General features: G+C 69.9%; 41 protein-coding genes and 2 pseudogenes. 23 read left to right on the forward strand and 20 right to left on the reverse strand.

Features of this window, described 5'->3' with window-relative positions; all coding sequences use genetic code 11:
- Nucleotides 1–276 (reverse strand): annotated as a pseudogene (locus KGQ19_RS21335) (SAM-dependent methyltransferase); the annotation flags it as partial.
- Between the two features lie 330 nt (nt 277–606).
- Between KGQ19_RS21335 and rpsA the strand changes: the two are divergent.
- From rpsA to KGQ19_RS52870, 5 genes and pseudogenes are all read left to right on the forward strand, one after another.
- Nucleotides 607–2088 carry a 30S ribosomal protein S1 gene (rpsA, locus tag KGQ19_RS21340; RefSeq protein WP_212010970.1) on the forward strand — a complete coding sequence of 494 codons (1482 nt, stop codon included), beginning with the start codon at nt 607–609 and terminating at the stop codon, nt 2086–2088.
- A gap of 104 nt (nt 2089–2192) precedes the next feature.
- Nucleotides 2193–3455: an MFS transporter gene (locus KGQ19_RS21345; protein ID WP_212010971.1), complete on the forward strand. Its 1263-nt coding sequence runs from the start codon at nt 2193–2195 to the stop codon at nt 3453–3455.
- Nucleotides 3448–4470 (forward strand): TolB family protein, encoded by a 1023-nt coding sequence (locus KGQ19_RS21350; RefSeq protein ID WP_212010972.1) that lies wholly within the window; start codon nt 3448–3450, stop codon nt 4468–4470. Before KGQ19_RS21345 ends, KGQ19_RS21350 begins: the two co-directional genes overlap by 8 nt.
- Nucleotides 4471–4581: 111 nt before the next feature.
- A complete protein-coding gene (locus tag KGQ19_RS21355) occupies nt 4582–5517 on the forward strand; it encodes a hypothetical protein (protein ID WP_212010973.1) in 936 nt (311 codons plus the stop codon).
- 261 nt (nt 5518–5778) lie between these two features.
- Nucleotides 5779–6751, forward strand: a pseudogene (locus KGQ19_RS52870) (IS630 family transposase).
- Nucleotides 6752–6766: 15 nt separating this feature from the next.
- Here KGQ19_RS52870 and KGQ19_RS21370 read toward each other — a convergent pair.
- Together KGQ19_RS21370 and KGQ19_RS21375 are read right to left on the reverse strand one after the other, a co-directional pair.
- The gene (locus KGQ19_RS21370; RefSeq protein ID WP_212010975.1) at nt 6767–7006 is read right to left on the reverse strand and encodes a hypothetical protein; all 240 of its coding nucleotides are present in this window, start codon (nt 7004–7006) and stop codon (nt 6767–6769) included.
- Between the two features lie 931 nt (nt 7007–7937).
- Nucleotides 7938–8912: an oxidoreductase gene (locus KGQ19_RS21375; RefSeq protein WP_212010976.1), complete on the reverse strand. Its 975-nt coding sequence runs from the start codon at nt 8910–8912 to the stop codon at nt 7938–7940.
- A 167-nt stretch (nt 8913–9079) separates the two neighbouring features.
- On the opposite strand from KGQ19_RS21375, the gene KGQ19_RS21380 reads away from it, so the two are divergent.
- Nucleotides 9080–9634, forward strand: coding sequence for a TetR/AcrR family transcriptional regulator (locus KGQ19_RS21380; protein ID WP_212010977.1), 555 nt, complete (start codon nt 9080–9082; stop codon nt 9632–9634).
- Between the two features lie 59 nt (nt 9635–9693).
- Here KGQ19_RS21380 and KGQ19_RS21385 read toward each other — a convergent pair whose 3' ends face one another.
- Nucleotides 9694–10290, reverse strand: a complete 597-nt coding sequence (locus KGQ19_RS21385; RefSeq protein WP_212010978.1) for a CGNR zinc finger domain-containing protein — start codon at nt 10288–10290, stop codon at nt 9694–9696.
- A 102-nt stretch (nt 10291–10392) separates the two neighbouring features.
- On the opposite strand from KGQ19_RS21385, the gene KGQ19_RS21390 reads away from it, so the two are divergent.
- Nucleotides 10393–10854, forward strand: a complete 462-nt coding sequence (locus KGQ19_RS21390; protein ID WP_212010979.1) for a nuclear transport factor 2 family protein — start codon at nt 10393–10395, stop codon at nt 10852–10854.
- Between the two features lie 11 nt (nt 10855–10865).
- Here the strand turns inward: KGQ19_RS21390 and KGQ19_RS21395 are convergent, their stop codons facing one another.
- Nucleotides 10866–13169, reverse strand: coding sequence for an FUSC family protein (locus tag KGQ19_RS21395; RefSeq protein ID WP_212010980.1), 2304 nt, complete (start codon nt 13167–13169; stop codon nt 10866–10868).
- 141 nt (nt 13170–13310) lie between these two features.
- The gene (locus KGQ19_RS21400; RefSeq protein WP_212011009.1) at nt 13311–14180 is read right to left on the reverse strand and encodes an MmyB family transcriptional regulator; all 870 of its coding nucleotides are present in this window, start codon (nt 14178–14180) and stop codon (nt 13311–13313) included.
- A gap of 123 nt (nt 14181–14303) precedes the next feature.
- On the opposite strand from KGQ19_RS21400, the gene KGQ19_RS21405 reads away from it, so the two are divergent.
- Genes KGQ19_RS21405 through KGQ19_RS21415 form a run of 3 tightly spaced genes read left to right on the forward strand, consistent with a single transcriptional unit; the run spans nt 14304 to nt 16327 of the window.
- On the forward strand, nt 14304–15116 hold the full coding sequence (locus KGQ19_RS21405) for an SDR family oxidoreductase (RefSeq protein WP_212010981.1): 813 nt from the start codon (nt 14304–14306) through the stop codon (nt 15114–15116).
- Between the two features lie 3 nt (nt 15117–15119).
- Nucleotides 15120–16046 carry an SDR family NAD(P)-dependent oxidoreductase gene (locus KGQ19_RS21410; protein ID WP_212010982.1) on the forward strand — a complete coding sequence of 309 codons (927 nt, stop codon included), beginning with the start codon at nt 15120–15122 and terminating at the stop codon, nt 16044–16046.
- Between the two features lie 47 nt (nt 16047–16093).
- A complete protein-coding gene (locus KGQ19_RS21415; RefSeq protein ID WP_212010983.1) occupies nt 16094–16327 on the forward strand; it encodes a tautomerase family protein in 234 nt (77 codons plus the stop codon).
- Between the two features lie 20 nt (nt 16328–16347).
- Here the strand turns inward: KGQ19_RS21415 and KGQ19_RS21420 are convergent, their stop codons facing one another.
- Entirely contained in the window at nt 16348–17082 is a 735-nt protein-coding gene (locus KGQ19_RS21420) for a cyclase family protein (protein ID WP_212010984.1), read from the reverse strand.
- 158 nt (nt 17083–17240) lie between these two features.
- Between KGQ19_RS21420 and KGQ19_RS21425 the strand changes: the two genes are divergently transcribed.
- Together KGQ19_RS21425 and KGQ19_RS21430 are read left to right on the forward strand one after the other, a co-directional pair.
- Nucleotides 17241–18596 (forward strand): hypothetical protein, encoded by a 1356-nt coding sequence (locus KGQ19_RS21425; protein WP_212010985.1) that lies wholly within the window; start codon nt 17241–17243, stop codon nt 18594–18596.
- A 12-nt stretch (nt 18597–18608) separates the two neighbouring features.
- On the forward strand, nt 18609–19238 hold the full coding sequence (locus tag KGQ19_RS21430) for a hypothetical protein (protein WP_212010986.1): 630 nt from the start codon (nt 18609–18611) through the stop codon (nt 19236–19238).
- Between the two features lie 42 nt (nt 19239–19280).
- Here KGQ19_RS21430 and KGQ19_RS21435 read toward each other — a convergent pair whose 3' ends face one another.
- The 3 genes from KGQ19_RS21435 to KGQ19_RS21445 form a co-directional block, all read right to left on the reverse strand.
- Complete coding sequence (locus KGQ19_RS21435; protein WP_368862131.1) at nt 19281–20108, reverse strand: ABC transporter ATP-binding protein; 828 nt, start codon at nt 20106–20108, stop codon at nt 19281–19283.
- A 104-nt stretch (nt 20109–20212) separates the two neighbouring features.
- Nucleotides 20213–21238: a FecCD family ABC transporter permease gene (locus KGQ19_RS21440; RefSeq protein WP_212010987.1), complete on the reverse strand. Its 1026-nt coding sequence runs from the start codon at nt 21236–21238 to the stop codon at nt 20213–20215.
- A complete protein-coding gene (locus KGQ19_RS21445) occupies nt 21235–22290 on the reverse strand; it encodes a FecCD family ABC transporter permease (protein ID WP_212010988.1) in 1056 nt (351 codons plus the stop codon). The genes KGQ19_RS21440 and KGQ19_RS21445 overlap by 4 nt, the downstream gene beginning before the upstream one ends.
- A gap of 114 nt (nt 22291–22404) precedes the next feature.
- Between KGQ19_RS21445 and KGQ19_RS21450 the strand changes: the two genes are divergently transcribed.
- The 7 genes from KGQ19_RS21450 to KGQ19_RS21480 are packed head-to-tail and all read left to right on the forward strand — an operon-like array spanning nt 22405 to nt 30795.
- Complete coding sequence (locus tag KGQ19_RS21450; RefSeq protein WP_212010989.1) at nt 22405–23457, forward strand: ABC transporter substrate-binding protein; 1053 nt, start codon at nt 22405–22407, stop codon at nt 23455–23457.
- 2 nt (nt 23458–23459) lie between these two features.
- Nucleotides 23460–24551 (forward strand): siderophore-interacting protein, encoded by a 1092-nt coding sequence (locus KGQ19_RS21455; protein WP_268907909.1) that lies wholly within the window; start codon nt 23460–23462, stop codon nt 24549–24551.
- Complete coding sequence (locus KGQ19_RS21460; protein WP_212010990.1) at nt 24548–26119, forward strand: pyridoxal phosphate-dependent decarboxylase family protein; 1572 nt, start codon at nt 24548–24550, stop codon at nt 26117–26119. The genes KGQ19_RS21455 and KGQ19_RS21460 overlap by 4 nt, the downstream gene beginning before the upstream one ends.
- Nucleotides 26120–26143: 24 nt before the next feature.
- Complete coding sequence (locus KGQ19_RS21465; RefSeq protein ID WP_212010991.1) at nt 26144–27448, forward strand: lysine N(6)-hydroxylase/L-ornithine N(5)-oxygenase family protein; 1305 nt, start codon at nt 26144–26146, stop codon at nt 27446–27448.
- A gap of 47 nt (nt 27449–27495) precedes the next feature.
- Nucleotides 27496–28083: a GNAT family N-acetyltransferase gene (locus KGQ19_RS21470; RefSeq protein WP_212011012.1), complete on the forward strand. Its 588-nt coding sequence runs from the start codon at nt 27496–27498 to the stop codon at nt 28081–28083.
- Entirely contained in the window at nt 28080–29876 is a 1797-nt protein-coding gene (locus tag KGQ19_RS21475; RefSeq protein ID WP_212010992.1) for an IucA/IucC family protein, read from the forward strand. The genes KGQ19_RS21470 and KGQ19_RS21475 overlap by 4 nt, the downstream gene beginning before the upstream one ends.
- A gap of 22 nt (nt 29877–29898) precedes the next feature.
- Complete coding sequence (locus KGQ19_RS21480; RefSeq protein ID WP_212010993.1) at nt 29899–30795, forward strand: phytanoyl-CoA dioxygenase family protein; 897 nt, start codon at nt 29899–29901, stop codon at nt 30793–30795.
- A gap of 109 nt (nt 30796–30904) precedes the next feature.
- Here the strand turns inward: KGQ19_RS21480 and KGQ19_RS21485 are convergent, their stop codons facing one another.
- Entirely contained in the window at nt 30905–31240 is a 336-nt protein-coding gene (locus KGQ19_RS21485) for a hypothetical protein (RefSeq protein WP_212010994.1), read from the reverse strand.
- A 193-nt stretch (nt 31241–31433) separates the two neighbouring features.
- Here KGQ19_RS21485 and KGQ19_RS21490 point away from each other — a divergent pair, with 193 nt between their 5' ends.
- Together KGQ19_RS21490 and KGQ19_RS21495 are read left to right on the forward strand one after the other, a co-directional pair.
- On the forward strand, nt 31434–32171 hold the full coding sequence (locus KGQ19_RS21490; RefSeq protein WP_212010995.1) for a hypothetical protein: 738 nt from the start codon (nt 31434–31436) through the stop codon (nt 32169–32171).
- A 178-nt stretch (nt 32172–32349) separates the two neighbouring features.
- A complete protein-coding gene (locus KGQ19_RS21495; protein WP_212010996.1) occupies nt 32350–34005 on the forward strand; it encodes a carboxylesterase/lipase family protein in 1656 nt (551 codons plus the stop codon).
- Nucleotides 34006–34099: 94 nt separating this feature from the next.
- Here KGQ19_RS21495 and KGQ19_RS21500 read toward each other — a convergent pair whose 3' ends face one another.
- Both KGQ19_RS21500 and KGQ19_RS21505 read right to left on the reverse strand, forming a co-directional pair.
- Nucleotides 34100–34540 (reverse strand): hypothetical protein, encoded by a 441-nt coding sequence (locus KGQ19_RS21500; RefSeq protein WP_212010997.1) that lies wholly within the window; start codon nt 34538–34540, stop codon nt 34100–34102.
- Between the two features lie 202 nt (nt 34541–34742).
- Nucleotides 34743–35321, reverse strand: coding sequence for a TetR/AcrR family transcriptional regulator (locus KGQ19_RS21505; protein ID WP_212010998.1), 579 nt, complete (start codon nt 35319–35321; stop codon nt 34743–34745).
- Between the two features lie 84 nt (nt 35322–35405).
- On the opposite strand from KGQ19_RS21505, the gene KGQ19_RS21510 reads away from it, so the two are divergent.
- Nucleotides 35406–36287, forward strand: coding sequence for an SDR family oxidoreductase (locus KGQ19_RS21510; RefSeq protein ID WP_212010999.1), 882 nt, complete (start codon nt 35406–35408; stop codon nt 36285–36287).
- 76 nt (nt 36288–36363) lie between these two features.
- On the opposite strand, the gene KGQ19_RS21515 is transcribed toward KGQ19_RS21510, so the two are convergent.
- From KGQ19_RS21515 to KGQ19_RS21535, 5 genes are all read right to left on the reverse strand, one after another.
- The gene (locus KGQ19_RS21515) at nt 36364–36885 is read right to left on the reverse strand and encodes a GNAT family N-acetyltransferase (protein WP_212011000.1); all 522 of its coding nucleotides are present in this window, start codon (nt 36883–36885) and stop codon (nt 36364–36366) included.
- Between the two features lie 74 nt (nt 36886–36959).
- Nucleotides 36960–37742 carry an ABC transporter permease gene (locus KGQ19_RS21520; protein ID WP_212011001.1) on the reverse strand — a complete coding sequence of 261 codons (783 nt, stop codon included), beginning with the start codon at nt 37740–37742 and terminating at the stop codon, nt 36960–36962.
- Entirely contained in the window at nt 37739–38728 is a 990-nt protein-coding gene (locus KGQ19_RS21525) for an ATP-binding cassette domain-containing protein (protein WP_212011002.1), read from the reverse strand. The genes KGQ19_RS21520 and KGQ19_RS21525 overlap by 4 nt, the downstream gene beginning before the upstream one ends.
- 65 nt (nt 38729–38793) lie before the next feature.
- A complete protein-coding gene (locus KGQ19_RS21530; RefSeq protein WP_212011003.1) occupies nt 38794–39663 on the reverse strand; it encodes a DUF4097 family beta strand repeat-containing protein in 870 nt (289 codons plus the stop codon).
- A 63-nt stretch (nt 39664–39726) separates the two neighbouring features.
- The gene (locus KGQ19_RS21535; RefSeq protein ID WP_212011004.1) at nt 39727–40263 is read right to left on the reverse strand and encodes a ribbon-helix-helix protein, CopG family; all 537 of its coding nucleotides are present in this window, start codon (nt 40261–40263) and stop codon (nt 39727–39729) included.
- A gap of 134 nt (nt 40264–40397) precedes the next feature.
- Between KGQ19_RS21535 and KGQ19_RS21540 the strand changes: the two genes are divergently transcribed.
- On the forward strand, nt 40398–40913 hold the full coding sequence (locus tag KGQ19_RS21540; RefSeq protein ID WP_212011005.1) for a pyridoxamine 5'-phosphate oxidase family protein: 516 nt from the start codon (nt 40398–40400) through the stop codon (nt 40911–40913).
- Nucleotides 40914–40993: 80 nt separating this feature from the next.
- Here KGQ19_RS21540 and KGQ19_RS21545 read toward each other — a convergent pair whose 3' ends face one another.
- Nucleotides 40994–41230, reverse strand: coding sequence for a hypothetical protein (locus KGQ19_RS21545; RefSeq protein WP_212011006.1), 237 nt, complete (start codon nt 41228–41230; stop codon nt 40994–40996).
- 17 nt (nt 41231–41247) lie between these two features.
- Nucleotides 41248–42565 (reverse strand): M1 family metallopeptidase (locus KGQ19_RS21550; RefSeq protein WP_212011007.1); only part of this gene is annotated, 1318 nt, incomplete at its 5' end.

The raw sequence follows: 42565 nt of genomic DNA on the forward strand, positions 1-42565 counted from the left end.
GGCCCCCACCTCCAGCACCCGCTTGCCCGCCAACTCCGTCCCCAGCAGCCGCGCCTCGGCCTCGTCCAGCCCCTCCGGGCACCAGACAAACCGGGCATCGCCCAGGAACGCACCGTGTTCGGCCTGGTATTCGTCGGCGTTGGCGTCCCACCAGCCCCGGTTCGCCCGGATCGTGGCGGAATCTGACAGGTGACGCCGGGCCACTCGGACCGTATCGTTATCTTCGATTCCGGGGTCGCCGGTGTATTCCGGCGACTCTTCCGTCACATCGGTCACAGTGCGGGCATCCTTTCCGCGGCGGGTCGACTGCGGGTCGTGAGACGATCACGCAGGTTGAGACTGTAGCGGTGGGCCCGGCTCGGTGCCGTCGGCGCCGTGGGCCGACCCGGCGTCCCCGGTGGGGCCGGGTATCGGATTGACCACGCGTGCGTACGACCCGTATTCTGGGCGATGCGCTGCGGGCAGGTTCTGAATCTTCTTCGCTGGACACCCGATCCTCGTCGACCGTTCGGCTCTTGACTGGTGACGGACTTCTCCCAGCGCCGGCATCCCCAGCCGGTGGAGGCCGTCGCCCACAATGTGTCCGTATCCGGAGCCCCCTTCCCCATGACGAGCAGCACCGAGACCGCCCGAACGCCTCAGGTCGCCATCAACGACATCGGTTCGGCGGAGGAATTCCTCGCCGCGATCGACCAGACCATCAAGTACTTCAACGACGGCGACATCGTCGAGGGTGTCATCGTCAAGGTCGACCGGGATGAAGTCCTGCTCGACATCGGTTACAAGACCGAGGGCGTGATCCCGTCGCGGGAGCTCTCGATCAAGCACGACGTCGACCCGAACGACGTCGTCGCCGTGGGCGACCACATCGAGGCCCTCGTCCTCCAGAAGGAGGACAAGGAAGGCCGCCTGATCCTGTCCAAGAAGCGCGCGCAGTACGAGCGCGCCTGGGGCACGATCGAGGAGATCAAGGAGAAGGACGGCATCGTCACCGGTACCGTCATCGAGGTCGTCAAGGGTGGTCTCATCCTGGACATCGGTCTCCGTGGCTTCCTGCCGGCCTCCCTGGTCGAGATGCGCCGCGTGCGGGACCTGCAGCCCTACGTGGGCAAGGAGCTCGAGGCCAAGATCATCGAGCTGGACAAGAACCGCAACAACGTGGTCCTGTCCCGCCGTGCCTGGCTGGAGCAGACGCAGTCCGAGGTCCGCCAGAACTTCCTCACCACCCTGCAGAAGGGCCAGGTCCGCTCCGGCGTCGTGTCGTCGATCGTGAACTTCGGCGCCTTCGTGGACCTGGGCGGCGTGGACGGCCTGGTGCACGTCTCGGAGCTGTCCTGGAAGCACATCGACCACCCCTCCGAGGTCGTCGAGGTCGGCCAGGAGGTCACGGTCGAGGTCCTGGACGTCGACATGGACCGCGAGCGCGTCTCGCTGTCCCTGAAGGCGACCATGGAGGACCCGTGGCAGACCTTCGCCCGCACCCACGCCATCGGCCAGGTCGTGCCCGGCAAGGTCACCAAGCTGGTGCCGTTCGGCGCGTTCGTCCGGGTGGACGAGGGCATCGAGGGCCTGGTCCACATCTCCGAGCTGGCCGAGCGCCACGTGGAGGTCCCGGAGCAGGTCGTCAACGTGGGCGACGAGATCTTCGTCAAGGTCATCGACATCGACCTGGACCGCCGTCGCATCTCGCTGTCCCTGAAGCAGGCCAACGAGGGCCTGACCGGCGACATCGAGACCGACCAGTTCGACCCGGCGCTGTACGGCATGGCCGCCACCTACGACGACCAGGGCAACTACATCTACCCCGAGGGCTTCGACCCGGAGACCGGCGAGTGGCTCGAGGGTTACGACGCCCAGCGTGAGGTGTGGGAGCAGCAGTACGCCGACGCGCACACCCGGTACGAGTCGCACCAGAAGCAGATCGCCGAGGCCCGCAAGGCCGACGCCGAGGCCGGTGTCCAGGAGAACGCCGAGGGTGCGCCCTCGTCCTACTCCTCGGGCGTGGTCGAGGAGAGCACCGGCGGTGCCCTGGCCTCCGACGAGGCCCTGGCCGCGCTGCGCGAGAAGCTGTCCGGCGGCCAGAGCTGAGCTGTCCGGGAAATCCGGAGGCTGAGCTTCACCGCTTTGTAACAGCATCGAGCTGAAATACCCCGTCTGCCTTGTGCGGGCGGGGTATTCGCTATTGTTTCGACGTGTATTTGACGGGATCCAGAACCGCCAAGCGCATCCAGGAAACCAGGAGCACGCGGGAGCGGGTCCCGTTCAACGTCAAGATGCTGGGCACCGTGAGCCTGCTGACGGACGTCTCCTCGGAGATGCTGGTCGCGGTGGTCGGCTACTACTTGCTCAACGTCCTCCACGAGACCCCGACGGCGATCGGGTTCCTGGACGGCCTCTACAACGGCATCCCCGCGCTGCTCGCCATCCCGGCGGCGTACCTGTCCGACCGCTGGCAGCGTAAGAAGCTCCTCGCGGGGATCGGCTACGGCGCCTCCGCGGTGACCAAACTAGGGTTCCCCGTGGTCGGGCCCTCCTTCGGCGGACTGAGCGGGCTCCTCAGCGCGGACCGCTTCGGCAAGGGTCTGCGTTCCGCCCCGCGCGACGCACTCATCTCCCTGTCGTCCCCGCCGCAGATCCTGGGCCGCTCGTTCGGCGTGCACCGCATGCTCGACAACATCGGCGCCGCCACCGGCCCGCTCATCGCCTCCTTCGTCCTGCTGTGGACGACGAAGTTCGGCACGGAGCGTAAAGCGTTCGACGCCCTGTTCATCATCTCCTTCTGTGTCGCGGCCATCGGCCTGGTGGTGTTCTGCCTCTACGTGGCCGACCACAAGGACGAGTTGCGGGAACGTTCCGAGACGTCGCTGCGCGCGGCCTTCGGACTGCTCCGACAGGTGTGGTTCATCCGTACGGGGATCGCTGTAGCGCTGTTGGGACTCGCATGGGTGAGCGACACCTTCGTGTACCTGACGCTCCAGCACCGGATGGCCCTCAGCGCTTCCGAGTACGCGTTGCTCGCTACCGGCACCATGGGCATGTTCGTCCTCATGGCCATCCCCGTGGGCCGCCTCGCGGACCGCGTGGGGCGCTGGAAGGTGTTCGTCGTCGGGCACCTCCTGTTGGTCGTCGCTTATGCGTTGCTGGCTACGAACGTCCCTAACGGATTCCTTTTGGTCTCCGCACTCCTGCTTCCCGGCATCGCCTACGCGGCCACTGACGGCGTACTGATGGCCTATTGCGGCCCGCGCATCCCGGCCGCGCTGCGTACCTCCGGGCTCGCGGTGATGCAGTCGATCGGTGCGGTCGCCGGGTTCGTGTCGTCCGTCGCGTTCGGCACGGCTTGGTCGCACACCGATCCCAAGACCGTCATGCTCTGGTTCTCCGGTGCCATGGCCGTCGCCATCACCGTCTCCACGCTCCTGGTGTCGCCGTGGAAGGACAGCTCCGATGGCTGAGGCCGGGGCGGAGCTGCCCCGCGACAACCGGGCCAAGATCCTGATCTCCTCGATCGCGGTGCTGCTGGTGGTCGCCGTGGCGGCCGGGGTGACCGCGTTCCTGGGGCGCTCGACGAAGCGGGCCGGCATCAGCGGCGGCTTCACGGTCGCCGCCGGGCAGCTGACGTACCGGTCGATGGTGCAGGGTCCGGACTTCGGCAAAGTCGTGGAGCTCCCCACCGGGGCGGCGTCGAACGCGGTGCCGATGGTTTCCAGCGTGCAGTGCGAGCGGTCCTATACGGCTTCCGGCGTACTGCTCTGCCTCCAGTCCGAGGGCAACCTCATCAGCCAGCCCTATGCGGAGGTCTACAACAGTTCTTTCAAACAGATCAAGAAGCTCGCGATCACCGGTACGCCGAACCGTGCGCGGCTGTCTGCAGACGGTCGTATGGCCGCCTGGACGACCTTCGTAACCGGGGACTCTTATACGCAGCCCGGCGCATCTACCCGCGCATCGATCCTGGACCTTAAGACGGGGGCGTACGTCGACTCTCTAGAGAACTTCAACTCCTACGTGGACGGGAAGCTCTATAAGGCGGTCGACATCAACATCTGGGGCGTCACCTTCACCGCCGACGACAACACCTTCTACGCCACGATGGGCAGCAACGGTAATACGTGGCTCATGAAGGGCGACTTCAAGGCGCAGACGCTGACCTCCCTGCGAGAGAACGTGGAGTGCCCCTCGTTGTCCCCGGACGGGACCCGCCTGGTCTTCAAGAAGCGCGTCTCCGACGACATCCGCCACCCCTGGCGCTTCACCGTGCTGAACCTGGCCACCATGCAGGAGACCCCGCTGGCCGAGACCCGCAGCGTCGACGACCAGGCGGCGTGGCTGGACGACAACACCGTCATGTACGCGGTCCCGCACGACGACGACCCCGGGAGTGACCTGTACGCTGTGCCCGCCGACGGCACCGGCGTGCCGCGGCTGCTCGCCCCCAACGGGATGTCCCCGTCCGTCACCTCCGGGTGAGGCGGGGGAGCGGGGCCCGGGGCCGCGGAGGGCATGCCGCGGAAGCCCAGGGGGTGCGGAGCCGGTCCGAAGGCTTCTCGTCGCGCTCACCGATTCGATAGGTTGCCAAGCATGCGGACCCTTACGACCCCGGCCCCGGTTCCGGGCCCGGCCTCGGCACGCCGGACCCTGACACGCATATCCGCGCTCGGCCTCGCCTGCGCGGCGGCCCTGGCGCTGGCCGCGTGCTCCGGCGGCGGCTCGTCGAAGAAGGGCTCGTCGAGCACCAGCACCGCCGCCGGCTCGTTCCCCGGCGCCCAGTCGTCCAGCTCGGCGAGCCCCCAGCCCAGCTTCGACCCGGCGGCCGGCCCCACGATGACCCCGGCCCAGCTGCCGAAGAACTGCGACGGCCTGGTCACCGACGCGGACATGCAGCTGGCCCTGGGCAACCCGGTGAACGGCGGCGACTACTTCCAGCCCTTCCAGCCGACGGCCGCCAAGCAACTGGGCCGGGTGGTGTGCCAGTACGGCATCGTCCAGGACAGCACCGGCAAGATCACCAGCAACCAGATCGAGATCCAGCTGGCCATCTACGCCGACGCCGCCACCGCCCAGAGCCACGGCGCCGCCACCGTCGGCACCCTGGCCGGCCAGGGCGACCAGTACGCGCCGATCTCGGTAGCCGGGCACCCCGCCACCTACGTCACCGAGGCAGGCAAGGACGCCATCCTGGTGATGTACGACGGCAACCGCACCTTCCTGATCACCACCCAGGAGGCGCTGATCAAGGGCGACGACGCGAAGAACTTCACCCTCAAGATCGCCGAGGCGCTGTACAAGCACACCACGCCGACCCCGCCGCCCACCACACCCAGCACCGGCGCCCCCGGCGCGAACACTGCCCCCGGCACCCCGGCCTCAGGAGCCCCCAGCGCACCCGCCGGACAGCCCTCCGCGCCAGCGGGGCAGCCTTCAGCTCCGGCAGGTCAGCCCTCCGCCCCAGCCGGACAGCCCTCGGCTCCGGCAGGTCAGCCCTCCGCCCCGCCGAGCTCCGCACCCGCTGACTAACGGCTCGGTGCCAGTAGTAGGCAACCTGCTGCCCTTGCCGGTCAGCTGCCGCTTCGGCCGGACAACCTTCGATGTCGCCCAGCTCGGCGCTTGCCGGGCAAGCTCCTCGCCTGCCCGGGCAGCCTCCTGCTCTGGCCCGATCGGCTTTCCGTGCCGGCCGGCTTGGGGCTCGCCGGGCACGGGCTAGTGCCGCGTCAGGCAACGTTCGCCCTGTCGGTGTGGTGAGTCCCGCCGCCAGGGTAGATGTATCAGACTTGGTTGATGGCGGAACGGGTTCAGGTTCGCGAGATCGATGACGACGAGGGTGGTCGGCTGTTGCGGATAGTGCGGCGGGGCACCGGGTCGGTGGTGACCTGGCGTCGGGCGCAGATGGTGTTGTTGTCGGCGCAGAGGATGTCCGTAGCGAAGATCGCGAAGTCCAAGCCGGTCGAGCACGCACTACCGTTCTCGACCTGGAGCCTGTCCAGACTCGCGGACTTCCTGGTCACCGAGGGGTGGTCGACGACATCTCCCACGAGGGCCTTCGGGTCCTGCTCCGTGACGAAGGCGTCTCCTTTCAACGCATAAAGACCTGGAAGACCTCCAAAGACCCTGATTACGCGACGAAGAAGGCCAGAGTCGAGCACCTGTACGCGATCGCCGACGGCGAGGTGATACCAGAGCTCGGCGAACCGGCGATCGTGTTCTGCCTGGACGAGTTCGGGCCGCTCAACCTCATGGCACTGGGCCGAGCGCGGCGGCAGGCACAAAGACCCTGACCGGAAGCCGCGCCCGCGACGCCGGGCCACCTACAACCCGCAACGACGGGGTCCGGCACCTGTTCGCGGCCTACGACCTGGCGCGAGACCACCTGTTCGGGCACGTCAAGCCTCGCAAGAAGCGCACGCAGTTCCTGGAGTTCTGCCGTTCCTTGCGCACCCTCTACCCCGCCGACGTGCGGATCGCGATCGTGTGCGACAACTTCTCCCTGCACCTGACCACCAAGCGGTGCCGCCGAGTCGCGGACTGGGCTGAGGCTAACAACGTCGAGATCGCCTACACCCCGACCAACTCGTCATGGCTCAACCGCATCGAAGCCCAGTTCACAGCCTTGCGCTACTTCGCACTGGACGGCACCGACCACCGTAGCCACAAGGAGCAGGGCAGCATCATCCGGCGCCACATCATCTGGCGGAACCGTCATGCCGACGATGCCTGCCTGCGGAAGATCGTCAGCCGGGCCAACGTTGCCTGACCGGCGAGACAGGACTCACGTGCCAGGTAGATACGCCTCACCGGACTGTGGATCCCATATGGCCAGCTGGTACTTCTTGGCGAGATCCTCGATGGTCGCGATCGCCTGAGTGTAGCGGGAGAAGCTCAAGCACATGAACACGTGGTCGATACCGACCGCCAGCGGCGTTGACATCCACGGCGAGTCGGGGCCGTAAGGCGCACCGATCGGGGAAGACCGCTCGAAGTCCCTCGTAGAACCCGACGATTCGATCATCAAATTCTCCCTCGACATGGCTTCCCGACTGACAACGCTCAAACATGGTCCGGACAGCCAAAGCGTCGGCTGACTCGTCCATTGCAAAGACCGCGAGATCGAAACTCACAGACGCCATCATCCACGGTCAACACACAGCCGGCCCACAGGGCAGACGTTGCTTGCTACGGCACTAGCCACCGACCCGCCGCCACACCCTTACCGGCAGCCGTACCAACCAACCGGTGTCCTCGGACCCTTCGATTGCCATTCTTCCGGTCGGTTTTCGGTTCGTTCCCCTCGGTCGCGTCGGCAGGGCTTCGCCTACAGTGCCGGTGGCCGGGGGTCAAGTTCGCGCTATCAAAAACCGCCGCCTACCTGCATGTCCGCCGCGCGCGGACTTTACCCCCGGACACCGGTGCTGTACCCCCCGGGCTGACGACGCGACCGAGGGGAACGGACCGCACCACCCCACAAACCACAGCCGCTGAGACTCACCCAGCCACCCGAGGGAACCGCGCTAGTTTCCCTGAGGTTGCCGAGGCCCGCCGGAGGCCCGGCCCTTCATCATGGGTTTGACCTTGATCTTGCTGTTGATCTTGCTTGTGCCCTTGCTCCGACTTGCCGGAGTTGAAGAGGCCTGAGGTGCGCCGGGGTTGTGAACGCGAAAACCGGCAGCCGACAAACACACCCACCACCCCGAACCCCGAACCGGCACAACTATGACCGAAGGCCGTAAAAAGCTTTGAAATCCACAGACTAACCGCAACCTGGCCCGCAAACTCCACCCCCCAGCAAACTCCACCGCCAACGGATCCCGCCCGCCGACCGGCACATCGCGAACCACATCGCGGACTCCCGCCCGAGCAAAGCGCGAACTCCCAGGCAAACGTTGCCTGACACGGCACTAACGACTAACGACTAACGACTAACGACTAACGACTAAGAGGTCTTAGGCGCCGGCTATCCGATCTCCGACAGCAAACGAGTACTCGACCCCGGTCAGCCGCTCCGATTCCGCCCAAAGGCGCCGCTGCGCCTGCGCGTCGTGCGATGAGTCGCTGGATGCCAGTAGCGTCGGCCGGCCCCTGAACTCGTGCCAGCCGTCGGGGCCGTAGTACTGGCCGGGTTCGGCGGTGGGGGCGGTCGCGGCGCGCAGGATTGGCAGGGCGCCCTTTTCGGTGCTGTGGGTGATCGGCAGGGCCAGGCCCCAGTGGCGGCCTCGGAACAGGGGCGGCATGGTGCGGTTGAGTTCGCTGCGGGCGCCGCCGGGGTGGGCTGCCAGTGAGGTGGTCGCGGCGGCGTGGGTGGTGAGGCGGCGTTGGAGTTCGTAGGCGAACATCAGGTTCGCGAGCTTGGATTGGGCGTAGGCGGCGATGTGCCGGTAGTGGTGGTCGGACTGCAGGTCGGCGAAGTCGATGCGGCCTTGCTTGTGCGCGGGGCTGCTCACGGTGACGATCCGTGATCCGGTGGTGCCGAGCATGCGGTCCAGGAGCAGGCCGGTGAGGGCGAAGTGGCCCAGGTGGTTGACGCCCAGGTGGGTCTCGAAGCCGTCCATGGTGCGGCCGGCGGGCTGCCACATCACACCGGCGTTGTTGATCAACAGGTCGATGCGCGGGTAGCGGTCGCGGATCGCTTTCGCGGCGGTGTGGATCGAGGACAGTGAGGCCAGGTTCGTCTCCTCGACGTCGACTTCGACTTCCTCGACAAGCCCGGACCCGGCTGCGGATGGGTGCGGGGGCGTGGCCCGGATTTGGGCCGCGGCGTCGGCGGCCTTGCGCGGGTCGCGGCAGGCCAGGACGGTGACGGCGCCGCGCCAGGCCAGCGCCCGGGCGATCTGGAAGCCGACTCCGGTGTTGGCGCCGGTGACGACGGCGATGCGGCCGCTTTGGCCGGGGATGTCTTGTTCGGTCCAGCGACTGGTCATGGTGGGCATTCCCTCGGGGAGGACGGCCGGGTCGGGCGGACGCGCAGGATCCGGGTAGTATCGGGACGGGCGTCCCGCTTACTCCTTCGACTATCCGGGATGGCTGTCCCGGTTGTCAACGGGGACGAGATGGCCACGGTCAGGGAACCGGCGACAAGGAGAGCTGCATGCGCGCCGACGCCGAGCGCAACCGGGCGCGGATCCTGGATACCGCGATCGCCGCCTTCGCGGCCGAGGGCCTGGGTGTGTCGGTCCACGAGATCGCCAGGCGCGCCGGGGTCGGGACGGGCACCGTCAGCCGCCACTTCCCCACCAAGGACGCGCTGTTCGAGGCGATCGTTGCCGACCGCGTCGGCCGCATCGTGGACCGGGTCCAGGCCCTGGCCGAGTCGCCGGACCAGCGAGAAGCCTTTGTCGAGTTCCTGACCATCCTGACCGAGGAGGGCGCCGCGAACGTCGGCATCGCCCAAGCCTTCGCCGGGGCCGGTTACGACATGGACGCGGCCGCGACCGCGGGGGGCTACGACTTCGACGCGGCGATGGCCGCCGCCCTGTGCCGAGCCCAGGAGGCGCACGTGGTGCGGGCCGACGCGGACGTCGCCGACATCAAGGCACTGATGGTGAGCTGCATGAGCCGGGGGTCGGCCGACCAGGCCACGCGCGCGCGGATGATCGACATCGTCGCCCGGGGGCTGCGGCCGCCGGAGTCCGCCACCCAGTGAAGGGCGAGAGGCGGTCAAGACGTCCCGCGCGGCAAAGCGGCAGGACGTCCACAGGACCGTCAGCGCGCTGAGCGCACCTTGTCGTAGTGCCGCGCGGCGCGAACCCGGTTCCCGCAGGTCACCGAGCACCACTCCCGCCGCGGGTGCGTCTTCACGAAGTAGAGCACGCAGCCCGGCGCGTAGCAGGCCCGCAGCTTGTCCGCCTCGGGGCCGCCCAGCAACGCGATCGATTCGTCCGCCACGCGCGCCAGGGCCGCGGTGATCGCGGAGCTGTCGCTGGAAGAGGTCGCCCGCAGCACTGCGCCGGTCATCGCGATGCGGGGCGCCGGCAGGTGGGCGACGGCATCGTTGACGTCCCGCACCGCGGCCTCGACGTCCCCGGCCGCCGACCGCGCGGCGTCGCGCTCGTCGCCGGTCACGTGCGCCGCGAGCCGCCGCACGGCATCGCGCAGCCGCCGGGCCAGGGCGAGCTCGGCGCCGGTGGCGCCGCGTCCGGCGCGGTCGAGGTCGACGGCGTCGAGCCAGGCGGTCAGGTCTTCAGCGGTGGCCAGGTCATCATGAACACCGGCCACGTCGGCCCAGATCGTCGCCATCAGCCGAACCGGCAGGGCCTCCTCCGGCAGCATCCATTCGCGCTCGCTCACCGCCTCGTCCATGGGGCGAGTTTATCACGGATAAGCCGCCTTGCATCCGTGAGAAGGCGATGCTAAACCTGGTCCTGGAAGGGCTAGCGAAGCTTTGTTTGAAAGGACCCTGCCATGTCCGAGTCTCGACCCCCGTTCCCGCCCTTCGACCTGGAATCCGCTCTCCAGAAAGTCCAGGCCGCCGAAGACGCGTGGAACACCCGCGACCCGCACAAAGTCGCCCTCGCCTACACACCGGACTCGATCTGGCGCAACCGTGACGTCCACGTGGTGGGCCGGGCGCAGATCGTCGAGTTCCTGACCGCCAAATGGGAGCGCGAGCAGGACTACGCGCTGCGCAAAGGCCTGTGGGGCTTGCGGGGCAACCGCATCGCCGTCCGATTCCAATACGAGTGGCACGACGCCGAGGGCCAGTGGTGGCGCAGCTACGGCAACGAGCTGTGGGAGTTCGACCGGGCCGGGCTGATGAGCCGCCGCGAGGCGTCCATCAACGACCGGCCGATCGCCGGATCCGACCGGCGGGTGTTCGGCCCGCGCCCGGAATCAGAGCGCGGGCTCGACTTCCCGCTTTGGTGAGCCGGCCCGGCTCAGCGCAGGACGGCTTCCTTCGCCGCGGCGGCGATGCCGGGCTGGAGGCGGCGCGCGACGTCGACGTGGTCGCCGGTCCAGATGACCCGGACCGCCGCGGCCGTGGCCTGTCCGTCCCGGTCGACCAGGTCGGTGCGGACCGAGTCCACGAGCCGGGCGGCCGACTCCGGCAGCAGCGGCACCGGCGCCGGGATCGGGGTGCTGCCGCCGAGGCTGTCGGCCAGGCCCTGGTACCAGCCGGTGACGCTGTCCGCCGCTTCCAGGATCGCGCTGTGCGCGGCGCTCTGGTCGGCTTTGGGCCGGGTCCGGCCGCTGTTCTGCCACAACGCGACCACCGAGTCGGCCGCCAGCCGGAGCCCGACGACACCGGTGACCAGCGTCGTGGTGTCGGCCAGCGACAGCGGCTTGGCGCCGCGCTCGGCGAGGTAGGTGCGGTAGGCGTCGTCCAGCCGGCGTGCCGAGGCCGCTGCCTCCCGGCTCTGCGCCGCCACGGGTTCGGCGGCCGGCAGCCCGGCCTTGCCGGCGTCGCAGTGCCCGAGGGCGTAGGCGACGGCGCCGGACAGGTAGCGGGCGCTGTCGGTGTAGGCCTTGGCCAGCGCCTTGTCCACGGCCGCGGCGGCACCGCGCGGCCAGAAGAACAACGCCACCACGACACTGACCCCGCAGCCCAAAGCGATGTCCTGGATCCGCAGCAGCACGATGTGCCAGTCCGGGTTCTGCCCGATGTTGAACAAGATGACCAGGGTGACGGTAAACGCGGCCTGCCCGGCGGTGAAGGAGATCGCGGCCGGGGCGATGCCGGCGATGAGGATCGCGATCGGCAGCAGCACCCACAGCACGGTGCCGTGGTGCCCGATCAGTTGCAGCATCCCGGCGCCGATGATCGAGCCCAGGACCGTGCCCAGGACCGCCCGCATCGCGTTCTGCCCGGTGTTCAGAGCGTTGGAACGCAGCACCGACAGGGTGCCGAGCAGCACCCAGAACGAGTGCTGGACGCTGGTCAAGTCGGCCAGCAGGATCGCGATGGCCAGGCCCACAGCGCCACGCAGGCTGTTGTGCAGCCACACCGAGTTCCAGCCCAGGTGCGCGCCGGCCCGTTCGCGGGCCGAGGTGAGCGGCTTGGTCAGGGCGCCGGGTTCGCGGCCCAGCAGCCGGTCCGGCCAGCTGCGCTGGAAGGCCTGCGCGGCCAGCGAGACGTTCTCGGCGATCTGCACGACCGCGAAGCCCAGTTCCAGGGCCCGGAAGGAGAAGTCGAGCGTGGAGATGAACGTGTACACCTCGTCCGGGCTTTCCCCGACCGGCTGGTCCACCGGCAGCCGGGCGGTGGAGGAGGCCTCCATCGCGGCCAGCGCCGACTGCAGTTCCCGCACGCCCGATCGCAGCGGGCTGACATCGCCCCGGAAATCGGTGAGCAGGTCGGCGGCGCGGTCCAGGACCTCGGCGGCGGCCAGCCGGGCGGTGCGGGCGGCCGGGTCGCAGGCCGGCGGCTGCTCGGTGTAGTCGGGCCGGTCGGTGAGGATCGCGGACAGCCAGGTGAGCTCGTCCACCAGGCGGACCAGGGTCCGCGAGGACGTGGACAGGCCGGTGGGCCGGTAGGGGGTGGCGTCGAACATCCGGCGCAGGTCGGCGTTGGCCGCGGCGGTCTCATCGGCGGCGATCTGGCAGGCCCCGAGGTTGAAAGTCCGGTGGCCGCCGGTGGCCGAGGCGTCGGCGCGCAGCAGTGCGGCGGCGGCCCGGCACACCCGCGCGGCCGGGCCGCTGAGCGGGTCGGCCGCCGGCCTGGGCCACAGCAGCGTCACCGCCGGCAGCGCCGCCGCGGCGGCCAGCCCGGCGCCGATGAGCCGGTCCGGGAGCTGGTCCAGCGGCACCGGGGTGGCCACCGGCAGCACGAACGCCAGCAGCAGCGCCGTGGAACTGCCGGCCAGCACCGAGCTGACCACGCCGGAGAACAGCACACAGAACGCCACCACCAGCGTGGCCAGCACCGACAGCCAGGTCACCCGGGCCACGACGGTGCCGAGGCAGATCAGCACCGCCCAGGCCACGGCCAGCGCGAACTGCGCACGCAGCCGCTGGATCAGCGTGCCGCTGAAGTCGACCAGCAGCAGCATCGAGAACGAGCCGAACGCGGCGAAACTCGCCATCGTCGGCGAGTGGAACACCTGCGTGCACAGCGCGAACAGCGCCGGCATCACCACCGCGGTTCGCCCCGCGCGCCGGGTGGCCGCCAGCGCCGGATCGTGCGCACGCAGCCACCCGACCAGCGCCGACACGCGCTGTCCAGACCAGGCCCCCAACGACATCTACACCTCCGGTGAGCACGTCGGCGGGCTCAGTCGGCTACAAGATCGCGCCCCACCGCGCTCCATTGTGTATCACGGCCGGAAGCTCTGGCCCAGGCCGGAGGCCAGATCAGTGCCCATTTTCAAGATCAGTGCCCAATTTCAAGATCCTGGCCCGATTTCGAGAGCCTGGTCCGATTCAAGATCCTGAATCCCGAGAACCGACAACAATTCCAGTTTCTCCACCGCGTCGGTCCCGGCCACCGGGCTGAACCACAGCAGGCGCTGGCTGCCGTCCTCGCTGAGCAGGTTCAGGCAGTTGACGTCGATCACCCCGAGCGCGGGGTGCACGATGCGCTTGGCGTCCAGGCGGCGCACGGCCACATCGTGCCGGCGCCACAGCTCGGCGAACTCCGGGCTGCGCTCCAGCAGCTCGGCGACCAGGCCCTGGGACTCCTCGTCGTTCCTGCCGCGCCGGGCCACGGCCGCCCGCAGGTCCGCCACGAAGCTCTCGGCGTGCCGGTCGTGGTCCTGCGGCGGATACAGGCCGCGCGCGGCCGGGTCGGTGAACCAGCGGTAGACGAAGCCGGCGCGCGGCGAGGTCCCGGGCGGCGGCGGTCCGAGCAGCGCGGCGGCCAGGCGGTTCTGCACCAGCACCACGTGCAGGTCGGTGATCACCCGGGCCGGGGTGTCGACGAGCCGGTCGAGCAGGTCCAGCATGCCCGGGCTGACGTGCGCCGCGGCGCTGCCGACCGGCGGGACGGGGCGGCCGGCCAGGTGGTAGAGGTGGTCGCGCTCGTCGCGGGAGAGCCGCAGGGCCCGGGCCAGGGCGGCGAGCATCTGCTCCGAGGGCTGGGCGCCGCCGCGCTCGAGCTCGATGTAGTAGTCGACTGAGGCGCCGGCAAGCTGGGCCACCTCGTCGCGGCGCAGCCCGGGGACCCGGCGCCGCGGCCCGGATGGCAGCCCGACCTCACGCGGGCGGATCCGGTCGCGCCGGGATTTCAGGAAGCCTCCGAGTTCAGCGAGATCCACATCCCCAGTGTCCTTCATGCCCGGATCCGGAGCCAGGGGGTGGCGACCCCTGGGTAGACGGCAACTGGTTAGCGGCTGCGGGCGGGCGCAAGGTGGTGACGTCACCGAGAAACGGAGCACATCATGACCACAGAGAACAACGCGCAGGGCGCCTCGCAGGTCGCCGCGGCCACGAGCCCGGCCACGAGCCCGGCCGCGGACGACACGCGGGGCCGCGTCGCGATCGTCACCGGCGGTTCGCGCGGCATCGGCCGGGCCGTCGCCGACCAGCTGGCCGCCGAGGGCTACGCCGTGGTGCTCGCCTATGCCGGCCGTACCGACCTGGCCGAGCAGGCGGTCGCCGAGATCCAGGCCGCGGGCGGCCGGGCGTTGGCCGTGCAGGCGGACGTCGCCGACGAGGTGGCGGTGGCGGCCCTGTTCGACCGGGCCGAGGCGGAGTTCGGCGGGGTGGACGCGGTGGTGAACGCGGCCGGCCGGATGAAGCTGGCCACCATTGTCGATCTGGACCTGGCGGATCTGGACGACATGCACCGCACCAACATCCGCGGCACCTTCGTGGTGGCGCAGCAGGCGGCGCGGCGGCTGCGGGCCGGCGGCGCGCTGATCACGTTCTCGACGTCGGTGATGGGCACCAAGTTCCCCACCTACGGCGGCTATGTGGCCAGCAAGGGCGCGGTCGAGGCGCTGACCTTGGTCCTGGCCCGTGAGCTGCGGGGCCGGGACGTGACGGTCAACGCCGTGGCGCCCGGGCCGACCGCCACGGACATGTTCCTGGACGGCAAGGACGACGAGCTGATCGCGCGGCTGGCCGCGCAGTCGCCGCTGGAGCGGCTGGGGACGCCGCAGGACATCGCCTCGGTGGTGGCCTTCCTGGCCGGGCCGCGGGGGCACTGGGTCAACGGTCAGGTGCTGCGGGCCAACGGCGGGATGGTGTGAGCGATGAGTGAGGGCAAGGTCGAGAGCGCTGTAAAAAGCAAAGTCATCGTGGTCACCGGTGCCTCCTCGGGCTTCGGGAACCTGGCCGCGCGGGCGCTGGCCCGGGCCGGGGACGTCGTCTACGCCGGGATGCGGGCCACCGGGGGCCGGAACGCGCCGCGCGTGGCGGAGCTGGCCGAGTTCTCCGCCGCGCAGGGGGTGGATGTGCGCGGCATCGAGATGGACGTGCAGGATCAGGCCTGTGTCGACGCGGCGGTCGCCCGGATCGCCGAGGAGCAGGGCCGGCTGGATGTCGTGGTGCACAACGCCGGGCACATGGTGCTCGGGCCGGCCGAGGCGTTCACCCCCGAACAGCTGGCCGAGCTGTATGACATCAACGTGCTGAGCACGCAGCGGGTCAACCGCGCGGTGCTGCCGCTGATGCGGCGTGCCGGGTCGGGGCTGCTGGTGTGGGTGGCCAGTTCCAGCACCCGGGGCGGGCATCCGCCGTTCCTGGCGCCGTACTTCGCGGCCAAGGCCGCTATGGACGCCCTGGCCGAGAGCTACGCGGCCGAGGTCATCCGGTACGGCATCGACACCGTGATCGTGGTGCCCGGCGCCTACCCGTCCGGCACCAACCACTTCGCGCACGCGGGCCTGCCGGCCGATGCCGAACGGGCCGCGGAGTACGACGGCGCGTACGGGGAGCTGCGCGATCAGCTGGCCGAGCGGCTGGCCGGGCTGTTCCCGGCCGGGCGGGAGGTCGAGGAGGTGGCCGAGGCCATCGTGGACGTGGTGGGCCGGCCGGCCGGGAAGCGTCCGTTCCGGGTCCACATCGATCCCAGCCGGGACGGCAGCGACGTCGTGTCGACCGTCAGCGACCGCATCAGGGCCGAGTTCTACCACCGCATCGGAATCGCCGACCTGCTCCCCGAGCAGGCCAGCCGCTAACAGACCAGCCGTTAACAGACCAACCGTTAACAGAGACGAGATCAGACATGCCATTCGCGAATTTCAAAGTCCCGGCCGGCACCCTGGACGCCGAGCAGAAGGCGAAGATCGTGCACCGCACCACCGAGCTGTACGTCGAGATCTACGGCGAGCGCGCCCGCGGCGGGACGATGGTGCTGGTCGAGGAGGTCGCCGACGGCGGCTGGGGCATCGGTGACCAGGTGCTGACGCTGGCGATGCTGCAGGGCGGCGCCGGGCAGGGCTCCGGGGACGAGGGCTAGCCGGTGCGCCCTGATCGGGCCTACCGCTGGTCGCCGACGAGCGCGTAGGCCCGCACCGGGAAGGACCCCATGCCCTGGACGGCCGGCGGCACGGCGGAGAAGCGGAAGCCGTACGGCGGCAGCTGTTCCAGTCCGCGCAGGTGTTCCACGATGGGGATCCCGGCCTCCAGCAGCGCGGTGTGCGCGGGGCGGGTGCCGTCGGCGGCGTCGTCGATGTTCAGCGAGTCGATGCCGACCAGCGCGGGCCGCTGCTCGACCAGCCAGGCGGCGGCCTCGGCGGTGAGGTACGGGTGGCCGTGGCCGTAGCGGTCGGTGCCGAAGTGCCGGTCCCAGCCGGTGTGGATCAGGACGGCCCGGCCGGTGAGGTCATAGGGCAGGAACACGCCGCGCTCGATGGCGCGTTCGGCCGCGCCGACGACCCGGACCACCAGCGCGTCCAAGTCGGCGAGGCGCGACAGCTGCACCGCGGCGATGTCGTCGCCGCCGGCGAAGCGGTGGAACGGGCTGTCGACGTAGGTGCCGGTGTTGGCGAGCATCGAGATGCGGCTGAAGGAGAACTCGGTGCCGGGCGCGTAGCGCTCACGGGACTGCTCCCGCGAGAGGTACTCGCCGATCTCCGGGCCGGGCAGCCCCGGGAAGGTGACCATCCCGTCCCGGATCACATGGCTCAGGTCGACGATCCGTTGCCCGGGCCCGGCCTGGGGCTGGGCCTCGGCGTCGAACTCGACGCGCCACTGCTCGCTGCTCTCGCTCATCCCTCGATGATCTGTAATGCAGCAGTTCAGCACAAGCCGGAGCTATGGCCGGGGCCCGCGCAGCCGCCGGCGGGCCGTCACGGCGACGCTGAGCAGTTGAACGGGGTCCGACGGTCGAATCGTTCCGCCCTCGGGCATCTCCGTGGTCGCATGGAGCCATGAGCATGTACCGGAGGAGATTCCTGACGGCCGGAGGTGCCGCCGTCGCCGCCGTGACTGTCGGCGCCCGGACGGCCGGCGCCAGCGCCAGCGCCGACTCCACCACCAATGCCGGGGCGAGTCCGAGCCCGAACATCACCGTCGACTTCACCAAGGTCCTGACGAAGGTCGATCCGCTGGGCATCGGCTGGACCTGCTCGACGTACAAGGGCGGCACCGGCGCCGCCAATATCAACGCGAGCGCCACGTGGAAGGCGACGCTGGCCGCGCTCGGGGCCGGGCATGTGCGGATCCCGTTGCGGTGGAACCACGGCGATCCCGGGTCCAGTGCCGGCGGGGCGCAGACCTCGGGGGATGCCGACACCTACATCAAGAACATCCGCGGTATGGGTGCGCTGCCGTTCGTCATCTACGGCGGCGACTCCAGCGACAACGGCGGGCTCAACGGCTCTGATGCCGCTGCTTTCGTCGCGCACTACAACGGCGCCGGCGGCAGTGCGAACGGCGGGCCGGTGAAGTACTGGGTCATCGGGAACGAGCCTGATGTCAGCGGCGGCACCAGCGCGTACTTGAGCGCGCTGCCCGGGATCGTCTCGGCGATGCACGGCGCGGATCCCTCGGTGGTGATCTCGGCGCCGGCCGCGGCCTGGTTCGACACCGGCCTCCTCCAGGCGGCGGCCACGATCGACGGGGTGGGGATCTTGTCCTACCACGCCTACAACGGTGGCGACGCCGCGCCGGGCGGGTTCCCGAACGAGAGCGCGTACCACGCCAACATCGCGACGCTGAAGACGTACAAGCCCGGCGTGCTGTACGGCGTGGAGGAGGCGAACTGGCACTACGTGGGCGGTGCCGCGGAGTTCTTCGACTGGCACAACACCTGCTTCATCGCCGATGCCGCGGGGCAGGTCCTCAGCGCCGGCGGGCACTTCACGCAGTACTCGGACAGCAACGGGCCGCTGGGGTTGCTGAACGACGGCGGCGGCCAGGGCCAGCCGGGGTCGCTCGGCACACCGTTGCCGGCGTACTGGGGCCTGGGCATCTGGACCGGGATGGCCGGCCAGTTCAAGAAGTACAGCGCCGCGATGGTGCCGGTGACCAGCACGCTGGCCGGCACCGCGGTGTCGGCGTTCGCGTGCGACAACGGCAAGGTGGTGCTGGTCAACAAGCAGGCCGCGGCGCAGCCGGCGGTGATCGGGCTTGTGGGCAGGACGTCGGGGACCTACGAGGTCTGGGCCACCCAGCCGGGCAGCCCGACCGCGCCGATCCACAAGGTCGCCTTCGGTCAGTACTCTGGGAGTCAGATCTCTTACACGGTCCCGGCCGGGACGGCGGTATCGGTCGACATCTCTTAGGGGGCAACGGCGGTGAAGATCTCGGGGTCGGACTCGTGGGAGATCCGTGTCACGGATTTCGACTGGCTGCTCGTTCCCGCGCTGTGGATCAGGGCGGCGGAGCGGATCGATGTGCCGGTCGCGGGGGTGGTCACGGCGCCGCTGGACATCGAGGAGATGCCGGAGCCGTCGGCCGATACCGGAGCCGCCTCAGGCGCGGCGCTGACGCAAGGCTGGCTGTACTTGTGGAACGTGGCCGTGTTGTGGCCGCAGTTGAAGGACCAGAAGGTACTGGCCGAGGTGGCGCGGTTCGCACCGCCGGATTTCGAGGCGCTCGCCGATTTCCCCGAGTTCCGCCGGGTCTTCGCAGCCCGCTGGCCGCAGGCCCATGCCTGGCATTCGGCCCGCAAGCGGGCCGGTATCGAGGCCCTGCTCGATCGGGCGGACGGCGCGGGCCGGGACGTCGAGGGCCAGGTGGTGCGGGCGGTGGAGGCGGAGATCGGGCGTAAGTCGGCTCCGTTCAGCCTGCACCTCATCGTGCTGCCGGTGGCTGAGGACCTCATCCGTCCGGCGGGCGAGGGGACGTACCTGGTCCCTGAACGCTTCCGCCGGACCGACGGGTATCAGCGGTGGCTGACCACCGTGGTGCGGGAGCTGGCCTAGAGCCAGCTGGCCTAGAGTCGGCTGGCGTAGAGTCGGCTGGGCCTAAGCCCCGGAACGCCGCCGCGCGCCGGGCACCACCAGCGGCGTCCCGCTCTCCGGGTCCTCGATGACCCGGCAGGTCAGCCCGAACACCTGGTGCACCAGCTCGGCGGTGACGATCTCCTCCGGCCGCCCGCAGGCCGCGACCCGGCCGTCGCAGAGCACGATCAGGTGGGTGGCGTAGCGGGCGGCCTGGTTGAGGTCGTGCAGCACCGCGACCAGGGTGCGGCCTTCGTCCTCGTGCAGGCGGGCGCACAGGTCCAGGATGTCCACCTGGTGGGCGATGTCCAGGTAGGTGGTGGGCTCGTCGAGCAGCAGCAGCGGGGTCTGCTGGGCCAGGACCATCGCGGTCCACACCCGCTGCCGCTGGCCGCCGGACAGTTCGTCGACGGCCCGGTCGGCCAGGTCGGTGACGCCGGTGGCGGCCATCGACTCGGCGACGATCTGCTCGTCCTGGCGCGACCACTGCCGCAGCAGTCCCTGGTGCGGGTGCCGGCCACGGGAGACGAGGTCGGCGACGGTGATGCCGTCCGGTGCGATCGAGGTCTGCGGCAGCAGGCCGACGATGCGGGCGACCTGCTTGGTGGGCAGGGTCGCGATGTCGGTGCCGTCCAGCACCACGGTCCCGGCCTTCGGCTTCAGCAGCCGGGACAGGGCCCGCAGCAGCGTGGACTTGCCGCAGGCGTTGGGGCCGACGATGACGGTGAAGGACCGGTCCGGGATCGCGACGCTGAGGTCCTCGGCGACGGTCCGGCCGTCGTAGGCCAGGGTCAGTGCGGTGCCGCCGAGGCGGGACGGGGCCGTCGTCTCGGGCATCGCGGTGTCGGTCATCGTGGTGCTCATGTCCCTGCCCATTTCTTCGAGGTCGCTGTGCTGGTCCTTGCGATCTGTACTCATAGATCCGTGCTCATCGATCTGTACTCATAGATCCGTGCTCATATCCGTCCGGCCTTGCGTCCCGTCGCCAGCAGCCACATCAGGTACCCGCCGCCCAACACCCCGGTGACGACGCCGACCGGCAGCTGACGCCCGGGGATCGCGTGCTGCGCCGCCAGATCGGCGCAGGTCATCAGCACCGCGCCGAGCAGCATCGAGGGGATCAGGTTCGGCCCCGGCGCCCGGGTCAGCCGCTTGGCCAGCTGCGGCGAGGTGAGGGCCACGAACGAAACCGGGCCGGCGGCAGCCGCGGCGAACGAGGTGAGCAGCACCGCGGCGACCAGCGCCGTGAGCCGGACCCGTTCCACCGACACACCCAGGGCCGCCGCGGTGTCGTCACCCATCTCCATGACATGCAGGGCCCTGCTACAGGTGATCAGCACCACCGGCACCAGCACGGCCATCGCGATCGCCAGCGGTACCGCGTCGGCCCAGGCCCGGCCGTCCAGGCTCCCGGTGATCCACAGCAGCGCCCGGGTGGCGTCCATCAGCTGCGCCTTGGTCAGCAGGTAGCCGTTGACGCCGCTGAGGATCGCCGAGACCCCGATCCCGGCCAGGATCAGCCGGTAGCCGTGCACGCCGCGGCGCCAGGCCAGGACGTAGACGCCGATCCCGGTCGCCACTCCCCCGGCCACCGCCCCGCAGGCCAGCGCCGCACTGCTGCCGCCGGCCACGACCACGACCAGCGCGCCGGTGGCCGCGCCCTCGGTGAAGCCGAGCATGTCAGGGCTGCCCAGCGGATTGCGGACCAGCGACTGGAACACCGCGCCGGCCAACGCCAGCGCCGCCCCGACCAGCAGCGCGGTCACCACCCGGGGCAGCCGCAGCTGCACGACGATGAAATGGTCGGCGACCGTGCCGCCGCCGAACAACGTCCGCAGCACCTCCGCCGGCGCGATCCGGTAGTCGCCGCTGCCGAGGGTGAGGACCACGGCAGCGAACGCCACCACGGCGAACACGGCGGTGGCCGTGACCGCCCGGGGCCGGTAACGCACCGACAAGGCGGCGCCTCGCAGAACCCTCATGCCCGCACCGCCTTACCCCGGCGCAGGAAATACAGGAACACCGGACCGCCCAGCACACTGGTGACCACGCCCACCTGAATCTCAGCGGGCCGCACCAGCACCCGGCCGAGCACATCGGCACCCAGCAGCACCACCGGCGCCAGCACCGCGCAGTACGGCAGCAGCCAGCGCAGATCCGGGCCGGTGACGACCCGCACCACGTGCGGCACCATCAGCCCGACGAACACGATCGGCCCGCACGCGGCAGTGGCCGCCCCGCACAACAGCGTCACCGCCACGATCGCCGCGGCCCGGATCGCGGTCGGCCGCGAACCCAACGCCACCGCCGAATCCTCCCCCAGCGCCAGCGCGTTCAACGGCCGGGCCAACCCCAACGCCACCACGACCCCGGCGGCGATGAACGGCAACACCCTGACCACGGTCGAAGGCGTCGCAGCGGCCAGCGACCCGACCGTCCAGAACCGCATCGCCTGCAACGAAGCCGAATCCAACAGCATCGCGGCACTGACATAAGAGAACAGCGCCGCGTTCAACGCCGCCCCGGCCAACGCCAACCGCACCGGCGTCGCCGACCGGCCCCCGCCGATCAGATAGCCGAACGTGGTAGCGGCCGCAGCCCCGGCCAACGCGAACCAGATGTAGCCGTCGAACGTGCCGATCCCGAACAGCCAAGTCGCACTCACCACCGCCGCCGAAGCCCCGGCGTTCACCCCCAACAGCCCGGGATCGGCCAACGGATTGCGGGTCAGCGCCTGCATCACCGCACCGGCCAGCCCCAGACCCACCCCGACCAGCAGACCGAGCAGCGTGCGAGGCAGCCGCATCTGGTGCACCACCGTGTAGGACGGCGAGGCCGGATCGGTCAGGCCATCCCACACCTGGCCCACCGACAGCGATCGCGCGCCGAAGCTGATGCTCAGCACCAGCACCACGGCCAGCAAAGCGGACGCGACGGCCAGGCCCGCGCCTCGGCTCAGCCGGCGCGCGCCGGCTGACCTGCGGGGTATCGGGACGGCGGCCTCAGGGGCCTGCGGTGGTGCGGTGGCTGACAAGTCCTGGCTCCGGTTCCGCGGATCGGGCGACCCCTCTTGGGCCGTTGCTCAGGTTAGGCTAACCTAACCTCGCTGGCGCCGGGTAGGCACCTCAACCCCGAGAAAGCGACATTCATGCCCCTCTCCTCACATATCTCCGCACCGTCCCGACGTGGCGTGCTGGCCGCGGCCGGCGGCGGCGCCCTGGCCGCCGTCCTCGCCGCCTGCGGCGGCAACGGCGGTTCGAGCTCTGCGTCCGACAGCGGCGCGGCGGCGAAAACCGGCCCGGCCGGGCCCTGGTCCTTCACCGACGACCGCAAACAGACGGTGAAGGCCTCGGCCGCCCCGACCCGCGTCGTGGCGTTCACCGGCACCGCCGCGGCGCTCATCGACTTCGGCGTCGACAAGCAGATCGTCGGCGTGTTCGGCGAGACCACGCTGCCCGACGGCAAACCCACCGCACAGGCCGGCGACCTGAACGTCGGCAAAGTGAGCGTGCTGGGCAACGTCTGGGGCGAGTTCAACGTCGAGAAGTACGCCGCGCTCAACCCGCAGCTGCTGGTCACGCACATGTACGAGCCCGGAGCCCTGTGGTACGTGCCGGACGAGAGCAAAGACCAGATCGCCAAGCTCGCGCCCAGCGTCGCGATCAACGTCGCGCGGGTATCGCTGCCCACCCCGATCCAGCGCTACGCCGACCTGGCCGCCTCCCTCGGCGCCGACCTGAACGCGCCGAAGGTGACCAGCGCCAAGACCCGGTTCCAGACCGCCGCCGAGACGCTGCGCACCGCGGCCAAGGCAGCCGGCGGACTGAAGGTGCTCGCCGCCTCCGGCAGCGCCAACACGTTCTACGCCTCCAACCCGAAGATCGCCGCCGACCTGATGTACTTCGCCGAACTCGGCGTGGAGCTCATCGTCCCGGACAAGCTCGACAGCGGCGACTACTTCGAGAGCCTGAGCTGGGAGAACGCCGACAAGTACCCGGCCGACCTGATCCTGCTGGACAGCCGCTCCACCGCGTTGCAGCCGCAGCAGCTCGCCGCCAAGCCCACCTGGAACGCACTGCCCGCAGTGAAGGCCGGACAAGTCACCGCTTGGGACGCCGTGCCGCGTTTCTCCTACGCCGGTGCCGCTCCGCTGCTGGAAAACCTCGCCAAAGCGATTCAGAACTCCAAGAAGGTGAGCTGACAATGACCTCTTCTTCAGTGACGGCGGCTTCTTCGGTGACGGCGGTCCTGGCCGCCAGTGCGGCAGCAGCGGCGATCTGCTCCCCGGACGGCGCACTGCCGCCGACGGCCACGGCCGAATCAGCGTCCAGGCTCGTACACGGCAAGTTCCGGTTCTTCCAGGCCCGGGTGGTCGCCACCCGGCGGCTGGGACCCTCGATCGTGCGCGTCACCTTCGGCGGCGAGCAGCTGCGGGACTTCGCCGGCGGCGGCCGGGACCAGAGCTTCTCGCTGTTCCTGCCGCAGGCCGGGCAGCAAGTGCCGATCGTGCCCACCGACGCCGGAGACGACTGGTTCGGACAGTGGCGGGCCATGCCGCAGGACCAGCGGGCCGTCATGCGCTCCTACACCATCCGGTCCCACGACCGCGAACACCACGAGGTCGACGTCGACTTCGTCCTGCACGGCACCGGCAGCGCCGGCTCGGCCGGGCCCGCATCCCGCTGGGCCGCCGAGGCCACACCGGGCGACCGCGTAGTCCTGCTCGGCCCGGCCGACCAGGACAACCGCAGCATCGGCTTCCAGCCGCCCGCCGACACCGACTGGGTCCTCATCGCCGCCGACGAGACCGCGCTGCCGGCCGCCGCCGCAATCCTGGAATGGCTGCCCGAGGGCATCCGGGCCCGGGCCTGGATCGAGGTGCCGGACCTGAAAGACACCCAGGAACTACTCAGCGCCGCAGAAGCCGACATCACCTGGCTGGTCCGCGATCCGGCGCAGCGACCCGGCGCGCTGCTGGCCGAGGAGATCCGCGATGCGAGTCTCCCCGACGGGGCGCCCTACGCCTGGCTGGCCGGGGAGTCCGCGATGGTCAAGACCCTGCGGCGCCACCTGGTCGGCGAACGCGGCCTCGACCGCCGCCGCGTGGAGTTCTCCGGATACTGGCGCCTCGGCGCGACCGAGGAGGATCTGCGCACTGAGAAGATCGCCGCCGCAGCCGCGACCGCGGGACCAGTAGATGCCGGACTGCCCGACGCCGAACCGGCTGCCGCAGCCGCCGAACCGGCACGCACCGAGCCCGCCACCGCCGGCCGGCAGCCGGGAGACGCCTCGTGAGCCCTCAGGCCACCGCCGTCGCCACCGCCCGCGCCATCTTCTCCCCCGCCGTCGAAGACGCCGCCCGGCACCTGTTCAACGACCGCACCCTCGACCGCTACCGGACCAGCCTGTCCGACGGCATCGACCGGATCAGCGACCAGATCGCGGCCGCGACCAGCCCGTTCACCGGCATCGCCCCCGCCGACCTGGCCCCCGGCATCACCGGCATCGACCTGGACCGGCCGCTGGAAGACACCACCGCCGCACTGGACGAACTCCAAGACCTCTACCTGCGCGACGCCGTCTACTTCCACCACCCCCGCTACCTGGCACACCTCAACTGCCCGGTCGTGATCCCGGCACTGCTCGGCGAAGCCGTCCTGTCCGCCATCAACTCCTCCCTGGACACCTGGGACCAAAGCGCCGGCGGCACCCTGATCGAGCGCCGCCTGATCGACTGGACCGCCGAACGGATCGGCCTGGGCCCGGCCGCCGACGGCGTATTCACCAGCGGCGGCAGCCAATCCAACTTCCAAGCCCTGCTGCTGGCCCGCGAAGAGGCACTGGCCAAGGCCGCAGCCGCCGAATCAGTCCCGGAACACGCCAGCGGCCACGGCGGGACGCGACACATCATGGACCGGCTGCGCATCTTCGTCTCCGAAGCCGGACACTTCAGCGTCCGCAAATCCGCGAAGATGCTCGGCCTGAGCCCGGAGGCCGTGGTAACCGTCGAGACCGACACCCGCAAGCGGATGCGGCCACAAGCCCTGGCCTGGGAACTGGAGCAGTGCCGCTGGGCCGGGTTCATCCCGATGGCCGTGGTCGCCACCGCCGGCACCACCGACTTCGGCTCCATCGACCCGCTGCCCGCGATCGCCACCCTGTGCGCCGAATCCGGCGCCTGGTTCCACGTCGACGCCGCCTACGGCTGCGGCCTGCTGGTCTCCCGATCCCGGCGCGCGCTGCTGACCGGCATCGAACACGCCGACTCGGTCACCGTCGACTTCCACAAGGCGTTCTTCCAGCCGGTCAGCTCCAGCGCCCTGATCGTCCGCGACCGCGCGACCCTGACCCACGCCACCTACCACGCCGACTACCTGAACCCGGCGCGCGCCGTCGAGCAGCGCATCCCCAACCAGGTCGACAAGAGCATCCAGACCACGCGCCGGTTCGACGCGCTCAAGCTGTGGCTGACGCTGCGGATCATGGGCCCGGACGCCGTGGGCGAGCTGTTCGACGAGGTGATCGACCGGGCCGGGCAGGCCTGGGTGCTGCTCACCGTCGATCCGCGGTTCGAGGTGGTGACCCGCTCGCAGCTCAGCACCCTGGTCTTCCGCTACCTGCCGCCGGAGGGCCCGGCCCGCGACCTGGCCGACGGCGCGAACCTGTATGCCCGCCAAGCGCTGGCCGCCTCCGGCGCGGCGCTGGTGGCCGCGACGAAGGTGGGCGGCCGGCACTACCTGAAGTTCACCCTGCTGAACCCCGAGACCACGGTCGACGACATCGCGCACGTCCTGGACCTGATCGCGGGCCACGCCGCCGAGTACGTCCAGGCGTTGAGCGCCGCCGACGCCCGGCGTGCCTGACCGAGCCACGGAAGAAGCCCTCCTTTGACCACGCACGACTTCATCGCCATCGGCCTGGGCCCCTACAACCTGGGCCTGGCCTGCCTGACCGATCCGATAGACGGCCTGGACGGACTGTTCCTGGAGGCCCGCACCGAGGCCGCCTACGCCTGGCATCCCGGGATGCTGCTTCAGACGGCGACATTGCAGACGCCGTTCATGGCCGATCTGGTGACCCTGGCCGACCCGACGTCGCCGTTCTCGTTCCTGAACTTCCTGAAGGAGACCGGGCGGCTCTACCCCTTCTATATCCGGGAGAGCTTCTACCCGATCCGTGCCGAGTACGACCAGTACTGCCGCTGGGCCGCGGCCCGGCTGCGCAATGTGCGTTTCGGGGCCAAGGTGTCCCGTGTCGACTACGACGAGGCAGACCGCTGCTATGTGGTCCGGTCGGTCGACGCCGACACCGGCCTGGCGGCCGTGGACCGGGCCCGTCGTCTGGTCCTGGGCACCGGGACGCCGCCGCACATCCCGGACGCCTGCGCCGGCCTCGGCGGCGATCTGGTCCACAGCGCCGACTACCTGGGCGGCAAGGCTGCTTTGCAGGGCAAGGAGAGTGTCACGGTCGTGGGCAGCGGCCAAAGCGCCGCGGAGATCTACCTCGACCTGCTCGCCGACGCCGGCCCCGACACCTATCACCTGAGCTGGGTGACCCGGTCGCCGCGGTTCTTCCCGCTGGAATACACCAAACTCACCCTGGAGATGACCTCGCCGGACTACGTGGACTACTTCCACGCGCTGGCAGAGGACACCCGCTACCGGCTGGAGGCCGAACAGAAGGGCCTGTTCAAAGGCATCGACACGGAACTGATCAACGAGATCTTCGACTGCCTGTACCTCAAGAGCGTGCACGGCCCGGTCGCGACCCGGCTGGTCACCAACACCGAGATGCGCGCGGCCCGCTACGACCAGACCGGCGGCACCTACACCCTGGACCTGCACCATCACGAGCAGGACCGGGCGTTCTCGCTGGCCACCCAGGGCCTGGTGCTGGCCACCGGCTACCGGTATCAGACCCCGGACTTCCTGGAACCGGTCCGGGACCGGCTGCGCTGGGACCGGCACGGCCGGTTCGACGTCGCCCGCAACTACAGCATCGACACCGCCGGCAGCGAGGTCTTCCTGCAGAACGGCGGCACCCACACCCACAGCATCACCTCCCCGGACCTGGGCATGGGCGCCTACCGCAACTCCTGGATCATCAGCGAGATGCTCGGCCGGGACTACTACCCGGTGGAGAAGACCATCGCGTTCCAGGACTTCGGCGCACCGGACGGGCTCCTGATATGACCGCCCCGATACCCGGCTTCACCAACGGCCTCACCAGCGGCTTCACCATGGCCAGCCCGATCGGGAACATCACGCTGCGGCCGATCCAGGCCGAGGACGACACCGAGATCGAGATGCTGCACCGCTGGGTCACCCACCCGAAGACAGCGTTCTGGCTGATGCAGGACCGCACCGTGGAGCAGGTCCGCCAGGAGTACCAGCGGATCGCCGCACACCGGCACCACGAGGCGTTCCTGGGACTGGTCGAGGGCCGGCCGGGATTCCTGGCCGAACGCTACGACCCCCGGTACGTCGAGCTGGCCGGTCTGTACGAACCCGAAGACGGCGACGTCGGGATGCACTTCCTGTGCGCGCCGGGCCGCACCCCGGTGCACGGCTTCACCCGGGCCGTCATCACCGCCGTACTGGCCTGGATCTTCACCGATCCGGACGCGCTGCGGGTGGTCGTCGAACCGGACGTCGCCAACACCGCGGTCCACGCGCTCAACGCCGCGGTCGGCTTCCAGGTCGTGGGCCGGATCACCAAACCCGAGAAGGAAGCGCTGCTGAGCGTGTGCACCTGGCACGCCTTCCAATCCGCCACCGCCGCACTGCCCACCGTCCCAGCACTCCCGCACCGAGGAACCGCCGAATGAACCCCCGCGACGCCGTTCGCCACCTGACGCCCGACACCTGGGACCGCGCCAACCGGCACCTGGTCCGCAAGGCCATCGCCGAGTTCTCCCACGAACGGCTGCTCACCCCACAACCGGTAGCCGACACCGGCGGCACTTTCGAACTACACAGCGACGACGGCACAGTCCAATACCGCTTCACCGCCCAGATCCTGGCCCTGGAACACTGGCAGATCGACACCGAAAGCATCGTGCGCGTCAAAGACGGCCGCAAGCTGCCACTGGACGCCGCCGAATTCTGCACCGAACTGCGCGGCACGCTCGGCCTGAGCGATCAGGTGCTGCCGGTCTACCTGGAAGAGATCAGCTCCACCCTGGCCAGCGCCGCGTACAAACTCAGCAAGCCGCCGATGTCCGCCGCGCAGGTGGCACGCGCCGATTTCCAGCGGATCGAGTCGGAGATGACCGAGGGGCATCCGACGTTCGTGGCCGGCAGTGGCCGGATCGGGTTCGGGGTCGACGATTTCCGGCAGTACGCGCCGGAGGCCGCGCATCCGGTGCGGCTGATCTGGGTGGCGGCGCATCGGGACCACGCGGCGTTCTCGGCGTCGGCGGACATTGATTATGAGAGTTTGATCCGCTCTGAGCTCGGTGCGGAGTTGTTGGGGCTGTTCGGTGCGGTGATGACCGGGCTGGGCCTGGATCTGGACGATTATCTGCTGATCCCGGTGCATCCTTGGCAGTGGTGGAACAAGCTGGCGGTGACGTTCGCCGGGGACATCGCCCGGCAGCGGCTGGTGTGTCTGGGCCCGGGCGATGACGAGTATGTGCCGCAGCAGTCGATCCGGACGTTCTTCAACGCCACCGATCCGGCCAAGCATTATGTGAAGACGGCGCTGTCGGTGCTGAACATGGGGTTCATGCGGGGGTTGTCGGCCGCTTATATGGAGGCGACGCCGGCCATCAACGACTGGCTGGCGGCGTTGATCGCCGATGACGCGGTGCTGAAGCGGGCCGGGTTGTCGGTGATCCGGGAGCGGGCGGCGGTGGGGTATCGGCATCGGCAGTTCGAGGCGGCGACCGGGGCGTCCTCGCCGTATCGGAAGATGCTGGCGGCGTTGTGGCGTCAGAGCCCGGTGCCGGCGTTGGAGCCGGGGCGGCGGTTGGCGACGATGGCGAGTCTGCTGCATGTGGATCGGGACGGGAGTTCGCTGGCGGCGGCGCTGATCGAGGAGTCGGGGTTGGCGCCGCGGGTGTGGCTGCGGCGGTATCTGGAGGCGTATCTGACGCCGTTGCTGCACTGCTTCTACGCCTACGGTCTGGTGTTCATGCCGCACGGCGAGAACGTGATCCTGGTGCTGGACGAGGCCGGCGCGGTGGAGCGGGTCGTGTTCAAGGACATCGCCGAGGAGATCGCGGTGATGGACGCCGCGGTGCCGTTGCCGGCGGGTGTGGAGCGGATCCGGGTGCAGGTGCCGGAGGAGCTCCGGCTGCTGTCGATCTTCACCGATGTGTTCGACTGTTTCCTGCGGTATCTCAACGCGATCCTGGCCGGGCAGGGGGTGCTGGGCCAGGAGGTGTTCTGGGCCACGGTCGCCGAGTGTGTGCACGCGTATCAGGACTCGATGCCGGAGCTGGCCGAGCGGTTCGGGCGCTTCGACCTGTTCGCGCCGCGGTTCGCGCTGTCCTGCTTGAACCGGCTTCAGCTGCGGAACAACCAGCAGATGGTCGATCTGGGCGATCCGGCCGGGGCGTTGCAGTTGGCCGGGACGTTGGCCAATCCGCTGGCGGGCTCGGGCCGGTTGGCCGGCTGAGCGCGCGGGTACGACTGGCACGATGTCCGAGATGCGGGTGGCGAACGAGCTGCTGGCCGATCCGGTGCGGCTTCGGGCCCGGTTCGAGCGGGACGGGTATCTCCTCTTCCGGGACGTCTTGGCCGCTGATGCGGTGCGCGCCGTCGGGGAGGAGTTGGTAAGCATCCTCGCTTCGCAGGGGCTTGTCTCCAGTGGCGGGCCGGTGCCGGCGTGGATCGGCGGGGAGTTGACGGCTTCCGGCGAGCACGACTTGCAGGAGTTGTTCAACAAACAGGCGCTGTGGGAGTCGCTGGTCGCTACCCCGGCGGTGGCGGGGTTCTTCGCGCAGGTCGCGGGAGCGCCGGTCGGCTTCATCCCGCTGGCGCGTTATCGGGTCATGCCGCCCGGTGGCGCGACCGGGATCCATCAGGACGCTCTGCTCAATCCGGGGTTCGCCATGACCACGGCCTGGATCCCGCTGATGGGGATCGGCGAGGAGTTGGGCGGTCTGGCGGTGGCTGTCGGCAGCCACTGCTGGGGCTGTATGGCTCCGGAGTCGTTGCCGCCGCTGCGCGGGTTGTGGCGGTCGGCGGCCTACGGGGTCGGCGATGTCGTGCTGATGCATGAGGCGCTGGTCCACACCGGGTTGGCCAACCGCTCTGGCTGCGGGCTCCGGTTGTCGGTCGATGTGCGGTATCAGGATCCTGCGGCCCCGGCGGCGGTGGTCGGTCCGATCGTGGCCGCGGACGCGGGCTCGGTGCGGATCGCGGCGGCGGACGGCTCGGTCGTGGACTTGGCGGTCGAGGACTCGACGCTGCTGCGGGCCAGTACCGGGGCGCGGATCGCCAGGGCGCAGGTGGCGGCCTCGGAGCTGGTGCCGGGGCGGCGGGTCATCGCCTCGCGGCGCGACGGGGTGGCTGTCATGGTGAAGCCGCTGTAGCTGGTTGCCGGGCGCCGGTATGGAGCCCGAGCCCGCCCCGTTCCGGGCTGACCGGAACGGGGTGCCGCGATCAGGGTGCTGAGGCTGAGGCTGGGTCTGGGTCTGGGGCCTAGACGAGCACTACGTACGGGTTGCTGTACGCGCCGGCTTCCGTGCCGCACGTCGCCTTGGACGTGCCGTTGCCGGTCACGATGTTGCCCCAGGCGTAGTAGAGCGCGGGCTCGCGCGGGCTGTCGTGACGGCACTGGACCATTTCCTGCCACTGCTGGGAGGCCGGGGCGGTACAGGTGGCGGTGTACATCGCGCCGTTGCCGGGGGTGGCGTAGCCGCCGAAGGTGCACGGCAGCGGGTTGGCGCGGCCGGTGGCCGCCGAGGCCTGGGCGGGGACGGCGATGCCGACGGCCACGGCGCAGACGGCCAGGGCGACAGTGGACTTCAGGTGCATGGGGTTCCTTCCACGGTGGGAGGTGGTATCGATGAACTGAGATGTACGAGCTCTGATTATCAGTTCATCTCAGCTAAGAGCATGGCATGGGTGATTCATCTTGGCTAGGACTCCCAGTCGGGGATGGTTTCGGCAGGACTGGCGGGGTTTGACTCCCGGGTTGCGGCCGCGCCACAGCTCCTAAGATCGCCGCATGGCCACCATTGAGATCGTCACCACCGCCGACCGCCCCGACCTTGAAGCTTCCGCGAAGTCCCTGCTCTCCGGCGGCTGGCCGGCGTTCGTGCTCCGCGACCCGCTGTCCAACACCTACCGCGACCGGGTGCGCAGCTACTTCCCGCAGTTCGATGTGCTGCTGGTGGAAGACGGCGAGGTGTTGGCCGACGGCCGCGCGGTGGCGCTGCGCTGGGACGGCCAGACGGCCACGATCCCGGACGGCTATGACGGCGCGCTGGTCGAGTCGGTGACCGGACATGAGAGCGGTGTCGCGCCTGACACGCTGTGCATCATGGCCGCAACGGTGCGCCCCGACCGCACCGGCGGCGGACTGGCAGGCAAGGTGCTGTCGGCGTTGCGGGAGCGGGCAAGTGCGGCCGGGCTGTCGCGGGTCATCGCGCCGGTGCGGCCGGCCCTGAAAGCCAAATACCCGTTGACGCCGATGGCACAGTTCGCCGCCTGGACCCGCTCCGACGGGCTGCACCTGGACCCGTGGGTGCGCACGCATCAGCGGCTCGGCGCGACGGTCCTGGGCCCGGCGCCCCGGTCCATGGTCGTGCCCGGGACCGTTGCGGAGTGGGAGCGGTGGGCGGGGATGGCGTTCCCGCAGACCGGGCAGTACGTGGTACCGGACGCGCTCGACCTCGTGGACATCGACCGCGAGCACGACCGCGGGCTTTACGCCGAGACCAATCTGTGGATGCGGCACCAGTAGCCCGGCCCCGGCTCCTCCTCCCTGGGGTGGAGGCCCCTGATCCACCTGCGCCCCTGGCCCTGTCGGGTGGAGATCCAGAACTCCACCCGCGGGCCGATGCCCGTGCCGGGCCCGGACCGTCAAGCTGGGACAGCCGGGATCATTCGGGCCCCGGCATCGGTACGAAGGGCTCTGATTCGTGTTCCACATAAGCGTCAGGGGTGTGCGGCGGCCGGCGGCGGCCACGGTCGGGCTGTTGCTGGGCGGGCTGCTGTGTGCGGCGGCCCCGGCCGCGGCGGCTTCCGGCGGCGGGGCTGTCGCCGGGGTTGCCGGGCGGGGCGGCCGCGGGTGTACGACCAGCACCACGCTCGGCCGGGTGCAGGGCGTGGCCGAGGGCGGCACCTGTGCCTACCTCGGTGTCCCCTACGCCGCGCCGCCCACCGGTTCGCGCCGGTTCCTGCCGCCGGCCCCGGCGGCGCCGTGGCACGGCACGCTGTCGGCGACCGCCGCCAAGCCGGGCTGCCCGCAGGACCTGAGCGTCGGCGGGGGCGGCAGCGAGGACTGTCTGTACACGCAGATCTGGCAGCCGCGCTCCGGCGGCGCGGGCAAGCCGGTGCTGGTGTTCCTGCACGGCGGCGCCGATGAGCTGGGCTCGGCGAACGAGCCGGTGTTCGACGGCGCGGCGCTGGCCGAACGCGGCGACGCGGTCGTGGTCAGCGTCGACTACCGGCTCGGGCTGCTCGGCTGGACCGAACTCGGCGCCCTGGATCCGCGCTACACCGGCTCGGGCAACAACGGGCTGCGTGACCAGATCGCCGCCCTGACGTGGGTGCGGCAGCAGATCCGGGGCTTCGGCGGCAACCCGGGCGACGTCACCGTCTTCGGCCAGTCCGCCGGCGCCATCTCCATCTCCGCGCTGCTGGCCGGGGATCACCCCGAGCGGCTGTTCCGGCGGGCCATCGTGGAAAGCGGCCCCGGCTACCTGGTCCACACCGCGCAGTACGCGAAGGACGCCGCCGCGCACGTGCTGGCCACCGGCGGGATCACCAGCGTGGCGCAGCTGGACGCGATGAGCACCGAGAAGCTGCTCCAGCTCCAGGCCAAGGCCCAGCAGGGCCAGTCCGGCCTGGCCTCGGCCCTGTTCTTCGGCCCGTCGATCGACGGCGCGCTGATCCCCGGCCCGGTGGTCGACCGGATCGCCGCCGGCAGCGCCCGGCACGTCGACGTCATGCTCGGCACCACCGAGAACGAGACCGACTACTGGGCCATGTTCGCACCGCAGCTGCTGGACCTGCCGCTGTCCGCCTACCAGAGCTTCCCGGCGGTGCTGGCCGCACAGAAGCAGAGCATGTACGCGCAGTACGCGGCCGACCGGCCGGCCCTGAGCCAGGGCCGCGTGGTCAACGCGATGCTCACCGACCAGGTGATGCGGGTGCCGACGCTGCGGATGGCCCAGGCCCAGGCGCGGTGGCGCCCGACGTACGTGTACCAGTTCAACTGGCACGTCCCCTACGCCACCGGCGTGCCGGAGGCGCAGAACCTGGGCGCGATGCACACCGAGGAGCTGCCGTTCGTCCTGGGCAACCTGGACCTGGACGCCTACCCGCGCGGCGCCGCGACCCTGGCCGCCGAACGCCCGCAGCTGACCAAGCTGTCGCAGGACATGATGGACGCCTGGTCCGGCTTCGCCCGCACCGGCCACCCCGGCTGGCGCAGCTACACCCCGGCCACCCGCGCCACCAAGATCTGGGACACCCCGGAGCGGGTACAGGACGGGCCGCAGGAGACCGAGCGGGCCTTGTGGGACGGGTTCGGGTTCTCCGCCTGGGACTTGGAGCCGTGGGCCGCACCGTGACCCTCACGCTCCAGGGCACACAGACCATCCGCGGCTGCGTACTCCGGCGCTAGCGGTTCGGGCCCGAGCAGTTCGGGCCCGAACCGCCCAGGCCCTAGCAGTTCAGGGGCCTGGCCGGGGAGAAATAGCCCTTGCCGCCGAAGTTGCCCGTGGGCGGGTTGTAGCCATTCGGGTAGTTGACGAATCCCTTGGTACCCACCATCCAATCGCCGCTGCCGGTGGAATGACAGGTTGTCGTGTCCCACCCGTCGAGGCGGGCGTTATTGGTGTCCGCATATTCGACCTCGTCCATCCGCACGTTGTTGCGGTACAGAGCGACCCACATCGACAGCCGCGAAACCGCCGCGCTGCGCTGGATCCAGGCGTGGCCGGTCACAACGCGGCTGCTCTGCGGGTTCGGGGCGGTGACGGCGTAGATGCTGCACGTGATCACCTCATCGGGTGCTTTGACCACGGCGCCGGCGCCGGCGGCCGCGACCGCTACTGCGGTCCGCCGCCGTGAGACGTGGGCGCGCGGCGACTGCGTAGTGTTCATGGTCTGCTCTTTCCACGTCGGACGCCCCCGCGTACTGCCCAGGGCAGAATCCGCCGGCAGCGCGGTAGAAGGCTTTGGGTTCGACTTCAGCCTGCGGGCCGGCGGGGTGATGGCGCCTCGCCCGATTCGGGTGAACCGCCGCGGGATTCGCCGGACCGTCGCCGTCGGCCTCGGGCGGCTGGGCCGATCCGCGAAGCCGCGGTCAGCCCAGTGACGTGGCTGCCTCGCGCAGATCGTTCAGCGCGGCGCGAGCATGGTGCGCGAGGGTTCTGTCATCGTCCTGGTCGCCTTCAGACCACTGCGTGTAGGCCCGCTTGAACGCCAGGACTCCCAGTTCGGCGGCCAGGTGCGCGGTCGGATCGGGGACACCGCGATCGACGAGCGCCGCCTTCATCGCGGCTGCCAGGCTGACGCTTTTGAGGACCTCGCGCTCCTGCAGTTCGATGCTGGCCGCCACGGCCGCTTTCAGCCCGGGGCCGATTTCGCGGTTGACCGGGCCCATTTCGTTTGCGGCGCGCTCCAGGCCCGCCGCGACCGCCTCCAGTGGGCTGGAGCCCGCCGGCGCCTCGGCGATGCCGTCGGCCAGCAGCCGGCTCAGCGTCTCCTGCCCGGCCACCAGGACCTCGCGTTTGTCGGAGAAGTGCCGGAAGAAGGTGCTCTTGGTGACTCCGGCGCGCTCGACGATCTGCGCCACGGTGGTGGCGTCGTAGCCCTGTTCGTTGAACAGTTCCACCGCCGCCACGACCAGTCGTTGGGTCGCCCCCGGTTGCCATCGCGCCATGCGCCCATCATAGGTGATGGGACATGAGTCCCGTCACCCTGCTATGGTGATGAGACAACAGTCCCATCACTTTTGGAGAATCCCATGCGCGTCCTCGTCACCGGCGGCACCGGCACCATCGGCACCGCCGTGGTCGCCGAACTGCTCGCCAACGGCCACACCGTTCTCGCCCTCGCCCGCTCGGACGCCTCCGCGCAGACCCTCAAGGCCGCCGGCGCCGAGCCGCTGCCGGGAACCATCGCGGACCTCGATGTCCTGCGCGCCGGCGCCGCACAGTCCGACGGCGTCATCTCGCTGGCGTTCGGCCGCGACTACGCCAGCCCGGAGGCGCTGGCGGCGTCCATCGCCGAGGAAAGCGCCGCCATGGCCGCGCTGGGACAGGAGCTGATCGGCAGCGACCGCCCGATCGTCACCGTCTCCGGGACACCCTGGGTGCCAGGCCGCGCCAGCACCGAGGCCGACCCGGCACGGACCGATGGACCGGTCGGCGGGCGCGCCCGCTCTGTCAACGAACTGCTGGAGCTGGCCTCGCGCGGTGTGCGCGCCGCAGCCGTGCGCATGCCGCGCACCGTCCACAACCAGGGCGACGGCGGATTCGCCGGCCTGCTCGCCCAGCACGCGCGCCGCACCGGAACCGTGGGCTACCCGGGCGACGGTACGCAGCGCTGGCCGGCCGTGCACGCCCTGGACGCCGCCGCCCTGTTCCGGATCGCCCTGGAATCGGCCCCGGCCGGAACGACCTGGCACGCCGTCGCCGACGAGGGCGACGCGGTACTCGATATCGCGAACGTCATCGGGCAGCAGTTGGGCCTGCCGGTCCAGACCGTGCCGCAGGAGGACTTCGGCCCGTTCGGCGTGATCTTCGCGATGGACCAGCCGGCCTCCAGCGCTCACACCCGCCAGGCCCTCGGTTGGCGCCCGACGCACCCCAGCCTGCTCGATGACCTGAAGAACATCCAGCCCTGAAACCCTGAAGCCCTGACCGAACCGCCGCCCGCCGCGACACGAGCTTGATACGTGGAGCGGCGGGCGGCAGGCCGGATCAGACGGTTTCGGCGCCGAGCTCCTTGCGGAAGACGAACTCCCGCGGGCTGTACCCCATGCGCTTCTCATAGAAAGGCACAGACAGGGCATTGTTGGTCTCGGTCTCCAGCAGCACCAGTTCCGCACCCCGCTCACGGCCCCACGCCTCGGCCGCCTGCATCAGGGCCGTGCCGACACCGTCGCGCCGGTAGGCGCCGAGCACGCCGAGGCTGTCGATGTGCAGCCGCCGCCGGCCGAAGTCGGTCTGCAATTCCCGGTGGGCGCCCTCGATCGGTTCGTGCAGCGTCGCACCCAAGGTACCGGCCACGACCCCGTCCACCTCCGCGACGAGAAGCAGCGAGTCATCGGCGGCGCGCTTGTGGGCGTGGATCTCCTCCAGCCACTCGGCCAGGCCCTCGGAGTCCGGCACGTGGAAGGTGTCCGGATTAGTCGCCGAGAACAGGCTGCCCATCTCCCGCCACACCTGCGCGCCGGCCACACCGTCGCCCGCACGGGACGCTCTAATCAAGATTTCGCTCATCGATCCAGCATGCCGTCAACACCTCGTGTATGCGCTGATCCCAAGTCGCCGTGCAGGCATCAGGCGGCTTTGCGTCAGCGCCGCTGGGAGAACGACCTCCGGGACCACGTGAAGCCGATCAGCGCCGCGCCCACGCACCAGACGGCCGCGATCCACGCGTCCTGCCCGATCGGCCCGCCGACCAGCAGCCCCCGCAGGGTATTGATGATCGGGGTGAACGGCTGGTACTCCGCGAACAGCCGGACCGGGGTCGGCATCGTCCTGGTCGCCACGAAAGCGCTGCTGATCAGCGGCAGGATCTGAAGCGGCAACACCGCCGTGTTGGCCCCGCCGGGGCTCTTAGCCGCCGCGCCGAACGCGATCGTCAGACAAGTCAGGCCCACGGTCACCAACACCAACAGACCGGCCGCGGCCACCCACTGCACGCCGGAGGCATGCGGCCGGAAACCCAGGCCCACCGCGGCGGCCATGATCAGCCCGACCGCCGCCAAGGTCCGCAGCACACCGCCGAGGATGTGCCCGGCCATCAGAGCCGACTGCGAGATCGGCATCGTGCGGAACCGGTTGATGATGCCCTGGGTCATGTCGACACTGACGGTCACCGCGGTGGTGCCGCCGCCGTAGCACACGGTCGTCAAGAACATCGACGGCGCGATGTAATCCAGGTAGGCCGAACGGCCACCCGGCATGCCGTCAGCGCCGGAACCCAACGCGCCACCGAAGATATACACGAACATCAGCAACAGGATCACCGGAGTCACCAGCCCGGTGACCAGCATCATCGGGAACCGGACACCGTGCCGCAGACTACGGTGCAGCATGGTCCCGGAGTTCCGGACCGCGATCGACGCACTCACAACATCTCCTTGCGCGCAGTGGGCCGGCCGGCGACGGCCGCGGGACGCTCCATAGAGTCCGGGGGCCGTTCGGTCAAGGCCAGGAAGACATCATCCAGATCGGCACTGAGCACACTGACCTTCGCAACCTCGACCCCGGCATCGTCCAGCCGGTCCAAAAGCACACGCAGCGAACGCAGAGCGCCATCAGTCGGCACCCGCAAAGCCAGAGCCTTGGGGTCACGCTCAGCCTCGGCCAACAGCCCCGCGGCAGCGGCCAGCTGCTCAGCGGCGGAAAACTCCAGGCGCACGCTGGCACCCGGCATCCGCCGCTTGAGCTCGTCGGCGCTGCCCTCAGCCACCAGCACGCCGTGATCCAGCACCCCGATCCGGTCGGCCAGCTGGTCGGCCTCCTCCAGGTACTGCGTGGTCAAGAAAATGGTGACGCCACGCCCGGTCAGATCACGGACGATCTCCCACATCGCATGCCGGCTACGCGGGTCCAACCCGGTCGTCGGCTCATCCAGGAAGATCACCCGAGGCTCCGCGACCAAGGTCATGGCCAGATCCAGCCGACGGCGCATACCGCCGGAGTACGTCACCCCCCGAGCCTTGCCCGCCGCGGTCAAGTCGAACTTCTCCAGCAGCTCAGCAGCCAGCGCCTTAGCCCGCCCACGACCCAACCGATACAGATTGGCCATCATGATCAGGTTCTCCTCACCGGTGAGGAGATTGTCGACCGCGGCGAACTGGCCGGTCACACTGATCAGCGGACGGATCCGCTCGGCCCGGCGCACATCATCGCCCAGGATCCGGGCGGTCCCGGAATCAGCCGGGAGCAACGTGGTCAAAATGTTGACCACAGTGGTCTTACCGGCGCCGTTCGGCCCCAACAGCGCGTAGATCGAACCCTGCGGAACCGACAGATCGATGCCGTCGAGCACCGTCTTGTCGCCGTACGCCTTCCGCAGCCCGGACACCTCGATCGCGGGCGGTGACACAGCCATTGATTCCTCCCCCTTACTCAGATGAATGGCACGCCTGATAGCCGGCGCTCTTCCGACGAACGACCTCAGGCGCGGTGCACCCACACATCGCCGTGCAGAGTGCGGGCACTGATCTTGACCCGGTCCGTGCCGGTAGGCCCGTCGGCATCGTCCAAGTCGTTCGCCACACCGCCGACCAGGCTGCTGACATCCAGCAACGCCGAAGTACCGGCCCGGACCCCGACCTCCACCGCCCCGACAGTGGTCTCCAACCGCACCGAACCGGTGCGCACCTGCCCGATCCGGATATCGCCGTTGGTGACCTTCACCTCCACATCGGAATCGGCCCGATCCACCGTGACCACCCCGTTGACCCCGGCCACCTTCAGCGCACCGCAGACCTGCCCCAGCCGAGTCGCCCCGCTGGTGTTCCGGACATCCACAGTGCCCTCGGCCCGGCCGATCTCGACCTTGCCCTGCGCGGCCACCACATGAGCGGAACCCGCGACCGCCTCGACGAAAACCGCACCCAACGCCGTCTCCACCCACAACGGCCCGGTCTCCCCCAACACGATGTCGCCCGAACCGGCGGTGAACCGGCACTCGCCGAGCCGACCCGCACCGTTCAGCTGGGCCAGACCAGCCACCCCCTTCACCGTGGAACCAGCGGCCAGCCGGACAGTCACCTTGACCGTGCCGTCACCGGTGTACTTCGGAGACAACCTGCTGCCCCGACCGAACAACGGCGCCCGGTCCTTAGGCGTGCGGATCTCCAACTGGCCACCGGAGAACTCCACAGTCGTACTCGCCGCCGCCTTGACACTGGCAGCGGTGTCGTCAGCCGGGACGACGTCGACAGTCGTGCCCTCCTCATGCGGACCGGCCAGCAGATGAACCTCGGCGGCACGCAGTTCCAGCTTCAGCGCGATCGGATCAGTGGTAGCGAAAATGGGCATGGCAATGCCTTTCGATGGGTCGCGGATAAATCGATGAGCAGGTTCGGCGGCGGTCCGCCGCCGTCAGTTCGACCAGCCCGAGTAACTCTGGCCGATATGCAGCCCGGAGCGCGGGGCGCGGCGCGCCTCGGCCGCCGCCACCGCGCCGACCGCCCGGACCAGCCAGGCATTCGACGACAGGCCGGCCCTGGCGGCCAACTCGTCCACCTGGGTCTTCAGCCGGGCGGGCAGGCGCAGGCTCACCCGGGCCAGGATGTCGTCCTCGGCCTCGGGCTCGGCGTCGTCCACCGACAGCACGCTGAGATCGGCGGACTCGTCGGCGAGGCCGTCAGCAGCGGCGGCTGACGGCCCGCCGGTCGGCGGTGGCGTCACCACCAGATCCGGGTTCCGGTCACGCAGCCGGACGTCGACCCGGCCCGGGGCGATCGCCTCGGAGACCTCCCCGGCGGCCGAGGCGACGACGTCCAGCATGGCCAGCCGGAACGCGGCGTCCAGCGGGATGGCGAAGCGCTCGATCAGCGCCTCGGCCTCCGTGCCGCCGGCCGTCGCGGCGGCGGCCAGCGCCTGGTGGAGGGATTCGAGATGCGGCTCCAGGTCCATGACAGCAATGTAGCGCCATCATGACGTCACCGCAAGCAAGAGTGACGTCATAGTGACGTCACCACTCCCGGAGTGCCTCCGAACAGCTCGTTCTGTCAGCGCGTTTTGTCAGCGCGGTCTGGCAATGTCGGCCCATGCTCGAAACCCCCGAAGAACTGACCGCACTTCAGGACCTCCTCGACGCCAGCGCCGCCACCGCCGGCCCGCACCTGCGCGGCATCATCACCGACGAACGCCGCATGACCGCCGCCGCGCTGACCGACCACCTCCAGGGCATGCGGCTGATCACCGTGGCGACCGTGACCGCCGACGGCCGCCCGCTGACCGGCCCGTTCGACGGCTACTTCCTGCACGGCTCCTGGTGGTTCAGCTCCGGCCCGGACGCGGTGCGCATCCGCCACCTGAAGGCGCGCCCGGCGGTGAGCGCGACGTACCTGCCCGGGGAACAGGTGGCGGTGACTGCCCACGGCCAAGCCGAGCTGTTCGACCTCCACGGCCCGCAGTGCGCGCCGATGCGGCAGGCGATGCTGGACCACTACCTGCCGAAGCAGGGGCCTGCGTTCCAGGAGTGGATGGAAGGGCTTGAAGGCGGCATCGGGGTGCGGATCGACGCCCGGAAGCTGTTCACCTTCGCCGCACCGCGGGACTGAGCCGCCGCACTGGCACAGGCCGCCGTACTTGCCGGGCTGCCGCACTCGCCCGCGCTGCCGGTTGTTCGAGCCGCCCCGGCTCATTCCCAGCCGTGGGCGGCGTACGTCTGTTTATCCCATTCTGGATACGGGGTGGTGTAGGTGCCCCACCCCATGTGCTCGTAGTAGAGCGTCATCGCCTCGAAGTGGCTGGCGGCCTCGACGGTCCACACCAGCCGGGCCCGCTCGGTGAGCAGCGCACGCGCGCCGTCTCCGGGCGGCCCGGCCAGGCAGAATGTGAGTCCGTCCTCGCCGTCGTCCCAGAGCTCGTGAAGCAAAGCAGCTCCCCCCAGCCCTATCGCGGCATCGCCGGCAGCTCCGGCAGCGCGGTCGCAGACAGCCACTCGTCGAAGAACCCGCCGAGATCCCGCCCCGCCACCGACGACGCCACCTCCACGAACCCGGCCGTGGACACCGTCGAGTACCGGAACCGGTCGGTCCAGGTCCGCAGCAGGGTGAAGAAAGCCTCGTCCCCGACCGACAAACGCAGCGCGTGCAACGTCAGCGCACCCCGCTTGTACACGCGGTCGTCGAACAGATCCGCCGGGCCCGGGTCGGCCAGCACCAGGTCCTGCGGAAGCCGGGACAACCGCTGGTGCCAGGTGCGGGCGTGCCCGTCGGCCGACCCCTCGCCACAGCCCTGCGACCACAGCCACTCCGCGTAGCAGGCGAAGCCCTCGTGCAGCCAGATGTCGCGCCAGTCGCCCAAGGTCAGGGAGTTGCCGAACCACTGGTGCGCCAACTCGTGCGCGATCAGCCGCTCCCACTCCCCGTCCATGTGGTTGCTGCCGAACATCGACACACCCTGGGCCTCCACCGGGATCTCCAGGTGGTCGTCAGTCACCACCACCGTGTACGCCTCGAACGGATACGGCCCGAACAGCCCGCCGAACAACGCCACCATCTCGTCCTGCCGCGCCAACGCCGCCCGCGCCGCCGGCACCCGCCGCGCCGGCGCCACCAGCGACTGCGGCACGCCGCTGCCGTCCGAGGCCAGATCAACCCGCTGATACGGCCCGATCTGCACCGTCGCCAGATACGTCGCCATCGGCGCGTCCTGCACGAACGTCCACGTCGAGGACGAGCCGCTGTGCGCCACCGGCGCCAGCCGGCCGTTCGCCACCACCCGGTACTGCGAGGCCGTACTCACCTGCACCCGATACGTCGCCTTCTCATCGGGCCGGTCATTACACGGGAACCACGACGGCGCCCCCGTCGGCTGCGACGCCACCAACACCCCGTCGGCCAACTGCTCCCAACCCAGCCCGCCATACCGGCTCGACACCGGACGCGGCGCCCCCCGGTACACCACCTCCACCACCACCTGCTCCCCCGCGGCCACCGCCGCCGGAAGCATCACCCGCAGCTTCTCCTTGCGATGCTCGAACCGCAGCCGCCGACCGTCCTGAAGGATCACCCGATCCACCCGCAGATGATCGGAGAAGTCCAGCACCACCGCCGCCAACCGCGCCGTCGCCCGGCACGTCAGCACCGCGACCGCCGACATCCGGTTCGGGCCCACCCGGTAGTCCAGCGTCAGCTCGTAATGCTCCACGACGTAGCCCTCGTTGCCGCGCCGCGGAAAATACGGCGCCGCCGCACGCCCCGAGACC

Origin of the sequence: Catenulispora pinistramenti, assembly GCF_018274385.1 — a bacterium.
In the GTDB taxonomy this organism is placed as follows: domain Bacteria; phylum Actinomycetota; class Actinomycetes; order Streptomycetales; family Catenulisporaceae; genus Catenulispora; species Catenulispora pinistramenti.

Bases quoted from the DNA above. Each gene is read 5' to 3' on its own strand.
- rpsA (WP_212010970.1), top strand. From the start codon at position 607: ATGACGAGCAGCACCGAGACCGCCCGAACGCCTCAGGTCGCCATCAAC.
- KGQ19_RS21350 (WP_212010972.1), top strand. From the start codon at position 3,448: ATGGCTGAGGCCGGGGCGGAGCTGCCCCGCGACAACCGGGCCAAGATC.
- KGQ19_RS21355 (WP_212010973.1), top strand. From the start codon at position 4,582: ATGCGGACCCTTACGACCCCGGCCCCGGTTCCGGGCCCGGCCTCGGCA.
- KGQ19_RS21370 (WP_212010975.1), bottom strand. From the start codon at position 7,006: ATGATCGAATCGTCGGGTTCTACGAGGGACTTCGAGCGGTCTTCCCCG.
- KGQ19_RS21375 (WP_212010976.1), bottom strand. From the start codon at position 8,912: ATGACCAGTCGCTGGACCGAACAAGACATCCCCGGCCAAAGCGGCCGC.
- KGQ19_RS21380 (WP_212010977.1), top strand. From the start codon at position 9,080: ATGCGCGCCGACGCCGAGCGCAACCGGGCGCGGATCCTGGATACCGCG.
- KGQ19_RS21385 (WP_212010978.1), bottom strand. From the start codon at position 10,290: ATGGACGAGGCGGTGAGCGAGCGCGAATGGATGCTGCCGGAGGAGGCC.
- KGQ19_RS21390 (WP_212010979.1), top strand. From the start codon at position 10,393: ATGTCCGAGTCTCGACCCCCGTTCCCGCCCTTCGACCTGGAATCCGCT.
- KGQ19_RS21395 (WP_212010980.1), bottom strand. From the start codon at position 13,169: ATGTCGTTGGGGGCCTGGTCTGGACAGCGCGTGTCGGCGCTGGTCGGG.
- KGQ19_RS21405 (WP_212010981.1), top strand. From the start codon at position 14,304: ATGACCACAGAGAACAACGCGCAGGGCGCCTCGCAGGTCGCCGCGGCC.
- KGQ19_RS21410 (WP_212010982.1), top strand. From the start codon at position 15,120: ATGAGTGAGGGCAAGGTCGAGAGCGCTGTAAAAAGCAAAGTCATCGTG.
- KGQ19_RS21415 (WP_212010983.1), top strand. From the start codon at position 16,094: ATGCCATTCGCGAATTTCAAAGTCCCGGCCGGCACCCTGGACGCCGAG.
- KGQ19_RS21420 (WP_212010984.1), bottom strand. From the start codon at position 17,082: ATGAGCGAGAGCAGCGAGCAGTGGCGCGTCGAGTTCGACGCCGAGGCC.
- KGQ19_RS21425 (WP_212010985.1), top strand. From the start codon at position 17,241: ATGAGCATGTACCGGAGGAGATTCCTGACGGCCGGAGGTGCCGCCGTC.
- KGQ19_RS21435 (WP_368862131.1), bottom strand. From the start codon at position 20,108: ATGACCGACACCGCGATGCCCGAGACGACGGCCCCGTCCCGCCTCGGC.
- KGQ19_RS21440 (WP_212010987.1), bottom strand. From the start codon at position 21,238: ATGAGGGTTCTGCGAGGCGCCGCCTTGTCGGTGCGTTACCGGCCCCGG.
- KGQ19_RS21450 (WP_212010989.1), top strand. From the start codon at position 22,405: ATGCCCCTCTCCTCACATATCTCCGCACCGTCCCGACGTGGCGTGCTG.
- KGQ19_RS21455 (WP_268907909.1), top strand. From the start codon at position 23,460: ATGACCTCTTCTTCAGTGACGGCGGCTTCTTCGGTGACGGCGGTCCTG.
- KGQ19_RS21470 (WP_212011012.1), top strand. From the start codon at position 27,496: ATGGCCAGCCCGATCGGGAACATCACGCTGCGGCCGATCCAGGCCGAG.
- KGQ19_RS21475 (WP_212010992.1), top strand. From the start codon at position 28,080: ATGAACCCCCGCGACGCCGTTCGCCACCTGACGCCCGACACCTGGGAC.
- KGQ19_RS21480 (WP_212010993.1), top strand. From the start codon at position 29,899: ATGTCCGAGATGCGGGTGGCGAACGAGCTGCTGGCCGATCCGGTGCGG.
- KGQ19_RS21485 (WP_212010994.1), bottom strand. From the start codon at position 31,240: ATGCACCTGAAGTCCACTGTCGCCCTGGCCGTCTGCGCCGTGGCCGTC.
- KGQ19_RS21490 (WP_212010995.1), top strand. From the start codon at position 31,434: ATGGCCACCATTGAGATCGTCACCACCGCCGACCGCCCCGACCTTGAA.
- KGQ19_RS21500 (WP_212010997.1), bottom strand. From the start codon at position 34,540: ATGAACACTACGCAGTCGCCGCGCGCCCACGTCTCACGGCGGCGGACC.
- KGQ19_RS21505 (WP_212010998.1), bottom strand. From the start codon at position 35,321: ATGGCGCGATGGCAACCGGGGGCGACCCAACGACTGGTCGTGGCGGCG.
- KGQ19_RS21510 (WP_212010999.1), top strand. From the start codon at position 35,406: ATGCGCGTCCTCGTCACCGGCGGCACCGGCACCATCGGCACCGCCGTG.
- KGQ19_RS21515 (WP_212011000.1), bottom strand. From the start codon at position 36,885: ATGAGCGAAATCTTGATTAGAGCGTCCCGTGCGGGCGACGGTGTGGCC.
- KGQ19_RS21525 (WP_212011002.1), bottom strand. From the start codon at position 38,728: ATGGCTGTGTCACCGCCCGCGATCGAGGTGTCCGGGCTGCGGAAGGCG.
- KGQ19_RS21530 (WP_212011003.1), bottom strand. From the start codon at position 39,663: ATGCCCATTTTCGCTACCACTGATCCGATCGCGCTGAAGCTGGAACTG.
- KGQ19_RS21535 (WP_212011004.1), bottom strand. From the start codon at position 40,263: ATGGACCTGGAGCCGCATCTCGAATCCCTCCACCAGGCGCTGGCCGCC.
- KGQ19_RS21540 (WP_212011005.1), top strand. From the start codon at position 40,398: ATGCTCGAAACCCCCGAAGAACTGACCGCACTTCAGGACCTCCTCGAC.